The sequence below is a fragment of the Pseudoalteromonas luteoviolacea genome, assembly GCF_021654285.1.
Taxonomy (GTDB): Bacteria; Pseudomonadota; Gammaproteobacteria; order Enterobacterales; family Alteromonadaceae; genus Pseudoalteromonas; species Pseudoalteromonas luteoviolacea_J.
The window spans coordinates 1-57,671 of the sequence record NZ_JAKFZS010000026.1; the positions used below are offsets into that span (position 1 = coordinate 1).

52 protein-coding genes are annotated in these 57,671 nt (G+C 39.2%); 9 read left to right on the forward strand and 43 right to left on the reverse strand.

Going from position 1 to position 57,671, the window contains the following annotated elements; genetic code table 11:
• Positions 1-199 precede the first annotated feature (199 nt).
• The 3 genes from L1077_RS20470 to L1077_RS20480 form a co-directional block, all read right to left on the reverse strand.
• Positions 200-385 (reverse strand): hypothetical protein, encoded by a 186-nt coding sequence (locus tag L1077_RS20470; RefSeq protein ID WP_237138761.1) that lies wholly within the window; start codon positions 383-385, stop codon positions 200-202.
• 382 nt (positions 386-767) lie between these two features.
• Complete coding sequence (locus tag L1077_RS20475; RefSeq protein ID WP_237138762.1) at positions 768-2,300, reverse strand: leucyl aminopeptidase; 1,533 nt, start codon at positions 2,298-2,300, stop codon at positions 768-770.
• A 262-nt stretch (positions 2,301-2,562) separates the two neighbouring features.
• Complete coding sequence (locus L1077_RS20480; protein ID WP_237138763.1) at positions 2,563-3,093, reverse strand: hypothetical protein; 531 nt, start codon at positions 3,091-3,093, stop codon at positions 2,563-2,565.
• 242 nt (positions 3,094-3,335) lie between these two features.
• Between L1077_RS20480 and L1077_RS20485 the strand changes: the two genes are divergently transcribed.
• On the forward strand, positions 3,336-4,610 hold the full coding sequence (locus L1077_RS20485) for an FG-GAP repeat protein (protein ID WP_237138764.1): 1,275 nt from the start codon (positions 3,336-3,338) through the stop codon (positions 4,608-4,610).
• 140 nt (positions 4,611-4,750) lie between these two features.
• Here L1077_RS20485 and L1077_RS20490 read toward each other — a convergent pair whose 3' ends face one another.
• From L1077_RS20490 to L1077_RS20520, 7 genes are all read right to left on the reverse strand, one after another.
• On the reverse strand, positions 4,751-5,224 hold the full coding sequence (locus L1077_RS20490; protein WP_237138765.1) for a GNAT family N-acetyltransferase: 474 nt from the start codon (positions 5,222-5,224) through the stop codon (positions 4,751-4,753).
• 266 nt (positions 5,225-5,490) lie between these two features.
• Positions 5,491-6,456, reverse strand: coding sequence for a hypothetical protein (locus tag L1077_RS20495; protein WP_237138766.1), 966 nt, complete (start codon positions 6,454-6,456; stop codon positions 5,491-5,493).
• A gap of 165 nt (positions 6,457-6,621) precedes the next feature.
• Entirely contained in the window at positions 6,622-7,890 is a 1,269-nt protein-coding gene (locus tag L1077_RS20500; protein WP_237138767.1) for a hypothetical protein, read from the reverse strand.
• A gap of 191 nt (positions 7,891-8,081) precedes the next feature.
• Positions 8,082-10,049: a pyridoxal phosphate-dependent decarboxylase family protein gene (locus tag L1077_RS20505; RefSeq protein WP_237138768.1), complete on the reverse strand. Its 1,968-nt coding sequence runs from the start codon at positions 10,047-10,049 to the stop codon at positions 8,082-8,084.
• 304 nt (positions 10,050-10,353) lie between these two features.
• Positions 10,354-10,758 (reverse strand): VOC family protein, encoded by a 405-nt coding sequence (locus tag L1077_RS20510; protein ID WP_237138769.1) that lies wholly within the window; start codon positions 10,756-10,758, stop codon positions 10,354-10,356.
• Between the two features lie 99 nt (positions 10,759-10,857).
• Entirely contained in the window at positions 10,858-11,400 is a 543-nt protein-coding gene (locus tag L1077_RS20515; protein WP_237138770.1) for a 2OG-Fe(II) oxygenase, read from the reverse strand.
• Between the two features lie 126 nt (positions 11,401-11,526).
• Entirely contained in the window at positions 11,527-12,108 is a 582-nt protein-coding gene (locus tag L1077_RS20520; RefSeq protein WP_237138771.1) for a GNAT family N-acetyltransferase, read from the reverse strand.
• Positions 12,109-12,395: 287 nt separating this feature from the next.
• Here L1077_RS20520 and L1077_RS20525 point away from each other — a divergent pair, with 287 nt between their 5' ends.
• Positions 12,396-13,598, forward strand: a complete 1,203-nt coding sequence (locus L1077_RS20525; protein WP_237138772.1) for an endonuclease/exonuclease/phosphatase family protein — start codon at positions 12,396-12,398, stop codon at positions 13,596-13,598.
• Between the two features lie 28 nt (positions 13,599-13,626).
• Here the strand turns inward: L1077_RS20525 and L1077_RS20530 are convergent, their stop codons facing one another.
• The 6 genes from L1077_RS20530 to L1077_RS20555 form a co-directional block, all read right to left on the reverse strand.
• On the reverse strand, positions 13,627-14,355 hold the full coding sequence (locus L1077_RS20530; protein WP_237138773.1) for an alkylmercury lyase family protein: 729 nt from the start codon (positions 14,353-14,355) through the stop codon (positions 13,627-13,629).
• A gap of 38 nt (positions 14,356-14,393) precedes the next feature.
• Positions 14,394-15,488 carry a serine hydrolase domain-containing protein gene (locus L1077_RS20535; RefSeq protein WP_237138774.1) on the reverse strand — a complete coding sequence of 365 codons (1,095 nt, stop codon included), beginning with the start codon at positions 15,486-15,488 and terminating at the stop codon, positions 14,394-14,396.
• 146 nt (positions 15,489-15,634) lie between these two features.
• Positions 15,635-16,144: a ClbS/DfsB family four-helix bundle protein gene (locus tag L1077_RS20540; RefSeq protein ID WP_237138775.1), complete on the reverse strand. Its 510-nt coding sequence runs from the start codon at positions 16,142-16,144 to the stop codon at positions 15,635-15,637.
• A gap of 84 nt (positions 16,145-16,228) precedes the next feature.
• Positions 16,229-16,576: an SH3 domain-containing protein gene (locus L1077_RS20545; RefSeq protein ID WP_237138776.1), complete on the reverse strand. Its 348-nt coding sequence runs from the start codon at positions 16,574-16,576 to the stop codon at positions 16,229-16,231.
• 30 nt (positions 16,577-16,606) lie between these two features.
• Positions 16,607-17,044 carry a hypothetical protein gene (locus L1077_RS20550; RefSeq protein ID WP_237138777.1) on the reverse strand — a complete coding sequence of 146 codons (438 nt, stop codon included), beginning with the start codon at positions 17,042-17,044 and terminating at the stop codon, positions 16,607-16,609.
• A 149-nt stretch (positions 17,045-17,193) separates the two neighbouring features.
• Entirely contained in the window at positions 17,194-18,750 is a 1,557-nt protein-coding gene (locus L1077_RS20555) for a hypothetical protein (protein WP_237138778.1), read from the reverse strand.
• Between the two features lie 199 nt (positions 18,751-18,949).
• Between L1077_RS20555 and L1077_RS20560 the strand changes: the two genes are divergently transcribed.
• Entirely contained in the window at positions 18,950-21,046 is a 2,097-nt protein-coding gene (locus L1077_RS20560; RefSeq protein ID WP_237138779.1) for a winged helix-turn-helix domain-containing protein, read from the forward strand.
• Between the two features lie 165 nt (positions 21,047-21,211).
• Here L1077_RS20560 and L1077_RS20565 read toward each other — a convergent pair whose 3' ends face one another.
• The 3 genes from L1077_RS20565 to L1077_RS20575 form a co-directional block, all read right to left on the reverse strand.
• Positions 21,212-22,000, reverse strand: a complete 789-nt coding sequence (locus L1077_RS20565; RefSeq protein ID WP_237138780.1) for a YwqG family protein — start codon at positions 21,998-22,000, stop codon at positions 21,212-21,214.
• A 92-nt stretch (positions 22,001-22,092) separates the two neighbouring features.
• Positions 22,093-22,494, reverse strand: coding sequence for a hypothetical protein (locus tag L1077_RS20570; RefSeq protein WP_237138781.1), 402 nt, complete (start codon positions 22,492-22,494; stop codon positions 22,093-22,095).
• An 84-nt stretch (positions 22,495-22,578) separates the two neighbouring features.
• Positions 22,579-23,022 carry a hypothetical protein gene (locus L1077_RS20575; protein WP_237138782.1) on the reverse strand — a complete coding sequence of 148 codons (444 nt, stop codon included), beginning with the start codon at positions 23,020-23,022 and terminating at the stop codon, positions 22,579-22,581.
• Positions 23,023-24,016: 994 nt separating this feature from the next.
• On the opposite strand from L1077_RS20575, the gene L1077_RS20580 reads away from it, so the two are divergent.
• Complete coding sequence (locus L1077_RS20580; RefSeq protein ID WP_237138783.1) at positions 24,017-24,547, forward strand: hypothetical protein; 531 nt, start codon at positions 24,017-24,019, stop codon at positions 24,545-24,547.
• Positions 24,548-25,030: 483 nt separating this feature from the next.
• On the opposite strand, the gene L1077_RS20585 is transcribed toward L1077_RS20580, so the two are convergent.
• The 13 genes from L1077_RS20585 to L1077_RS20640 form a co-directional block, all read right to left on the reverse strand.
• Entirely contained in the window at positions 25,031-25,993 is a 963-nt protein-coding gene (locus tag L1077_RS20585) for a transposase (protein WP_237138784.1), read from the reverse strand.
• Between the two features lie 533 nt (positions 25,994-26,526).
• Entirely contained in the window at positions 26,527-26,961 is a 435-nt protein-coding gene (locus L1077_RS20590; RefSeq protein WP_237138785.1) for a hypothetical protein, read from the reverse strand.
• Between the two features lie 601 nt (positions 26,962-27,562).
• Positions 27,563-28,549, reverse strand: coding sequence for a hypothetical protein (locus L1077_RS20595; RefSeq protein WP_237138786.1), 987 nt, complete (start codon positions 28,547-28,549; stop codon positions 27,563-27,565).
• A 911-nt stretch (positions 28,550-29,460) separates the two neighbouring features.
• On the reverse strand, positions 29,461-30,060 hold the full coding sequence (locus L1077_RS20600; protein WP_237138787.1) for a hypothetical protein: 600 nt from the start codon (positions 30,058-30,060) through the stop codon (positions 29,461-29,463).
• A 682-nt stretch (positions 30,061-30,742) separates the two neighbouring features.
• Positions 30,743-32,635, reverse strand: coding sequence for a S9 family peptidase (locus tag L1077_RS20605; RefSeq protein ID WP_237138788.1), 1,893 nt, complete (start codon positions 32,633-32,635; stop codon positions 30,743-30,745).
• Positions 32,636-32,905: 270 nt separating this feature from the next.
• Positions 32,906-33,733, reverse strand: a complete 828-nt coding sequence (locus L1077_RS20610; RefSeq protein WP_237138789.1) for a MerR family transcriptional regulator — start codon at positions 33,731-33,733, stop codon at positions 32,906-32,908.
• A gap of 129 nt (positions 33,734-33,862) precedes the next feature.
• Complete coding sequence (locus tag L1077_RS20615) at positions 33,863-35,221, reverse strand: alpha/beta hydrolase (RefSeq protein ID WP_237138790.1); 1,359 nt, start codon at positions 35,219-35,221, stop codon at positions 33,863-33,865.
• Positions 35,222-35,445: 224 nt separating this feature from the next.
• Positions 35,446-35,640, reverse strand: a complete 195-nt coding sequence (locus L1077_RS20620; RefSeq protein WP_237138791.1) for a hypothetical protein — start codon at positions 35,638-35,640, stop codon at positions 35,446-35,448.
• A 38-nt stretch (positions 35,641-35,678) separates the two neighbouring features.
• Positions 35,679-35,894: a hypothetical protein gene (locus tag L1077_RS20625; protein ID WP_237138793.1), complete on the reverse strand. Its 216-nt coding sequence runs from the start codon at positions 35,892-35,894 to the stop codon at positions 35,679-35,681.
• A gap of 153 nt (positions 35,895-36,047) precedes the next feature.
• Positions 36,048-36,458 carry a DUF2809 domain-containing protein gene (locus L1077_RS20630; RefSeq protein ID WP_237138794.1) on the reverse strand — a complete coding sequence of 137 codons (411 nt, stop codon included), beginning with the start codon at positions 36,456-36,458 and terminating at the stop codon, positions 36,048-36,050.
• Between the two features lie 91 nt (positions 36,459-36,549).
• A complete protein-coding gene (locus L1077_RS27640; protein ID WP_343222262.1) occupies positions 36,550-36,954 on the reverse strand; it encodes a hypothetical protein in 405 nt (134 codons plus the stop codon).
• A complete protein-coding gene (locus tag L1077_RS27645) occupies positions 36,951-37,421 on the reverse strand; it encodes an alpha/beta fold hydrolase (protein ID WP_343222263.1) in 471 nt (156 codons plus the stop codon). The genes L1077_RS27640 and L1077_RS27645 overlap by 4 nt, the downstream gene beginning before the upstream one ends.
• 184 nt (positions 37,422-37,605) lie before the next feature.
• Positions 37,606-37,971: a Fis family transcriptional regulator gene (locus L1077_RS20640; protein WP_237138795.1), complete on the reverse strand. Its 366-nt coding sequence runs from the start codon at positions 37,969-37,971 to the stop codon at positions 37,606-37,608.
• A gap of 461 nt (positions 37,972-38,432) precedes the next feature.
• On the opposite strand from L1077_RS20640, the gene L1077_RS20645 reads away from it, so the two are divergent.
• A complete protein-coding gene (locus tag L1077_RS20645; RefSeq protein ID WP_237138796.1) occupies positions 38,433-38,909 on the forward strand; it encodes a hypothetical protein in 477 nt (158 codons plus the stop codon).
• 256 nt (positions 38,910-39,165) lie between these two features.
• Here L1077_RS20645 and L1077_RS20650 read toward each other — a convergent pair whose 3' ends face one another.
• The 6 genes from L1077_RS20650 to L1077_RS20675 form a co-directional block, all read right to left on the reverse strand.
• Positions 39,166-39,843, reverse strand: a complete 678-nt coding sequence (locus tag L1077_RS20650; RefSeq protein WP_237138797.1) for a hypothetical protein — start codon at positions 39,841-39,843, stop codon at positions 39,166-39,168.
• Positions 39,840-40,307 carry an alpha/beta hydrolase gene (locus L1077_RS20655; protein WP_237138799.1) on the reverse strand — a complete coding sequence of 156 codons (468 nt, stop codon included), beginning with the start codon at positions 40,305-40,307 and terminating at the stop codon, positions 39,840-39,842. Before L1077_RS20655 ends, L1077_RS20650 begins: the two co-directional genes overlap by 4 nt.
• 450 nt (positions 40,308-40,757) lie before the next feature.
• Positions 40,758-41,681 (reverse strand): hypothetical protein, encoded by a 924-nt coding sequence (locus L1077_RS20660; RefSeq protein WP_237138800.1) that lies wholly within the window; start codon positions 41,679-41,681, stop codon positions 40,758-40,760.
• Positions 41,682-42,146: 465 nt separating this feature from the next.
• Complete coding sequence (locus L1077_RS20665) at positions 42,147-42,716, reverse strand: hypothetical protein (protein ID WP_237138801.1); 570 nt, start codon at positions 42,714-42,716, stop codon at positions 42,147-42,149.
• 80 nt (positions 42,717-42,796) lie between these two features.
• A complete protein-coding gene (locus tag L1077_RS20670) occupies positions 42,797-43,558 on the reverse strand; it encodes a ribonuclease H1 domain-containing protein (protein WP_237138802.1) in 762 nt (253 codons plus the stop codon).
• Between the two features lie 184 nt (positions 43,559-43,742).
• A complete protein-coding gene (locus L1077_RS20675) occupies positions 43,743-44,588 on the reverse strand; it encodes a hypothetical protein (RefSeq protein WP_237138803.1) in 846 nt (281 codons plus the stop codon).
• A 697-nt stretch (positions 44,589-45,285) separates the two neighbouring features.
• On the opposite strand from L1077_RS20675, the gene L1077_RS20680 reads away from it, so the two are divergent.
• Positions 45,286-45,459, forward strand: a complete 174-nt coding sequence (locus L1077_RS20680) for a hypothetical protein (protein WP_155732025.1) — start codon at positions 45,286-45,288, stop codon at positions 45,457-45,459.
• Positions 45,460-45,568: 109 nt separating this feature from the next.
• Here the strand turns inward: L1077_RS20680 and L1077_RS20685 are convergent, their stop codons facing one another.
• On the reverse strand, positions 45,569-45,919 hold the full coding sequence (locus L1077_RS20685) for a hypothetical protein (RefSeq protein ID WP_237138804.1): 351 nt from the start codon (positions 45,917-45,919) through the stop codon (positions 45,569-45,571).
• A 202-nt stretch (positions 45,920-46,121) separates the two neighbouring features.
• On the opposite strand from L1077_RS20685, the gene L1077_RS20690 reads away from it, so the two are divergent.
• The gene (locus L1077_RS20690; RefSeq protein WP_237138805.1) at positions 46,122-47,420 is read left to right on the forward strand and encodes an amidohydrolase; all 1,299 of its coding nucleotides are present in this window, start codon (positions 46,122-46,124) and stop codon (positions 47,418-47,420) included.
• 85 nt (positions 47,421-47,505) lie between these two features.
• Here the strand turns inward: L1077_RS20690 and L1077_RS20695 are convergent, their stop codons facing one another.
• The gene (locus L1077_RS20695; protein WP_237138806.1) at positions 47,506-48,291 is read right to left on the reverse strand and encodes an ion transporter; all 786 of its coding nucleotides are present in this window, start codon (positions 48,289-48,291) and stop codon (positions 47,506-47,508) included.
• A 466-nt stretch (positions 48,292-48,757) separates the two neighbouring features.
• Here L1077_RS20695 and L1077_RS20700 point away from each other — a divergent pair, with 466 nt between their 5' ends.
• Positions 48,758-48,964 carry a hypothetical protein gene (locus L1077_RS20700; RefSeq protein ID WP_063364119.1) on the forward strand — a complete coding sequence of 69 codons (207 nt, stop codon included), beginning with the start codon at positions 48,758-48,760 and terminating at the stop codon, positions 48,962-48,964.
• Between the two features lie 708 nt (positions 48,965-49,672).
• Here the strand turns inward: L1077_RS20700 and L1077_RS20705 are convergent.
• Positions 49,673-49,921: a hypothetical protein gene (locus tag L1077_RS20705; RefSeq protein ID WP_237138807.1), complete on the reverse strand. Its 249-nt coding sequence runs from the start codon at positions 49,919-49,921 to the stop codon at positions 49,673-49,675.
• A gap of 366 nt (positions 49,922-50,287) precedes the next feature.
• Here L1077_RS20705 and L1077_RS20710 point away from each other — a divergent pair, with 366 nt between their 5' ends.
• The gene (locus L1077_RS20710) at positions 50,288-51,439 is read left to right on the forward strand and encodes a tetratricopeptide repeat protein (protein WP_237138808.1); all 1,152 of its coding nucleotides are present in this window, start codon (positions 50,288-50,290) and stop codon (positions 51,437-51,439) included.
• A gap of 461 nt (positions 51,440-51,900) precedes the next feature.
• Here L1077_RS20710 and L1077_RS20715 read toward each other — a convergent pair whose 3' ends face one another.
• Entirely contained in the window at positions 51,901-54,768 is a 2,868-nt protein-coding gene (locus L1077_RS20715) for a TonB-dependent receptor domain-containing protein (RefSeq protein WP_237138809.1), read from the reverse strand.
• 1,242 nt (positions 54,769-56,010) lie between these two features.
• Positions 56,011-57,477 carry a LytR/AlgR family response regulator transcription factor gene (locus L1077_RS20720; RefSeq protein ID WP_237138810.1) on the reverse strand — a complete coding sequence of 489 codons (1,467 nt, stop codon included), beginning with the start codon at positions 57,475-57,477 and terminating at the stop codon, positions 56,011-56,013.
• Positions 57,478-57,671: the final 194 nt, after the last annotated feature.

The following is a 57,671-nucleotide window of genomic DNA, read 5'->3' on the forward strand; positions in this document are numbered from 1 at the left end:
GTTCATAAGTATAAAACATGTATAAAAAGACAAATTAACATTTTATTTTTAAATATAAAAACAGCACTTTTATTTAAAATGAAAATATAATTTAAAGTGGAAAATATAATTTTTAGGGTTTTACGAGTAGATAACAAATTAACCTGTGAATAAACTCCAGAAAGTAGAGGATTACTCCCCTACTATTTATTACACCTTATTAAGGCTGTTCGCACGTTGCGGCTGGGCATGAATAGTCGTTTCCTGTCCAGCAGTCACCACCCCAAGGGCTTGTCAAGCGACTTGCCAATTGATTACCACCAGCAACTTGAGGCGTCATTCCAGCCATAAGAGCTTTATTTTCGGAAAGTGTTTTTACTGACTTTTTGTTAAGTTTTAATTTCATTTGTTTTCCTTAATCAATTTTTATGTATTGTTATTGGTATTTCCTTTCATCCACATCAAGTGGACATAAAAAAGTTACATATAAATTCAATATAAGTAAACAGAAAAACCTATAATAAAAACAACGCACTGTAACAAACCATGACAATTGAAATATTTTTAAATAAAATCAACCCTTATTAATGGGGCTCTCCAACGTAAAAATAAACTTAAAAACATATTAGCCAGATATATTTCTTGATAAAAAAAGCGATTAAGTAAATAGAGAAAAAGCGAAACTAAAACTCTATTTATTTTAACATGAAGACATAAGCACACTGACAGATAAATGAAGAGGAAGTAGTGCACCATTAGCATAGGTGCACTTAAAAGAAAGGTGTCTACTAGTTACTGCTTTGCCTAACTAATTGATCTAAAAAACGTACACCCCAGCCTTGAGAGCCTTTTGGTGCCACCGCAATCGGCTGATTTAACCAATCAACACCTGCAATGTCCAAGTGTACCCATGGAATATCTTTATCTACAAACGTCGCGACGACTGCTGCACCGATACTTGCACCTGGGTTACCTGCACCTGAGTTTTTAATGTCTGCAATATCTGACTTAATTTGCTTAAAGAAATTAGGATGCAGAGGCAGAGGCCAAACCGCTTCACCACTGGTTTCACCAACTTGCATCATATTTTGAGCAAGAGACCAGTCGCGCGTAACCATGGCCGCATACTCATCACTTAACGCTCTTGCGGCTGATCCTGTCAACGTCGCAATGTTAACCAGCATTCTAGGTTTAAATTCATCTTGTGCATAACGTACTGCATCGGCTAGTAACAAACGGCCTTCCGCATCCGTTGAGATGATCTCAATCGTCGTCCCTTGCATTGTTGTTAGTACATCCCCCGGACGAATAGCATCTTCCGCTGGCATATTTTCAGCTAGCGGCATCACACCGACAACATTGACATTTTCACCTCTGCTTGCCACAGCCAATAATGTACCGGCAACCGCTGCAGCACCAGACAAATCAGATTTCATCTGCCACATACCGCTGTTTTTCTTCAAACTGATACCACCAGTATCAAATGTGATCCCTTTACCCACCAATGCAATTGGCGCGTCTTTTTTGTTACCGCCACGGTAGTTGATCACCAACATGCGTGGTTCATGGATAGAACCCAAGCCAACACCTAAAATCGCGCCCATGTTGCGCTTTTTCATTTCTCTGACTTTCATAACCTTGATATCAACGTTATCGATATCATCAAAAGCATCCTTTACTCTGTCTACAAAGCTCTGCGGATAAATTGATTTACCCGGCTCTGATGCCATATCACGGGTTAGATGTACGCCTTGTACCATGTACTGTAAATCGTCATTATATTTTTTAGTAGCTGCAGCAACGTTGTTACTATAAAGCACAAAGTTACGAGGTAAGGATTGCTTTGCCTGTGATTTATATTTGTCAAAGTGATAATCGCGAAGACCTGCCCCCATTGCGACCCAAGCTGAAGGTGTTGCAACTTGCGTATTGAGCGCATCAGTAACGATCGCATACTGAGCATGGCCATTATCTGGTGTGCTCGCCGCTGCGTAGCCACCTAAGTCTTGCAGTTGAGCTTGTGTTAATGCATCAGAGCCAGTACCGATCACGGTAATTTGTGCAAAAGGCGCCAGACCATAAAACGTTTTCGTTTTACCAAACCCACTTTTAAAGCCTGCACTCTCAATTGCGCCTTGCAATTGACCATTTGTTTTTGTGTTTACTTGCGCCGCAAGCCCGCTTAATGAATTAGCGTTATCAACAAAAATGATTAAACGCTTGTTTTGCGTTAAGTCGAGTTTAGAGAATTGAATATTAGGTAGCGCGTGCGCCATGCTTGCAGCCAACATAGTCAGCGCAGCAAGTGTAAATTTGATCATGCTGTTAATCCGCTTAATTAAACCTATAACACTCAAAAGTGTCGCTTTGAGAGCCAAAACCTTAAGTAGACCTGAGTATAGTCAAGGTTTAAGCGGTATGAACTTTACCTCGTATGAGTGAATGTAACCATTTGTTATCGATGAATATAAGCAAAAATGCTGTGTATGGATTAAGACAATTAAATTGCTTTGTGTTTTGTATGTGAGAGAACCTATATTAAAACTTTACTTTCAACATTATTCTAGGTCCCCTGATATAAGTTTATTCAAACAGCTCGGAGTTTTTCAAGCGACTGTGGTCATCAAACACTTCACATGGTGCACCACCACCAACTACGCAACATGGTTGAAGCGATTCTGACGACTTTACCTTCCTACACAATAGCCCTGTGCCCAATGGTCCTGGTTTATCCAATATACAAGGTGTACAACTCGGCGCAAAACAAGCGCCATTTTGGAAATCTTCTAGAGAACAAAGTACAGCCTGGCGTGGGTTGATAAAATGCGCGTTTTCAAGCAGATCAGACGCATCATTAAGTGCTTTTCGCAGCGCTTTTACCGACAAATCTCCTTCTGAATCCTTGACTAAAGATTTATATTTGGCCAAATAGCTAGGGTCGTTAAAATTTGATGCTAACAAATAGATAATCGCGGTATTTAAGCGCTTTTCTAGCTCCGCCTTTATCCGCGCTTCCTGTGTATTTATACCTTTTGCTGTCGTTTCTTGCCCGTTACTCGCTGCAAACATGGGCATAGCAATAAGAAACATTAAAGATAATATAACTAGCTTCACTTTAGATAATCCTTTGATATATGTGTGTTCGACACGAAATTACGGACTTTCATAAGAAAAATCTATTACACAGCATTACTCTAAGAAGGCTTATGGAGTAGTCAAAGATCAGTTTCAACAAACATTTATAGCATATGAGTCAACCTCGAATAAATTTGCACAAACCCGACGCTGTAGACACTTGTTATGCATTAAAAAGTTTCATATATTGGAACAATATTTCTAACCCAAGGAAAATAATAATGAAATCGGGTGCTCTACTGAAAGTGTTATCTTGTCTAACTCTACTTGTGGCTTCCCAGGGCGAAGCCAATCAACAAAAACTTTTACCTCATGACGGCAAAGCCGAAGACAGTTTTGGATTTAGCGTTGCTATAGACGGTAAAACCGCTCTGGTCGGTGCCTTTAAAGCGGATACAAAAACAATTCAAAATGCAGGGGCCGCCTACGTGTATGCACTCGGCAGCAACGGCTGGTACCAACAAGCAAAGTTAGTGGCAGAGCCTGCATTCAGCGAGGACACACTTGGTGGTAATGTGGCACTTAAAAATAATATGGCCATGTTAGGTGTATCAAGAAGAGACAGCCGAGGTAAAGACTCTGGCGCCGTGGTGGTATTCGAAAAACAAGGCAACACTTGGACACAAAAACAAATTTTAACTGCAATTGATGGTAAAGCTGGCGATGTATTTGGACAAAGCATTGCACTGACTGAGCGCTTTTTAGTCATCGGTGCGCCGCACAGTGACGCTCCACACAAAGACTCTGGTTCAGCTTATGTATATACTCGCGAAAACGGTGCTTGGCAGTATCAAACAAAACTCACAGCCAAAGACGGTGCTGCGGATGATTTATTCGGTATTAGTGTGGCGATTGATGGCAATACCATTCTTGTCGGTGCAGACTTACATGATGAAATAGCACAAGAGGCCGGTGCAGTTTATGCCTATGAATTTGATGGTAAACAGTGGCAGCAACAAGCTAAACTGATGGCAAAAGATGGTGGACATACAGATATCTTCGGAGTACGAGTTGCGCTGCGAGGCGATACTGCACTGATCTCTGCCAGAAGAGACGATATTGAAGGTGTAGGTGAGGATGCAGGTTCAGCGTATATTTTTGAGCGGACCGATGGAAAATGGACGCAAACACAAAAACTGGTCGCGCCAGATGCTCATGCCGATGACCGATTTGCACGCGGCGTAACACTCTCTAATGACACCGCCTTAATTAGTGCAATGCACCATGACGCCAACGGCAGTAATGCAGGTGCTGTCTATATGTATAAAAAACAAGGTAACCTGTGGCACTACACATCAAAAATCGTCGCCAAAGACGGAAAAATCGATGACAGATTTGGCTGGAATCTCGCGCTATCAAATCAACATGCTATCGTTGCCGCACCACATCGCGATGATAACGGCAATTCATCAGGTGCGGTGTATATGCTGGATTTAGAAGGGCAAAAGCCCATTACATCGAGTAATAACGCAGATAACGGTGCTAAATTGAACTAAATAGAATACGGAGTAACAAAAAAGTACAACTATCTAGAATGTACTTTTTTGTCTTTTCATATAAAAACCGTGTCACTTATTTAGATCAGTGGCACCTGAGTGATTAAAGGTACTTTGACAGTACCTTTATTTTCAAGCAGTTACATTAATGACTTCCAAAATACAATTTTGTCATCTCCTTGACCGTAGTACTCTGGAATAACTGCGACTGGGGTATAGCCGCATTGAGGGTAAAACTTGCGGGTTCGTTCGTACTCGGGAAGCCCTGACGTTTCAACCAGCATAATTCTAGCCTGCTTCTGGACAAGCGCCGACTCAACATGCTCAATTAGCAACCTGCCGACGCCATGACCTTGATGTGACTGCAATACAGCTATCAAAAGTAAGTTCCAAGTTCCCTCCGTCATTCTCTCTGGGGAACAATAAGCTATCGCTATAACTTGCTTATCAGAACTCTCAACAACGAACCACTTCTCTTCTGATGTTTGAGAAAAAAAGGGCATACTCATTTCATGTAAAAGCTCAGATGGAAACATCTTGTTGTCTTCAATTATCAGCTTTGCCGCTGAAAGGTCGGATGGACTCATTTCACGAATAGATAGATTGTTTTTCAATTTCAATTACTCATATTTAGATAATAAAAAGCCGCTCAAAAACACGCTGTTTTCGAGGGAATAGAAGCTAGCAACCGAATGGTGCTAGTGATTTCTCACAATGATATTCAAAAAATTACCAGTTAACTATAGTCGTAGGCGCCATCACACAATTGAACTATAACTGAAAACTGTACGTTAAAGCAATTTATGGTATGGACACACAGCGACACTTAGAATCTAACCATCGTAATTTCTTGTTAGACATTACTCATGATGCGGCGTAACTAAACCACATAATCAATCTGCTGTACTAAGTTCGGTTTACCCTGCTCGTCCAGATAAAAACCTGATTTTCTGATTGCCCCTTTCAGCTCACCCTGTTCGCGAATATTCATAGGAGTCTCTGTATTTTGCAACCCTATAGCGCCAATATTGGCCTCTGACAGTGTCACCAACTTGTCTTCATCTTTGTTTTTTATCCACACTTTGAGGCTGTCAAAGACCTCGTCATTTTCGTCAATAAAGCCGTTGCCATCCTGATCGTATTGGGCTAAATCAGCAAAACCATTACCACTTAACGCACCAAACAGTTCAGTGCCATCATCAATGCGTGAATTATTGTTTAAATCCAGCGCCAAAAAGCCATAGCCTTTTTTAAGATGGGAGAATGTATCTGCTTTGCCATCGGCATCAATATCAAACTGCATCTGCTCACTATCCAGTTCAACTGCCTTATTGGTAAAACTGATAATCAGCGGATCTTTCATATTAATATCTTCAATTGTGCGCTCGTAACTGGTGTGAGATTGCTCAAATACAGACTTAAACGCAAAAGCAATTTTCTCACCATTTTGGAGTGTAATTTGCCCACCTACTTTAAATACATTAGATTGGTGCTCGTGACTTAAACGCTCAACAATAACATGAGTTGGCTCGGGCTGCTCGGCATCTGCAGCTGCGAGCTCAGCGGCAGCTTCAGCCTCTGCTACGTCCTTACCTATGGTGTCATCGTACCAACTCACTTCTTTTCCGGTTAGCTTCTGTACCAATAACTTAAGAATATACAGCTTAGCATCGTTGCCCATTTCCATGTCACTTGCTGCTTGCTCTGCCTTAGCAACTTCAGTGTCAGCCATGGGCAAAGCACTTTGCTCCTCTTCAGGAATGGTCACTTCTGTACGCTGCTCACTGACGTGAAATTGCCCTTCATGTTTGTTACGCATCTCAATTTGTGCACTTTCAATTTTCATAGCTCCTCCAAGCCCATCCATGTAATTTGGTTATCGGCAAAAAAGTCTATAAATTGAGCAGGAATTTAAAGAAATAAAAGCAAGGAACAAGCATTATGTGCAGCGTTGTCGCAGCATGTCTCACCCACCCAGCTAAGCTGCGAGCGTGGGTGAGTGAATTTGCCTTTAATGCCTTAGTAAGACAGCGCTGGGCAACACAGGATCACAGTCATGGTAAACCTCACTACGGTAAGTGTGTGAAACACTATTAATGCAGTATCCATCTGCATAGTTTGTCGCACCTAAATGCGGGTTTTTAGCCTCCCCATAAATACGGTTACCACTGAAGTGGCTCAATCCTGAGCTAACCTGAAGTGAAAACTCATAGGTAAGCATACCTCTGGCTGTGATGTATGGGCTATGAATTGTGACTTGATTCCCGCCAACATAATGCTCACCGATAGCTTGGATCCCTCTGTACGCTCTTTGTAGCTCTATGATGTTACGATTGATAATATTGTCATTGCATTGAAGCCCAGTGCAAAGTGAGAATATTGCGGATGATGTTGTGCCAATTGTGCGACTACCTACCTGATTACTCATACCCATTGACGTAATATGGTTAGATTGAACAGAAAAACCATTATTTATAAGGTTTATGGCCGTTTTACCAAAGCTGCTTATTTCATTATTAGATATCATTCCCTCATAGCAAGGTACGCCACAGCCTATACTTTGTACATAAACTGCGCTTGAGTCTAAATAACCGTAAACATCATTGATAGTATTATAAATAATATCGACTTGGCCACTAACTGATCCTACGATAGATATGCCACGATGTGCCAAACGTCCTTCACGAACAAGGTCTACCCCATTAAAATACCTGTCCGAGCTTGTGTCATGCCCGCCAATATTCTCAATAATGTTATCAATGATATTGATACGCTTACCATTTGTGATTTGAATTGCGCGTGCAGGATAAATATCTGAGTAGGCATCTACAGCACCGTACTTAAAGTCAGTCCCTATGAAGTTTCTGAGCGTAGAACGATGAATAGAAAAGGAATCTGCGCCTTCAACCTCTATCCCTTTAGTAGCGTGAAAGTTACCGTCTATTTCTACTTTATACATACTGCTACCACTGGCGTTTTTAGTAAATTTCAACATAGCAGCAGAGTCAGGAAGTTTGTTTTTGGCAAAAATAACGGCTAACCCACCTACCCCTTCAATGCGTACTGGTTTATCAACCACCAATGGTTGAGTTAGTCCTATTGGCTGACCGCAAATATAAATCGACTCTACTCGATTATCTTCAACAAGCTGCCTAAACATCGCCTCTTTAAGTTCCGGAGGTTTTCTATCATCCCACCCCCAACATAAGTCCCCTCCGTGCTGCGCAAACACAGATACAGATAAAAGTAGTAATACGATTCCAAAACATGTTCTTTTCATTTTTGTCCCTTATGAAAAATAATGAGTCTGGTACTACTATCCGGTTTTTATTCCTGTACAGAAAACAACCTCAAACAAAAAACAGATAACCCAGTTGACTGAATTAACTTGAGATATTTACCTTTTAATCTGCCAAGCTCAACCCAGACATCATTGTCAGGCCAAAGCTCAGCATCCTTTATAGGTCGAATTTATTGCTCTACTACCTTCAAAATGATCTCCTCAAGGTAGTTAAGATACATATCCATATAAGTAACACCATTTTTATCATCTGATAGCCATGGGTTCATCAAAGTATGTCGTAAGACAAACAGTGCGTTATCTTGATACTCAACCTGTTCAACATCTCTCACAAACGAGTGCGGATCAAGGCCAAGCTTAATACATAAATTATGTGCGACTTTATCATTGATATTTTTTCTAAAAATAGAAGTGTAAGAGCCGATAAACTCTTTGCTAAACATTGGCGTCGACTTCTCAATTTTAATGTGCTCAAACACTTTGCGAGTAAAGTCATTTAACACTCGTGTACTGGAGTTACCGGCGGGGTTAATGGCCAAACAAATCAGATTTGTATCAGGCTCTATGGGGGCAATCAAGGTCGCTTTGCCTGCCAGTTTTTCACTCAATGCTACAATCTTATGGTAAAACACTTCTGTGGTGCGAATTGTGCTGGCAGGTAATTTGCCAAAGTGCTCAGCATTGAGTGGTAAAACATTTTGCGCCACATAACTTGCTGCTGCAGCTGCTCCCGGCTTTGAGCCTTCCATGATATACTGGCCTAACTGATTTAATTTAGGTTCAGGCTCAACAAATCGGTTCTTTTTATCAAATACATAGGCAGCTTCTTGCACCACAAAGCCACACATATTTTTGTTTCTGGCGATAAATGCACCGCTGCCAAAGGGCATATAACCTAGCTTATGCGGGTCAACCGTAATGGAGTCAGTCTCACATAGCGCGGCAAATGCATTGTAGACTTTGACAGATGGGAAGTATTTAAACCCTGCTTTGACCGCTTCATGTTCGCGCATTCGATTGTCTTCATCTCTAAATACAGACGACAAGTAGCCACCCCATGCGGCATCCACGTGAATATAGTAATTCAATCCCTCATCTCGGATCATTTCGTCACGCAAAGATACAATGTCAGCGATAGGATCAACGGTTCCAAACTCGGTAGTCCCCAAAACTCCAATCACCGCAAGGACAGTACGGTTTTCAGATTTTGCTTTTAGCAGCAGCTGTTTAAGTGCCGTCGGATCTAAACGCATTTTTTCATCAGTAGGAACTTGCCATAGGTTTTTACTGCCTATACCCAAAATCTTCATGGCTTTTACCCATGAATAATGTGCAGTGGCTGGCACAAACACCACGGGCTGTTTTAAATCTTCATGCAGTTCAAAAAAGTCAATATGGCCTTGGTGTTCAATACGCTGCTCTCTAAGTAACTCGATCAGTTCATCATATTTCTCATCACCCATGGCTTTGAGCTTATTTAAGCAATTGACACGAATTTGCACTACTTCGTCAATCGAGAGATTCATTAATTCCCAAGTAGACATACTTTGCAGTGAACGCCCTTGCCCATCCACAAAGTCAATATCTGCCAGCTCACCACAGCGCTTTACCGCCAGTGGGTAGTACTTCACGGAGCGAAACATCCATAAGCTTTGATAGTTCGCCACCGTACCACCTGAGGTTAAATGTCCCCAAGCGACTGCACCTTTGTCTACATCTAAGTTGTAGCCAAACATTTGCGCTAGTTTATTACCCACTTCCAACTCCATTTTAACGGTGACTGGCGCGGCTTCTTCTGTAACATTGTTAGGGTTATACAGCGCAGTAATAAATTGCGCCAGCATTCCTGGCAGCAATAAGTCTGATGCCATATGCCCGATATATCGTGGGTTTGAAAATGGCACGGATTGCTTTAAATCCGCACTCAGCTTATGCAGTTCTTGCTTGGTTTTAGCCATGGTTTCTAGGTAATGGGAAGATTGTTTTTCAATAATTGAGACTGGCGGTAAATCTTCTGGATGAAAACTACGTCGCCAATAAACGTGGTCCCGAAAGAACTCTAAAAAGATATCTTCAAACTCGTGGTTATTTTCACCATAAGAGCCAAGAAAGTAAGGAGAGAATAGGCGTATATCCATGTTAGTTTACTCAGTCTGTATATTTAAACAATCATTCACCATGCCATCGCATTAATGCGCTCACATGCTGCTATCCTGTGCACTGTATATCGCTCGTTTTCCCGTATAGTTAGGGCAAAGCAATATATGAACGCATCAAGAATACGTTTCATAGACTCAGTAATTAATAAAAAATTTAATTGAAGTGTGTTTATTAAACAATGAATTGAGGTAAAACAAACTTAAATACAAATAATGCGCTATTTTTTGGTATATGCCTATATTCGATGACCAGCTTAACGAAGCTCCTTCTTCGAGCCAGCAGTTATTTTTTTAGTTCTAACAAATCCCATTTATTGCCATATAAATCTTCGAAAACGACAACAGTTGCGTACTGTTCAACTCTTGGCTCTTCATGAAACACCACGCCATTGTCTTTCATAAAGTGATAATCACGCCAAAAATCATTAGTTTGTAAGAACAAAAACACTCGTCCACCGCTTTGATTACCGATCGCCTGATGTTGTTCATCATTGCTTGCTTTTGCCAACAGTAAATTAGTGCCATTTGAATTAGGAGGGGAAACCTGAACCCAACGTTTACCAGCACCTAAATCAGTGTCTTCAACTAGGGTAAACTGTAGTTTTTGTGTGTAGAATTCGATGGCATCATCATAGCTTTCAACGACGAGTGCGATGTTACCAATTTGCTGCTGTATTGACTGGGTCATACTTTTATCCACGAGAAAAAAAACCAGTTTATACTAGAAATTACGCAAGCAATAAAGTCGCTAAAGATAAAGCTCGCAGCTCTTATGGGGACAGGTTAATTATTGATAAACAATATCTGTTCTCAGGACATATTTAACACCTGTTAGTACTTCATTTCCTTTGTGCCATAAATGATGTTCAAATATTAGTGACTTACCTATAGCGGCATGCACCTCCAGATTTGACTGCCTAAATTGCGTACATCCCCCTTCATAGTCGTCATTTAAATACACCAATAAAGTCATCATCGTTACACCACCTGACACACTTTGCCGTCCGTCTTTGTGCATATTAAACTTCTGTCCTGGTGTGTAGCGATAAAAACGAAAATGAGGTGATAAACCAATGGCGCGTTTACCTTCAATATTTGGCATAGTCATGTGAGATAGTTTTTTCCACAACTGCTCAGCCAACGATTCTGATATCCAATTCACTCGGTGGTTATTTCGTATGTTACTCAGATATGAGCGGCTAACGCCCACTTGCACATCTGCATTTCTGTAACCACTCAATTCTGATTGTACGATTAATTCACGACATTCCCGCTCCGAAAGAAACGCATGAACTGTAAAAATATTTTCATCTAATCGACATAACTGCATGCTGCTACATTCCTTTTTACACTATATGGCCTTTGCATTGCGGTGGTGTGCCATATGCGTAACCTCATGGCCTTTGTAGTCCGAAAAGCAATGATTTAATGTTGTCCTTAACTATGTTTGAAAAAGTTAAGCACCATCAATTTCAGTGCCGTGAATATGCACTTGATGCGCAATCCACTCCTCTCGCGCCATCCAATAACAGATATGATTAACTCTATGGTCGTATAAAAACTCAGCGTCAGGCTTAAACTCTTTATTCACAAACCCTAATCGAAGCGCAATGTCTTGGCTTCTATAATTGTACTCTGCGATAGAAAGGCACACTTTGTTAAGCGCTAGGGTTTCAAATGCATGGTCAATTAAATAACTCACGCATTGAGTTGCAATACCTTGCCCTTGATACTTTTTTGCAAGCCAATAACCAATTGATGTACATCCATTTATTTTATCTATGGGGTGATATCCGCACATGCCTACCAAAGTATGATTTAAATATATCCCGCCCATCAAACCAAGTTCATCATGTAATTGCTTTTGAGTTGTTTTAATGAATTCTTCAGAGTCTTGAACTGACTGGGTAAAATCAAGCCAAGGTAGCCACTGTTTTAGGTGCTGCCTGTTGTCATCAACGAGTGTAAATAACGTTGGGGCATCCGACAGCGACAATAACTTCAAACAAATTTCATCATTTACTTCTAGTTTTACCAAGGCCTTACTCCTAAGTGTAAAATACTACAACAGGTGTCTTTGTGTGTTTTACTGTGCACCTTCACCCAGCTAACTATATTCTTGTAAAACGCAGTTTTTAGGTTAAATACAAGTTCTTTTGTAACTCTAAGTACCCATAATAAAAACTATCAGCATATTCATTGTTTGTGAAGTATCTACAGAATTATTCTCAAAAAATAAAAACCAAATAATTAACATACTTTTAAACCCTCTTTGAACAACAAACAGGTAGACTATCGTCAATTGCATTTTGTATTAGGTTAATAATGAAACCATCACTAGTATCTATCGCCTTAGCTGCTACTTTGCTAGGCACAGGCTGTCAACAAACATCAACTCAAACAACTGACGCAGCCGCTTATAACGACACCACGATACGTGTTGCTACGTTTAACGTAAGTATGGAAGCAACTAACTATCAAGCTGACAAAGCGTTAGATGTTTCTGGTAATGTATTAACTAAGGCACTAAAAAGCGGTGAAATAAAGCAAATCAATAATATTGCCGAGATCATTCAACGCACACGCCCAGACATTATCCTTTTAAATGAATTTGACTATATTGCCAACCCAGAGCAAGGTATTAACTTATTTAAAAGTAAATACTTAGAGGTGTCTCAAAATGGTTTTGAACCAATTTCTTATCCTCATGTATATTTAGCACCTGTCAATACGGGCGTTAAAACACCTTTGACTGGCAAAGACAGCAAACTCACTCATTATGGATTTGGCAAATATCCGGGCCAATACGGCATGGTGCTACTATCAAAGTTCCCAATAGACGCTGATCAAGTGCGTACTTTTCAAAACTTTCTATGGAAAGATATGCCAAACAACATGATGCCAACTACCAAAGATGGGAAGAGCTGGTATGCACAATCTGAGCGTGACATCATGCGACTTTCTTCAAAGTCTCATTGGGATATTCCAGTTCAGATCTGTAACCAGCAGCTAAACGTACTTGCTAGCCACCCGACGCCACCTGTTTTTGATGGGCCTGAGGACAGAAATGGTAAAAGAAACCATGATGAACTAAGGCTTTGGAAAGACTATATTTCTGCAACTGGTCACAACTACATTTACGATGACGCAGGTGTAACTGGCGGTTTCAGCGGTTCATCTTTTGTGATTGTCGGTGATTTAAATGCCAGTGACGTCGATGGTGATGGCCACCCTAATGCCATCAAGCAGCTCCTCACACACAGCCGAGTAAACAACTTAGCCACGCCTAAATCAGAAGGTGGAAGGTTAAACAAACCGCACAATGCAAATGCAGTGGCACATACTGCACATTGGGGAATGCGTGCTGATTACGTGCTGCCATCTAGCGATTTAAATGTCATTAATGGCGGTGTATTTTGGCCAGCGCAACACGAGTCTGGTGCAGAATTAGTGGCAAATAGAGCCGCTTCTTCGGATCACAGATTAGTGTGGGTTGATATTCTCTTGCCAAATACTTGTGTAAAATAATTGCATACGAGCAGGCTAATAAGCCTGCTCAAAACCTGCCTCCTTCCGATGGTAATTTCCAAACAGAATGTGTAAGTCCAAAACGCTCAAATATCTCTGTCGCTTCTTGCACAGTCCACTTTACCCAATCAGGGCTCAAGTGTCGCCCGTACCAGGCTTTTGAAAACGCCCAAACCTGCTCAATTGGCTGAACATCGCCCTTATGCATATTGTGTCTTTCACACCATGCATCAATGTCAGATTCGGACTCAAACATCAGCATAGTACTGCAAGTGTAAATTACATTATCCCACGCTTTCTTCATGGGAATAGGAAAATGAACATACAAGTGCTTGTTTGCAATTCTTCCATTTATGATTTCAATCACAACCTGTTTTGACTCGCCACCCAGCGTAGTTGTTATGGTCAAGTTTCGATCTAACAGTGCTGCTGCCCCCAAAGCACACCAAGCGCAATTTCCCCACCAGCCCTTATCATCAGACTTAATCCAAAAATTTGTCGGTGCAGCAGAAAACGGATGCATCACCCAGACTTCATTCGATACTGGGTGCAAAACAACACCATGCTCCGCTTGTAATAACTTTAGCGCCTTAATAATACAATCTTCATTGAGTCCAAATAAAACGCTCAGCTTGTCTATACTCGGCGCTTTTGCATGCTCAATAAAGTGTTTCATTACCTCATAGTGCAGTCGTGATTGAGTTAATACCATTGATATTTCATCGTTTAATTCGTTTAAAGAAAACTTAGCTGCCATACCTAGGTATTGCAAAACAACCACATCTCACAGCGGTTTTAATAAATGTCACTAAATTGCGTTTCAAATCCAGAGTAAACAAGCGCTTTAAGCTTGGCAAACTCAATACCCTTAGTATAATTGCTCATCAAAATCAGTAACTCATCTGTTTTCATATTTCTGATAATAAAAGCGTTTGAGCCAAGTACATCATTTGAGTGAGAGACTATTTCAGGGCGGCGCTTATCAATAACCCAACCAAAGCCATAATATTCGATTGAGCCATCATTGAGTATTGCTGGGGAAAATGCCTCATTTAACAACGAAGGCGGCAGTAACTTATTAGTGTTTAGGCCTTCATGCCATTTTAAGAGATCAACAGCGGTTGAATACACGGAGCCACTGCCAGTTACGCCATCAATATGAACCTGACTATTTTGCTTAAGGCCAGACTGCCCATAGACTCTATTTTTAAACTCAACGTTTTTTGATAATTCTGTGAATATATGTGTGTTATGCATATTGAGCGGTGCAAAAATATGCTGCTTAGCAAACTCTTCTAAAGACTGTTCAGATACGCTCTCAACGATATGCGCCAGCATCACATAATCAGTATTGCTAACCTTATACTGACTGCCTGGAATAAACGCCAAGTTTGGCGTAAATTGGATAAACATTGACATTATATCTTCATTGGTAAGCAGCTGGTTTGAGGTCGATTTATCTATCACCCCCTCATAGTTAACGATACCCGAAGTATGTGTTAGCAAATGCCTTGTTGTTACTTCAGAATAAGGGAAATGAGGTAAGTACATCTGGATCGGTTTATCGTAATCCAGCTTGCCTTGATACCTAAGTATCATGATAGCCATTGCAGTAAATTGCTTTGACAATAAACCCAAATTAAAAGCTGAACTTTCAGTTATTAATTGGTTAGATTGTGGGTGGATCTGCCCCACAACTTTGTGAAAAAGCACTTGTCCTTGACGGGAGAACAAAACGCTACCACTAAACTCCCCCTCTTTGCCCAGCATATCTATTTGCTGAGTGAGCGCCCTAGCTTTTAAAGACTCATCTAAGGTTGAAAACTTAGCAACAGATGTAAAACTGCATAAAATTAATATAATGTATAATAAAGCCACGTTTGTTTTCATAACGTTATCCTTGTTACTCTAACTAACATCTAATTCGATAAACTAACTTATACCCGAGCTAATTGTTTGCTGTTCCGGTTAGATTTACTGTACTAAATAGTTAAATCAAAATAGGTTTTGTCACATGCTCTCTTTGATATATCCTGTTAGCAATATTGGCGCTTAAACCGGCGTATTTTTGTCCGTGTACTCATCATTGGCGAAGCCGTATTTAATTGGATCATACGTCCTAGTGTCCACTTTTCATACCAAGGTACTTCATACAATTCATGGTTATTTGAGTTTAAGATCAGTGCTCGAATATCTGTGACACACACCTCAAGCTCAGCAAGCAAGTCTTCGTACTCCCAATCAGCATATGTTTGATGAAAGTGCTCTGCCAGTAACCCTAATTGATTCCATTTAAATCCGCGTTCAGGGAAATCCACAGGCTGCGCTTGTTGCTTTAAGTGATACCACTTTAAAACAAGATTCCCCCACCCCAATAAATAAGCCAAGGTATCGCATACGCTGACAACGGAGCCTTTGACGTTCCCTTGTACACCTAGAACTCGAGACTTACTGGCAGATATCGAGCGATAATCTGCCATTAATTTAGGGAAAATCGTGTCAATGGCAGACAACAGCTCTTCTTTATTTGAAGCAATTCTAGACATCGCATTTCCTTGCTGTCGTTATTAAAATGAAGTGGGTAAGCCTAAAACTTCAAATACCATTGCAACAAACCCAAGAATTCACACTCATTTTGGCGCTGTTTTTACCGTATTAACTGGCACCCAGCCTTTTTCTCCCGCACCTCTTGTCACCCTATACCACGCATTTAATTCAAAGAGCACGGTCAACCTTTCACCAACTGTGGTGTTTAACTCATTATTATCATAATCCTGCAACAGTATCCCCTCAGTTGCCACAGAGCCCCTCTCAATATACTGGGTTGGCGCCCACCCTTGTTGGCCTGATTTTGTTTTGACAAATACCCAATTTGGAAATTCATCATCCATATTGCCGAGTGTAACTTGTTCGCCTGGTTTTAAAAAAAAGGGTTCTGGAAACTCAGAGACATGTGCCTCTATAACAACTACTTTCATATCTATCTTATTAACTTAAAAATTTTACATTTAGCTACTCGCTGCTTGAGCAGGTTCATTTTCTGAAGATGAGTCTTTTTCTGCAAATTGCTCATATCCTTTGCCTGCAACTGGTGGGGTATTAATCAAATTTACTGTCGCGATATGTTCAATTCTAAAAACCAACTCACCTGAGGTCTCTTTGCTGTCATAATCATGAATTAAGTCATCATTACCCCAATACTTAACCTTAGACATTAAAATAAAGCCTGAGCCAATTTCATTGCTTGAAATAGACTCGTAAAGAGGTTTAGATACCTCTCCATAGTAATAATAGGACTCTATTTCGCCATCTTCTTCTGGCACATTAAACTGCGCAAATACCCAAACCCGCTCAGCATCGTTCAACTTTTTAAGCGCAGAAAACTCATCTAATGGACTGCAGCCAAGTATTGTTAGCATTAATATGGTTAAAAATAAAAACTTCATACGATCTCCAATTCGACTTTATAAAAATTATTCCTGAATTTATTATACAAACCGAATTTAGAAAATAACTAGGCAAATATTAATTATTTAATGTGGAATTCATAGTTATTCTTATTTTAAAGCAACAGTTCATAAATCTTATCAATGGGCTAGCGAGCATAAAGGCGATTTATTAACACATGGTTTTTTGGACAACTTAAATTAACTAGCTCTGTGAACTCATCTTTCGAGAGCACTCGGCCATGATGCGACGACACAAAATGTTCCGCCTGAATACCAAGCTCTTTAAGCCTCTCATTTAAAACCTGCGCCCGATAATATACATCTCGACTTGGCCAACTATTAGGTGAATGAAACCCAGTCTCCAAGCTACTGCCAAACATATCCTCCGCAAATACTACCTTTTGTTTTGGTAAATACACAACCAGGTTATGATCAGCATGGCTGCTTGGGACATCAAAAACCTGTACCTGATTATTGGCTAACATCATACCGTCGTGTAGCAACGCACTATTTTTTGGTGTTAAAGGCTGCTCTAGGCTCGCTTCTACCGCCTTTTGATGTTCCGCCATCAGAAGTATTTTAGCGCCATGTGTACTGACTTCATTTAACCCCATTAAATGATCGTCATGGTGATGCGTCACAATAAATTGAGACACTGGCTTATGAGTACCCAGATACTGATCTAACTTGTTTAACCTGTGCTGCCAGGTAAACGTATCCTTATTCATTTGCCATGAGCCTACTGAGATATAAGACGTGCCAATATCAACAAATAAAGTAAAGCCCCACCCTTGGCCGACTAAAAATACACCCTTTGCAACTTCATTTACGCTCGCCTGTGCAAAATCTAAAAACGTGTCGTTGTCGCTAAGTTTGTAGCCATCAGGTTTTAGTACTAAGGGGACAATTGAAGCACTCTGTGTGACAACGCGCTCTGTCACATGCAAGGTGGGTTTATGCTCTTGACTTACAATAGTTTGACTCGCCCATGTAAGCCCCTGATCATTGTGTGTATGACCCAAAAAGTCATAACGCGTCGCTATTTCGTTTTTTTTCGTTATCAAACGCGACAACAGACCAGAAGCTGAGCCGATATAAGCTGTTTTACGCACTTGATTAATCGTCCAATTAAGTACCGTATGAGCGTGCCCTTGAATATAGGAAACCCCGCCACTGCTCACATCTGCGCGGTTGTCACTGAGCTCCTTAATAATTAGCGTGTCTACACTCTGCTCCATATTTGGAGCCACAGAGTCCCAACTCATTCTGGTGCTGGGCTGATATGTTTGCATGCAGTGATCTATCTTCATGCCTTTGCCGTTTAGATAACGTCTATCAAGCGTGACTAATGAGTGATAGCCATAATTACCAATTAGATTCTCATCACTGCGTTTAAACGATTTACTTTTGGCAGCAAAGTCAATTTCAAGTTGCTGCTTATACCTATGTAACACCAGACTATGCGAGCCCTCTTCAACATGACCGCTTTGCCCTTGCATGTAACGATATAGCGACTCCTCCACCTTTAATTGTTTGAGTTTTGAAATTGTGTCAGTGCCATAGACTTCAGCAGCGCGCGTAATTGCTTTAATGGCAGCCTCATCTGCGTAAGCAGAGCCACTTTGAAGCACCACGAGTGCACAAAGTAAAGCTCGACAGTCATGTGCCTTTGACCACGTTTTTCGTATGAAATAGATACGCATAATATTTCCCTTCCTATGTAATGACATTTGCGCCATTACTGTGCTTTAAAGCCCGAAAAGCACAACAAAGGCACACTGAGGAATTCATGATGAATAGCTGATATCTATAATTTACAATAGGTTATATAATATTTTGATACTCGACAGCCTCTGATTAACTGCATATACTCGAGCATACTTCGAGCCGTAAAATAAGATTATGTCCCCAACGCAGCGTTTTTATATTCAAGAACATCTCATCGATTTATCTCGTTCTGAAATCTCTTATGCAGAGCAAAGTACCAAGGTAGAACCCAAAATTTTACAGGTACTGCTTTTACTCGCACAAAACGCGCCTGAAGTGGTTAGCCACCAACAAATCATGGATGAAGTTTGGAAAGGCAGTGAAGTTGTCCCAAATGCCTTACAGCGGTGTATTGCACGGCTAAGAAAAGTACTTGGGGATGATGCAAAATCGCCACATATCATTGCGACACATCCCAAAATAGGTTATCGGCTCATGGTAGATGTGCAATGGCTGCCCGAAAATAAAACTAAATTCGCCGCCATGCAAAGCTCGCTGAGTCTCAAACAGGCTCTATATTTTGGGCTGCCGTGTGTTTTGATTATTATGCTTGGCTTAGTGACATGGTGGCATACGCAATCCGAACCTTTAAAGGTGACTTCTTTTAAACAGCTCACTTATACAGATGCCTTTGAGAGTGAGGTGACCTATAGTCCCGATGGACAATACATCGTATTTAATCGCCATACGCACTCATGCCAAAGCCATATCTGGGCTAAAAACCTACAAACAGGTATTGAAAAACAGCTAAGTGTAGAGCCCGGCTTTTACCGCGATACACGCTTCACACCGGGTGGGCGTAACATACTTTATACAAAGCAACGCCATTGTGACCAAAGCAAAACGACACAACACGAACCGTTACAGGCTAACTGCTGGCAAATCAATATGCTGAATTTTGCTACCGCCTTAAATACGCCGCAAGTTGCGACTGTGCCCTATCAGTGCCAAGCCAACTCGATAACACGACCCGTGGCGCTGCCAAACCACCAATATGCATTTTTAAGCCGCCAAGGTAACACGCAGACCTTAATTAAGTTCAATGCACTGGCACAGCACTCGAATACCCTATTTAACTTGGCAGAAAATTCAGTTTATATGTATGACTATGACCCAGTGCATGCTCAATATGCAGTGCTTTCCTTTAATCAAGAAAACCAGCATATGCTGAGCATACTCAGTAAGCATGGCGAACTCTTGCAACAAAACGAAATAGATACAAGCAATCAACAGCTGCAAGTAAGCCACTTTTCTATCCGTTTTTCAGGTCATGGCAATGCATTGTTGGCAGTCTCACATGGTAAGCTTTATCACTTAACACTGGATGGCAAAGTGACTGCGTATCAAACTGCAATCAATGATATTGTGAGTGCGCAATCTCATCCTTTGACTTCAAACATCATCGCCATCAAAGGCAATAAAGATACTGATATTGCACTCATCCCTTTAAGTGGTGAGCTCGAAGTCAAAACAGAGCGCGTAATAAACCAAAGCGTGCAACCATATCCAAGCTTTGCGCGCTCTAAAAGCCGAGAAAAGTATGCGCGATTTCAACCAAATGGTGAGCTGATTGCCTTTATCTCTGCTCGCAGTGGACAAGATCAGATATGGCTCTGGGACGGCGTACAAGAAAAGCAACTGACACATTTTTCGCAGCACAGCAAAATAGAGCAGTTTAGCTGGTCTCCAGATGGTCAAAATCTGGCTGTCATTCATAAAACCCAGCTCTACATGGTTAATTTGAATGGAGAAACTCGCATCATTGAAGCGCCAGCACCACTAGTGGATGTACTAAACTGGCACCCTCAATCAGGGGTTTTTGTCACGGCATCACAGCCCTCTGCCCATACACTTTGGCAACTGGACCTAGACAAGCAAACTTTTACAGCCCACTCAGTTGACGATGTTCAATCAGTCTGGCTCAGTGATCATGCCCTCTATATCAGTGACTTTGATGGGCAAGTTTTTGAGCAAATGCTTAACACTGAGAGCACTGAATACCAGCGAATGCCGACACTGAATGGCCACAGCTTAGTGTTATACAAACAACACTTTTATAGCTATGACATGAAATCAGGTTACTTAACGAAATACGACTTAAACGGCGAATTTATTAAAAAATTGAAGCCACTAAAGCCCTTTGCATGGAAAATATCAGATATAAAAGGTGACTATGTGTTGCTAGACCAACTTATCGAGCTGAATCAAGATGTGGTAGAACTAAGCTTATAATTTTGAGTTATTTTTTGAGTTATTGAGGGAGCTCCACTTCCCAAAGTGCTTGCTTTGCTGTGGTATGCGTATTGTTTTTTGTTGGCTCAGTGCTGTGCAAGGTTATTGATGAGCCATCGTGGTTTTCGGGGGAGACTAAATTTATAAATGTGTGCCTGTCCCATTTTAGCTACATTGTAAAATCAACCAAGGCCTAGAAAAATCACAATTCTTAGCTTCGCTTTCCCTTATCCAAAAATACAGCATCCCCATATCACCCCACATTGCTTCTATTTCTTCATCAGAGTCAAATTGTAAAAGCAGCTTCCAATCGAGTAATTCACGTCGTAGCTTTTCAGCTTCCTTAGAGTTAATGCCTTCAGGGTTACCACAATAAACACCGCCACTAGCTAACTGGCAGTCTTCTTCCATTGAATCTCCTTGAATGGGGCTTGGAAAACCACCTATTTGGTGTCGAGGTTGATCGCCAAAATGTTCATCGATGAAATCATAATATTCTTCCTCATCATCTTCTGAAATCCCAAGAGATTCAAAATCCAACCTTTGAACATCAGGATAGCTAATAAAGCTTTCAGACTTAACGTATTTGATTGACGGTAGTAAGTGATCTAAATCAAAACCTGACGGCAGCTCATACGGGAATAAATCAGAATGGCCATTCTCATATAGAATTGCCCAACCCCCAATATCTTTAGGATCAAAACCCCAAGGCCACTCTTCGAGGTCATAGAAAAATAAAAGTCTACCCGTTTGAGGTAGCCAGTCTATCTCTTTTTTTGGATTGATTTCTTTTAAATCCAATTGCCCGATGAAGCCAAGAGGTTTTTCATTTTTCCGTGGCCACTCAAACTGGCCACCAACTAGCGGTTTCCCACCAAGAAAGCTCGATGTACGTTTATCAGAGCTCACTATGCGCAAACATTTTTGACCTAAAGCTAGAACTTTTTCATTCATTGTTTCAACAACTTCATTTGATGGCTAACGTATTGCACAGCGGATTTGGAGACCCAGCGACAAAATCCGCTGCTGATTTTTGCTAAGTATTTTTAGTACTCCACACCAACAACCAACATTATTGGGAACTCTCTATCCTCTTGACATACTGCCAGATAAAGTATCAATTCCTCAGTTTCCCATATAGCCGACGAAAAAGAACAAGGAACGTAAAACGGCTCTCCCTCTTCTTCGCCCTGTTCTTCTGTTTCATCATCAAACTCTTCTTCATCTAATGCGATTCTAGGCTCACCGTACCATCCAGCAAGATCAGAAGCTAAGCCCTGTAAAACAATTGTAAAATCATGAATTACGGAGTCAATTAACTCATCGTCGTGTTGTTCACTCTCTTCATCTAGTACACGGAGTTTAATTACTTCAAATTTTTCTTCACCTGAACTAATAAGGTCCTCTACGAACCGGACAATATCTTCTGATATTTCTACTTTTTCCATAATCTCTGAACTGATTGATTTATGCCTAACGTCGTTGTAACCGGTTACAAGTTTATAACTATGTGCCAGTCCCATTTGGTCTTTTTATATGTGTTGGGCAATGACATTGTCTATGGATTTGACTGCCGCCGCCCTATGTTTTGATAATTTAAAATGCTTCGGAAGATGCAGTAATGATGCCCTGTACACCCCAAACCCTTCTTCGCGACGGTCGGTGGATGCAAGATAATCCCTTATAGTAAGAGCATGCTCTTTTGACCAAGCCCAAAGTATTTTCCCTTTGACCTCAAATCTCCAATATGCGTCGTCAACCCAATCAATTTCAGTAGAGTCACTTTGATAACCACACTTTAAACACGAAACTTCGCATTTAAATGATCCGCTGACTACTTCTTGCTTATAACGAACAAGCTCATTGTTTACGTTTTTGAGATTTGGTAGTTCGCTAGCTCTTGCTTCTGCGCTGCATTTAGGGCAGGAAACAGAAAAGTATTGAGGAAAACTAAACCAATCATAAATGTGCGTCATTCTAGCTCCGAGTTTTCACAAAAATTTGTGCCTGTCCCATTTGGTCACCCTTTTTTCGGTTTTCACAAGCAACCAGCCATTATTTTTAAAGAACAAGATACGGCTGCTTGACATTAAAGATGTGTCGCACTTCGGAGTTGAATTCAGGATAAAATTAAAATTATAAAATTCATCCGACCTCCTAGTCGATTGTATAAAACTTTTCCTGAATCTATTATACAAACCGAATTAACAAAATAACCAGGAAAATATTAACACTTTAATACAGGACTGGTGATTTTATAACCCAAAATATAAAACCAAAAAAAACAGCAAGAATAACCCTGTTATTTAAAATATAGTGACACAGTAAATTTTCCCACCTAATTACAAGCCAAACAATAACTTACCATGGACACCTCGATGTATGACGCTCTTTTCTTTCTTATCAATGACCCCGGTTTTATTAAACCACCACGGCCCATTAATGTAAGCAACAAAATAATAAAAATAATTTTTAACAAACACAGAGGAAACAACATTAATTAAATAAACACTTACCAAATACATCAATTATAAATATCAACCCCACATTATACAACCAGAAAAACCTCCTATTAATAAATATTAAAACATAAAATAGAAAACCATAAAAGGCAAAGTACAATCACTTTAAAAACAGCATTGACAATGCAAAAAGAAACTTTAACAATAAAAAATATTTTTAAGGAAGATAAATAAAATGAAATTGGATAATAAAAAGCTATCATCAAGATCTTTGGGAAGACTAGTTGCTAAAGAGTTAACTGGTGGCGTATTAAAGCAAGCTAGCGGCGCATCAAAAAAATGAATTGATGGCCTCGAAATCCTATATGGATTCGAGCTTCAATGGCCTTTGGGGTGACTGCGATCCTCTACCATAGTCAGTATGCCAGAGCTATTTATTTTCTAACTTCATAATACTAAACAGCCGGAAGTAACTATTAGCTACTTCCTTCATTAGGAATACAACACTATGGACAACTTACGCAAACTTATAGCCTTATACGGCGCACTGCTCTTCTCTTCAGCTACCTTGGCTAATTGTGGGCAACTATTTTCAAGCCTAGAGGCACAACTTCACATAGATCACACAGAATTCGACCAAACGGCAAACAGGGGCTGGCGAGCACTTGCTGGGCAAAAGTGCTATGATGAGGCTGCAATTCTAATTGGTCTATATATTGAACATACAAAAACTGACAGCAGTTCTCTACAATGGCACCTACTTCAGATGCATGCCATGGCTGGAAACACTCCACAGGCAGTTAAACTAGGTCACGAGATTGTGGCAAAAGCTCCCCCGAGCCAACCGACGTTCCTCTGGAAAGAGTATGTCCAAGCGACAGTCGCATTTCTTGAGGGAGATAATCAGCAACTGCTTCGCAACCGGAACTTACTTGCCAGGCACAAACACTCTAAACCAAATGAAATGAACCTAATGGCCTTAGATAGGCTTATAGCCAATATCAAAAAGCCTTATGCAGACGCATATTTTGCGCAATAAACGAGGCTCCACTGGAGCCTTCTTCATTTTTAGTTACCCGAATAATAACAAGCGCATGAATTACCTATTTTGATATATGCGGCTGTTCCACTAGTTAGTACTGTCTTGATGACAATGTCTATGCTCTCGCACAAATTACCACCTAAACCATTGTTTAAAAAATAATTTTAAGTTCTTCATGTACGTTTTTTTGCGTTTAATAGTAAAAATGGACAGGTAGTAAAAATGGACAGGTAGTAAAAATGGACAGGCAAAGTAAAAATGGACAGGCAGGTTTTAAAAGCAAAACTAATTTAAAGTAAAAATGGACAGGCAGGTTTTAAAAGCAAAACTAATTTCGAGGTACCTTTCAAAATCATGGATTTATTCAACAAAATGTATCAAGAAACCACATACATTAGATATAGACTTCAAATAGGAATATTTTAATTTTATTAAATACGAAAAAGTTAGATTTATAAGCCTGGCTAAAACAACTTTTTACTAACCAACTCCCTTATACCAATTCACATCATTTTTAGCGGCATGTGCTTTTAACACAGTTTGCGAACCTGCAAAGTTACCGTAGTGACTTCCAAAACTTTGTATCCTATCTAGCCAAGTCGTTTCTTCAATTCTTAGTGACACTAGAATACTGGGCACATTCTTTGGTATGTATCCTTTCTTTTTCGGATGAATATATCTACCCGTCCAATCAACTAGTTCAAGGTAATCTAACAATGAAAAAGGTAAAGTGTTTTCCTGCTCTCTTGTACCAAACGGTTTTAGTGTTTGGGGTTGTTTTGTTTGGTGCGCTGCTTCATTATTTTGGAGGTGCTTTATGCGTTCTTGAATCGATGTAAAATCACTATCCTCTAGCTTGTTTGCCTCGTTCGCTCTGATTGGGTTTAAATCTACGTAAGCCATACAACTGAGCAATGCCGTTTCATCTAACAAAGCTTGTGATTTATATCGCCCCTCCCAGTACTTGCCTGTGCAGTTGTCTTCTTTGTTTGCTTCTTTTGCTATGTATTCATTGAGGTTTTTCATAAACCAGCTAATGTCATATAGCCTAGCTCGCCACTTTTCAGCTAACTCAGACACAAGTAACTGCTCTGACTCACTAAGAGCATCACCGTGAAAGTATCTATCAATGATTGGGCTACCCTTGTATAACCTATACCATCTTGATATCACTTCATTATCTGACCAATTAAGTGCTTGCTGTCTATTCACTTTAACAACCAAATGATAGTGATTACTCATAATGGCATAAGCCGCTATTTCAATGGCAAATACACTGCTTAACAGTTTTACTCTCTCCACTAACCATGTTCGTCTATGGTCAAAGTTTTTACCTGTATACTTATCATCTCCGCACAAAAAAGCACGGCGTACACACCGTGCTATTAAGTGGTAATAAGACGTCGACGACAAATCTATCAGGGCTTTCCTTGCTCTTGTCATTCCTACTTAACTCAACTTGAAACTGGATATTTAAACAGTAGTCAAGTAACTCGAATTAAGCAAAAGATTTGTGTCTGTCCTTTTTCAGTTTGTTTTTCAGTTTCAAGCTGAATCAAGATGCGGTGGAACTCTACTTATAATTTTTGTCTTATTTTTATGATTTATTGAGAGGACGATCCACTGCCAAAAGCACCCGCTTGCAGTTTCATACGCATTACTTTTTGTTGGCTCCGTTTAATGCAAGAACATTGATGAACCATAATGGCTTTCAGCTGAGACTAAATTTGTGTCTGTCCTTTTTCAGTTTTTTTCAGTTTGTCATTTCACGAGATTATTTAGTGTCATCACGAAATATCTCAAGGATCAATCTACCCTTGAAGTAAATCTCACCCCTATTCCGTCTCGACCATTACTAACATCACTTGCTACCGCAACCTCATACTCGTTTTTAAAAATCGCAACTGACTCCAAGGAGATATCAATAAATTTGTGCCTGTATTATTTTGGTCTTTTTGGCCTAGTGATTTAGTTTGTTATTTACTTCGCTTAAACATCCAAAGAGCAAACATAAATACACCAATAAAAAGAGCAGTGATGGATGATTTTCTTGAGTCGCTAATAGTCTTGCGCGGTGTTAAATAAGATTTTCCAGAGATCTTGGCTCTCACTACCTTATCATTACGACTTATATAAAGCTTCACTAGCTTACCTGTAAATGACCTAGCAACCTTTTCATTGCGGCAACCAGTAGAGTCCTTGAATGATTTGGGTAAATAGAGCACTTCGTCAGAAGTAGTTAACTGTAAACGAGCAGAATACTTTCTTGGACATTCCAAGACCCTAATTCTTCCTTCCGCGACTCGCTCAACTTTGAAAGCGTCGCTTGTATCACCGGTTAATCCTTCTATACCAAAGAACATAAATAAAAAGGAAAACAGCAATACAAATACCTGAGCTGGTTTAGTCATAATCACCTTTGTACATAACGCAAAAATTAAACGGCTAAAATCTGTGAGACACAAACAAAGCCAGCTGTTTTTTGTTCGTGTTTTTAAATTCTTCTAGCAATAAATTTGTGCCTGTCCTATTTCGGTTTTGCTATTTCGGTTTTTCGTTTCCGACTCGCATATTAAACCTAAGAACATCTCTATGGTTTCCGTACGCCATGGATACTTTATCTAGATCATTGAAATAGAAAGTAACCCAACCATTATTCATTCGTTGCTCCCAAATTCCATCAGATTTATTACTTTCGGGGTACATTTCAATTCTTCTGCGTTTTCCAAGTCCAAGAAATCTCCCCGCAGGGTCGTTGTACCAAACCGACGAAATCACACCATTGTTTTCATAGATAGCCGGCGAGTATCCGTTTGTGTTAATTCGATGCGGATTACTTTTTCATCAACCCTTTTAAGGACTTCAATAGCATCTTCGAATTTCATTCTTAATGAAATATGAGACCTATTGATTTTAATATGCCAAATCCGTTGAAACACACTAACACCTAACGCCGCGTCTAGTGGTGAGTAATAGTTGGCAAAAATACACCGAAGCGGAACGCGCCAACTCTTACGAGTCTGACTTAAATGCCTTGTTTGGCTCTTTTGTATTGTGCTTTATATGCCTCAATACCGCATCTAAAGAAAACCTCGCAAGCTCAGCTACTTGAGATGATTCCACCTCCCCCCACCCCCAGCCCTCATAGCTAATGGAGTCATTTTCAAGCTTGTATTTATCAAAGACTCCATAGCTATTAACGACCTCTTGAGATTGTTGACTAAAATCTTCATTACTTTGGATATTGTGATAAATTGCAGCAATATTGTTTCCCCACTCCCTTAAGTCGTTCAAACTAGGTACATAAACATTATTACCATGTTTATTTAAGGCTGAAATGTAATGTTCATGTTTACTTTGTGGGAAACGATCAATTAGTCGCTGTGTATAAAATAAAGCCACATCATTTTTTGATGAGAATTGATTAAAGTTATCAGACTCATCATTTAACAGTTCTATGATCCCTGAAACAACATACTCTTCAGGCCAAAGAGTCTGGAACATAGCCAAATTACGTTCTGACAATCCTCTTAAATCATCCGATGCTCGCTCACTGGAAGCTTTAAATTGAAAGACAACATGATTTATTTTAGCTATCTCATTATTTAAATTTTTACCACTTTCAATTGATACATAATGAGAATATATACCAGCGCATACCGATACTAGAATTGATCCTATAGCCCATCGGGCAGAATTATTTCCCGACACTTTTGATTGCTCAATGACACTTTTTTTTAGTTCTTGCTTTGGTGCATCAAATAAATCATGAATCAAAGGTGCATAAACTTCAGACTTTAGCTTTTCTGCTTCTTCCGCTTTTTTCTTTTGAATTAAGACTTCTTCTCTCGCTGCATCTATCTCAGATTTGAGACGCTTTATCTCTTCATCTCTTTTTAGCTTCTCTTTCTCAATAACTTCTACTTGGGCGGCAAAATCTCTGATTTTATTCGCCATATCAGTACCTTGCTCAACAATCTTTTCTAAGTTTTTTTCCATAAATACACTATATATTGCTAATTAAGCGATAATGAGCCTAACATTTTCATCTACGATAAATGTCGCATAACAGCTGCGGTTCAGATACGCACTTTATTACCTTCAAGCATAACAACAAGTTAAACAGATGTCACCAGATTGAAAACAACTTGAATACATCACTTGCAGTATAACAGTGGTGTTTGACAAATACCGAGCGATGTATATCTGTACATATAAATAAATCAAAATAGAACTTACTATTAAGTCACCATTTTTACCCATGCTCAAAGCACGTATATTGAAAAAGATATGCCACAAGTAACATTTCATGCTGCTTCTATTTGATAACCGTCTTTATATGATTTCATAATCTAATGCATCCAAAAACACTTAGAGAAGAGACGATAATGTAGTTTTTAGTTGCTCAGCCAATCAACAAAAATAGGCTAATAACACAACCCTCATCAACATTGACTAAAAGCCTATTTACTTTATGGCATTGGCTTGAGGTTGATGAAAGCCCTTAGGTTACGAGTACAGCTTAAGCGGCAAACTCATCAAAAAATTAAAACCACTTAACCCCTTCTCTTGGCAAGTATCAGATATAAAAAATAAGTATGTGTTGTTAGATCAAGTTATCTAATTGAATCAAGATGTACTGGAACTCAGCTTATAATTTTGTATGCTTTTTTCGTGTTACTAAAGACTTTCCTGTGTACTTATCCACCCCACACACAAAAAAGCACGGCGTACACACCGTGCTATCAAGTGATAATAAGACGTCGACGATAAATCTATCAGTGCGTTTCGTGCTCTTGTCATTCCTATTCAACTCAATTAAAAACTCGATATTTAAACAGTGGTCAGTAACGCAATTTAAGCAAAAAATTTGTGCGTGTCCTATTTCACTTTACTTTATTTCAATTTCGCTATTTCAACTTCGGTTCCTTAACAGGAATCTTTGTACCAATTCTATTATTATATTCTCTAATGCAGCGGTTGGGCATGCTTGAAATATTGGTGTTCCCAATAAGTGCAAGTACACGACTATAATCGCCATCATTCTCTTGAATCTCATAAACTATGGCTCTGCAGCCATTGGTATCAAAATCAATCTCATAGTTTCTATCTTTCTCAAATGATGTTGATATAAATGAACCACAAGATATGCTTGTCCCCAAACCACCAGGCCTTTTAAATATTAAAAAATTGTGTGGTTTATCCGCTTCAAATAAAAACTCTTTAGCATTCGCAGCATAGTCCCCGTAGCTCCATAATGGTATTCCAACCCTTTTTGACTTCGTAAAGTTTCCATGCATTTTTGCAAATAGTGATACTCGATTTTTTCCGTTTTCACACTCAGAGTTATCAAACCCAACAACTACAGCCTCTCCAACATGGTGGCCTGAAGCAACAAACCTAACTTTAGCTATATCCCCAACAGTAGGCTCTTCGTACTGAACTGTAGTGGTAGCACAACCAGAAACCAAAAAAGGTACAATGAAAAATTTGGTCCTTAACCTAAACATTTAAACTCCATAAAATCTAACACTTTTACTACGACAAATATCGCATAAAACAGCGATTCAGATACTCTCTTTATTAAACTTCACCATAACAATAACTCAATTAAATGTCACCGATACAGAAACAATAAAAGTACTTCGATTGTCACATAGCATTCATCACCAACAGAAATATCCGTCAGTGCTTACTGAACAAAAAATTAAAACCACTTAACCCCTTCTCTTGGCAAGTATCAGATATAAAAAATAAGTATGTGTTGTTAGATCAAGTTATCTAATTGAATCAAGATATACTGGAACTCAGCTTATAATTTTGTATGCTTTTTTCGTGTTACTAAAGACTTTCTATTTCCCAAAGCACTTGCATTTTTGTGTCGTACGCTTTGTTTTTTGTCGGCATAGCCCATTGCAAGGTAATTGACGGGCCATTCTGGCTTTCGGGTGAAGTTAATATCAGCTTAGTGCGCTCATCTAAACAATTTGCCAAGCCAACAAAGGGAAAGCCTGACACTCACAATTTGATTGAGTCCGCCTCGTATTTATAGCCCTTTAATGAACCTAGTAACTGTCGTGATAATACTCGATTTTATTGCTTTAAAAGCATTATCAAAGCAATAAAAAATGCCTGAGCACAGGTTTGTACTCAGGCATCAAAACGTTTAATACAAACTAACTTGTTGCTAGTTTATAGTGTGTCTTCTAACCATTTGAAGAACTCACGTTGCCATACAATGCCGTTTTGCGGCGTCAATACCCAGTGATTCTCTTCAGGGAAGTATAAGAAACGGCTCTCTAAACCACGTAATTTTGCAGCTTGAAACGCCTGAATACCTTGGCCTAATGGTACACGGTAGTCTTTACCACCATGGATCACAAACATAGGTGCATCCCACTTATCTACATAATTAATTGGGTTGAACTCATTATATGTTTGGTTAATAGACGCATTGCCTTGCTCCCAATATGGACCACCAAATTCATGGTTTACGAAGAATAGCTCTTCCGTTGTGCCGTACATGCTGCGTAAATCGAAGATACCACAATGCGAGATAAAGGTTTTAAAGCGACCATCATGGTTGCCCGCTAAATAAAATGCAGAGTAACCACCAAAGCTTGCGCCGATTGCGCCAATACGCTTTTTATCAACGTAAGATGCTTTTGACACATCATCAATGGCATCAAGGTAGTCTTGCATTGCCTTACCACCCCAATCTTGCGTAATGTCTTCATTCCACTTAACACCATGACCTGGCATACCGCGGCGATTTGGTGCCACAACGATATACCCTTGTGATGCCATTACTTGGAAGTTCCAGCGGAACGAATAAAACTGTGAAAGCGCAGACTGAGGGCCGCCCTGTAAATAAAGTAGTGTTGGGTACTTTTTATTTTCATCAAAATTAGGCGGATAAATCACCCAAGTTAGCATTTCTTGACCGTCTTTTGTCGTCACCATACGCTTCTTAACGGTTGGTAAGTCAAGGCCTGCATAAAATGCGTCATTGACTTTGGTCAGTGCTGTTAGGTTTTTCTTGCGTAGGTCAAAGCGGAAAATTTCTGATGCGCGGTTCATGCTGCTGCGCGTCACGACTAAGTGCTTATCCATTGCCGCGACAATACCATTCACATCAAACTGGCCTTTCGTTAGCTGTTTGATCTTTGGCTTAGTACTGACTGATACTTGGAATAATTGGATTGTGCCATCGGTTGGCGCAACAAAGTAAATACGCTTGCCATCTGGGCTCCATTTGAAGCTATTTACCGTGCCATCCCACTGCTCAGTCAAATTAACTTCTTTGTTTTTGATGCGTACTATAATGTCGTTTTTATCCGCTTCATACCCTGGCACGTCCATTTGAAGCCACGCTAGATTTCCTTTTGACGAAAACGCAGGGCTCTTATCATAACCTAGGTTGCTTTCGGTGATATTGGTGGTTTTTTTACTCGCTAGGTTATAACGATAAATGTCGGTGTTGGTACTGGTAACATACTCTGTCCCTGTCAGCTTTTTACTTACATAGTAAATGTTCTCGCCTTTAGGGCCCCAAATGTAATCACTTGAGCCACCAAATGGAGAGGTTGGGCTTGAGTAAGGCTTACCTTCCATGATGTCGACTTTCTTTTCAGTCGCTAAATCTTGATAGAAAACGTGCTTAAAGCCACCATCATTCCACGTATCCCAATGGCGATAATTTAGATCATCGAATACATAAGCATTCGCTTGAGACAAGTCTTTATGTCTATGACTTGCTAAAACCGACTCGATATTCACCTTTTTATGGAATAGCTTTTTAGTGCCATCAGGAGAGATATTGCTATCAATTAATAAGCCTTGATAGGCTTCTAATAGCTGTGCACTCCCACCTTTAACAGGCACCTGATATACCTTGCTGGCAAAATCATTATTTGCCACGCTCGGGGTCGTTACGCTGTAAATGACATGGGTTTTATCTTTATTTAATCCCAACGCAGTAACACGTTTAACTTCCCACAGTTTTTCAGGGGTCATCACATCTTGTGCTGACACACCTGCGCTTACTGCAAGCCCCAAGCTTGCAGAAATAAGAATTCGCAACATAGCGAAATGCCTCCAAAAATAAAAACCCGTCTAGACTACATAAAACGGTCATAACTTAAAAGGAATCAAGGTGATTAACTGGTCACACCTATATTTTGACTGAGTTTGAAGTACTAAATTTATGAAGCAGTATGAATTTAAACAAGAAATAAGGGCATCACTGATAATGCCCTTAGGGGAAGTAATTTGGTTTGTTTTGATTTATTAATATGTTTGGGGTGATGACACCATCACCTATTTATGCTGCATATGTGGAAGTTAGCCCTCTATTTAGCAGTTACCTAACCCCAAGTTTTTAAACTTGTCGCTGTTGCCTTTTAATGTGTTATCAGCAAAGTGCAGCATGGCTTTGTGTAAATGACTTGCCATTCCTATGCTGTAATGCTCATACATGTCTCGAGCAATATCATTCGACACAACTGAGTCGGCATGTTCCACGTACCCCTCGTAACTTACTCCTTTAAAATCAGCACCACCACCCTCTAACGTAGAGGTAAGCCGGTTGGTTATCGCAAAATGCCGTTCAACTGAAGCTTGCACCTCCTTGCTGTGGACTGGCAAACTTAGCAATGGTTTATAATTTTCAACCCACTCATCAAAACAACGCTGCTCAAACTCAGCCTCTTCGTTACTTAAGTGCTGCAAAGATAAATAAAACTCATCTAAAGTTCCACTTTCTGTAATCTGCGCAATCATCTCTTTCCAACGCTCTACTTTTTCTGAAGGTAAATCTTTAAATAAGATATCTAAGTTCTTTTCACCATTTAATATGCTCATTGAATTCTCCAAACTGTTGATAATTAACTGTGTTTTTTCTTGTCGTTTCAACAGCATACTTTTTTGGTCTTTTAGAACTTGCAATAAGTCAAAATCCGTTGCGTTTAAAATGCTTTGTATTTCTTCAAGGCTAAACTCAAGCTCTTTATACACAATAATTTGCTGTAACTTGATCAAGTGAGTTTGCGTATACTCACGATAACCATTTGCTCCTCGAAGCGATTTTAACAAGCCAATTTTGTCATAATGGTGCAGCGTACGAACACTCACCCCAGCAAGTTTGCTCAATTGACTTACGCTATAACGTTTTGCTTTATTCAACTCTAAATCCTTTAGTTACTACTGAAAGACAAATTAATCGTTAACTATCACCTAACGTGAGGGTCAAGCATTTTGTAGAATTTTTTTAATGAACGTATATTTTGATAACACTCAGTTCAAGCTTGAAGTTTAAAGTTCACATATTTCAGAGACTTTATTTTTAGATACAAATTGTGACGCCAACTGAGTAAAACATTCAGGCGCGACCATAGGTAAAATATGCGCAGCATTCTTAACAGTAGCAAACTGAACATCACCTAGATTTTCAAGGTGCTTTGAATGTAATTGGGCTGCTTCATAAGGTGTATTGGGATCTAGCGTACCCTGCACAATCAAGGTTCTCGGGAGCTGCTTTGGTAACTGCCCGAAGTATTTATCACGTGGGTATAATGGCGCAGGCACATCTACCAACAGTCGAGGTAAGTGACTAGTAAATAGCGCACCTTCTGCCTCTTTGCTCACTATTTCCTTAGTTAAATTAGCCCTACTGTTATTTTCAGAGCTTGTGATCAACATGGAAAGAGGTAAAGAAGGAGCCGCTGTTGGGTAAGCTGAAATAATATCGCCTTGCTTGTCTTTAAGTGATTGCAGAGTTTGCTTGAGCAGTGACGTATCACCCGCTGTTATTTGCTCAATTAAATCTGGGATCTGGTTTCGTAAGTCATGATAGTTAAGCAATGAAGCCATGAAAAAACGAATATCTCCTCCCTTGAGCACTGACTGCCACACTTTATTATCTGACGCTAGTAATGTTTCAAACTGCTTTTCTTGTTTATCTGTCAGTAGCTTACGCCCTACATTATCAACAACTCTGGTGCGATGGCTGATCTCCCATTCAGTATCACCTTCTTTTGGTACAAGTCCATCTAAAATAATACCGTCTAACTTTGGTGAAGCCACTTGCATAAGGCGTAACGTCAATTGCGTACCATAAGATACACCGTATACATATACTTCTTTATCAGCGCGGTACTTTTCGATTAAGCCTGCCAGATCCTTAGCAGCATGAGTGATTGTAAACGCCTGTGTTCTTGATGAATTAGCATATAAAGAACCTATGCAGAGCCCCCACTCTGTATTACCCAGTGAATAACCCGCTTCACTACTTGCTGACTCCTGAGCTGGGCAAAGTCGACTAGACTCACCTGTGCCTCGATGATCCGGCACAATAATGTCATACCCTTTAAATGCTTCCCGAAATACGGATAAAAATGGAGTGAACCCTGCCCCTGCTTCACCTGGCCCGCCATGTATAAGCCACACTTGCCCACGAGACTGTTTAGCATCTTTTGTAGGAAATTGACGAATAGCTAGCTCGATTTGGTCTAGATCTGGATTTGCATAATCAAGTGGCGCCTTTGTTTTGGCGCATTTGGATGCCTCAAAGCCTGATACATTGATTGCAACGTCACATGCGCCAAATATAGTCGCTTGCGCCGATAAAGAAAAAACACCCGCTGAAAATAGTGATAAGATTTTTAGTTTCAATATGACTACTCCCTAGATAAATCTTCAACATATTGTTTTGTTATTTATATCATCACTATTATTGCACGAACCTACTTGTTAACCAAAAGCTATTACAACAACCGTGATTTTTACAATTCATTCAAAATGAAGTATCAAAATCACGAGTTAATAAATAACGTAAAGAAGTACAAACAGAAGAGAACAGGATGCCGCTGAAAAGTAATAAGATATCGAATTGTCTTTTAAAACAGTCCGTGCATCATTGCGCCAATACCCAGCAGAGTCATGCTGGTCCCAACCAAATATAAAGGGGCTTTGTAACCGAGTGCCGCTTCGCTCTTAATGAGCCTAGGGAACAAACTTCCTCTGGTATACAGTAAGATCACAGCACCACTAACAAACAAGATCAAACCATCGATAGTACTCGAAAAATCCATAGCGCCCTCCAATCGCATTTGAAATAAATACGGTAATCCTAAATTTGATGCTTTGCATGGTATATAGCTACGCCACCTGCAACACCAATAGCGACACCCGCACCAATAGGGATCCCAATATAAGCGAGTAAACCAAATGGCATCCCTATCGCCAATCCAATAATGCATCCAATACTGCTACCTAAAGCGACGCCCTTGCCAATATAATATGCCTGGGTATGTTTAGTTCGCTCATTACCCGATTGTGCACTCATGAGAAAATCCTAATTAAGTGTTACTGATTGGCTACACTGTATTGTCACCATATTTAGTGCAATGTTGTCAACGAGGTTTAAAGCACAGCTTTAAATCAAAGTAACAAATAGATATAGTAAATAGTTCGATGAATATTACATGAAAAAAAGTTACTACTTTTTCTTCTGGTTCAACAATGTATGTTTAATAAACACACCAAACCCAATACCAAGTGTATATGCTGCCAGATCGCTCACTTTAAAACCAAATCCAAACACCAAGGCGCCAAGTTTGGTATGCCTTATTGTGTTTAACCAGTCACCTTGATAAAGCTGAGAGAACTCAATCGAATAAGCAAACAATAATGCGATCATAGCTAACTGCACTGTCGTAAACTTAGGCTTTAATGAGCATATTAACCAAAACACCATTAGCGCCCACAAAAAATCCCCAAGGTAAAGATGGACCCACTGAGGAAAATCCACCATGCTCGATCTGGTTACAAGCCCAAGTGACATAGTTAATATAGTTAAAACTAAATAAAGCCCATGCAACTTAACTTTTTGCGCTGTTTTAAACTCCATTTTTTATTTAATCCCCTGATTTCTATACTGCTAATTCAGATTCCAGGACATGATTATACCACTATCAATTTCACAAGGCGCACCATAAAAATCACGGTTCGGAGTGTTTAACTAACCAATCTAAACATATTTGCCAAAGCACTTCTGATCTACGGCTGAAAAACTTCATATGGCCAATTTCTTTCAAACCAAACTCTTTGGGGTTTAAAGTTAAAGTTTCTGCTTTCATGTTAGGACTCACAGACATCATGTCCCGCACATTTTTATCATTTGCAATAAAATCATCCACGGCATTCACCCACAAAGCGGGCAACGTCAGCTCTGAAAAGTAGTGCTTGTCTATGGTTTTACCAAATGCGGTTTTCACATAGCCTTTTCCGTTACACCAAGCACGCCACTGTTTTGATACAGCTGAAGGCAACGCCTCTCCCATGCCAAACCATTGAGACTTTGTATGACCAAAAAGTAAATTAGAAAACGGAATAAACACGTTCATAAAAAATGTGACTTAACTTGATCCCGCAACTTCATATTAAGCAACCGACCCGATGAGCTCGCAACATTAAACATTGATTTAAGCTTCAATGCGTTAGATGCCAAACCAATTAACTGTCCACCGGCACTGTGGCCAATTAAATGATAATTGGAGTCGGGAAATTCAGATATCAGCGCGGCAATGGCGGCTTGCTGATCCAGCTGACCCCAACTTTGTAATGTCGCGTCATGGTCACTGACATCGCCTTGTAAAGATTGCCCAATTCCACGGTTATCATAGGTTAAAACGCCATAGCCATTGGCAGCCAAAAATTCTGCAAATGCGGTATAAAACTGTCGCTTTATTCCAGTAGCAGGACCAATTAGAGCGGCTCCTCTCAATGTACCTTTGGGTAAAAACACAGTTGCGGAAAGTCGGTATTTATCCTCACAGTGTACTGTGATTTCTCGACATACAATATATGGCATAGTTGCAATAAATGAAGGGATATATGCTTATAGCTTACAACTGGTATAACCAGCTGGCAAGCTACGAAGATCCAAATTAGAGTTTCAACTCTAGAATGTAAGGTTAATAAGATACTAACATGAAAATAGGTATTTTTTTAAAAGACTGACAATCGTTTGAGTAAGCATAAAAGTCCACTCTCGGTCAAACATGACGTGCGTGCTGCACACCATCCAACCGTTTACTCCAATTGCCATTGTGCTCAGCGTTACATGCCTCTTCGGTATCAAATAAAATGCGCTTTGTAACACCTTTAATCTTGATGTTGTGTTCTATTAACTTGCGCTCAATCGCCGACTTAAACCCTGCACCTTTATCGTCGCCCATTGCCAAGTTTAAGCTCTCTTGATTATCAAAAATACATACAACTGTTAAGCTGCCGGGAAAATTTTGATAATTAACCACATGCGTTAACCACTCAAACCCTTTATACACTTTCAAAGCATCCTCACACGCTTCTGTCAAAGCAGCAACAATGTCCTTTTCTAATTTTTTATCTGATTTGCGCATAATCTTGGATCAACCTCTAAAACACAGCCGAAGCATTAAACACTATGGAGGCTAATTATCGAACTGATATAAAACAAACTGGCGACATCTTAGCGCCGTTTAATCTGAATGTTAAGTGCTTCCTCTCTCACCCAGCTATGCAAGCCCTCCTTATAACATGCTCAATTTTTCAACTTCTTTATAAATAGATGCAAGATTGCTATTTCTCAGTTAAATCAGAAGTCACACATTTGTCATAGCAGCAACAAAATAAAGCCCAATCATTTAGGCAAATATTCTCAAGCACGAATGCTCTATTATCATCAATCCCGGCTTTTGATAAATATCATCTACAAATACCACCCCACACAATTAACAAACACTTAATAAAACATAAACCCAATTAAAACATTCCGTGGGTACTATTTTTCCGTCAACAGGCGATAAATCATAAACTCACTAAATTTAATAAGGATAAAAAAATGAAAAAATTACTTGCTGCACTTGCCCTAACGGCTCTATCTACCTCAGCAATGGCAACAACTGCGACAATTTACTCGTATGACCAAGTATTAAACGCACCTGAAGTTGCAGACCCTACTATATACGCACATGTTGATGTGGTTAAAATGGTGGCAGTTTCTGACTTCGATTTTGATAACAATAATGCGTTATTAATCCCTGGTGTACAGTATGATGAGCACGGCTTCATTTATTATACAGGCGAAGGAAGTCAACCTCGTGAAGTTTTATCTGGTGAAGTTGTACTTAATCTAGAGTGTAACTTTAGTAAAGAACCTGAGCGTGCTGGCTTTAAAGGTATGGCATCTATTGCTATTACATTAGAGCCTGGTGCTGAATATGAGCTTTATGCTGTGCATGATTCAAAAGCAATGGGATGGTTTGGCGCGCCAAAAACAAACTTTTACCGCTGTGTACCGGGTATTAGAAAGCGCTAATTTCACATAAGCCCTGTTGAATAAACTATGAATAAAAGGGAAAGTAATTATTTTCTTTCCCTTTACCAAGCAGGTGCAGTGACCTAAATAAACGACTCAAAACCATCAATATAAGATGGAAAGTAAAATCGACTGGTTATTATTTATACGACTAGTTAAATAGACTACTCAGCCTACCCGCTAAAAATATGCGTTGTCAGTATGCTCCGACTTTAAAGTGTTCAAGGAGCACACTGTGAAATAAACAAACCGATATTTACAACTTTGCTTTTAGCTCTTTAATTTTTGCAGCAAACTTATCAGTCTCACCATAACCGGTTTCTTGTGAAAGTGTATAAGCTTGCTCATATACTTTTATGGCTTCTTTCACTTTTTTATTTTTTTCTAGCGCTTCAGCTAACCATACATAATTTTGTGGGTATTTATTCATGATATAAGCTTCAGCATTACGCCTAAACACCGTGACAGCACCTGTATAGTTTTCTTGCTTCATCAGCTCTAGGGCCAAAGGCACATATATTTCTTGAGGCTGCTTCGCTGCTTGACCGTATTTTTTCATAATGCCAGCTTCATGGGCTAAGAACTTCTCACTGCTAAAGTCATCCATAATCGCCTGAGGAAGTCTCATATCTGAAAAGATAAATTTAAGCGCAAAATAGTTGTTAAGCAACGGTGCCGACATATGCCCTTCATCATCAAACTCTTCATGCTTCCAACGAACACCTTTGGGTGTTGTAGTTTCAAGCTCTTTGACAAATCGCTTCAACGAATGACGATTACCATCTTCTTTTCCAACACCAAAGTACAATGCTTTATCTAACGTATCAGAAGCGCTTAAAAATGCTTTAAAGTCTTTCACTGGCTCTTCTTTATTCCACCAAAATGCGGGACCCATCACTATGTAGGCATCAAATAAATCTGGCGACTCCATCAATTATAAGCGGCAAACAATCCGGCTAGGGAATGACCTTCTAACACACTAAAATCATTTGTTCTATATGTATTATTGATATAAGGAATGAGTTCTTTGCTCAAAAAATTTAAAAAAACCTTCGCTCCGCCACTCTCCTCAACACCAGCCATTTTGGTTGGGCTGAAATCCTTCATTCGGTTTTCACTTTTGATCCCAACAATAATACTGGGCGGCATGCTACCAACGCGTGTTAAAACATCAACACTCCCCACTACATGTTTCAAATTTTGAACACCGTCCAGTAGGTAGATCACGGGATAAGCGGCTTTTGAAGCGTCATACCCATCCGGCAGAGATACCACTATTGTTCTCTGCTCTTTTAGTATCTTTGATTCAAATTCAAAGCTTTTTGCAATACTGACTTGCGATTGTGCATGTACGCTAAACTGCAACAATAGCAAAAAGATAAGGGCCACTCTAATCACTCTATATATCTCCTTGATTTATTTTTATTATTCCACCGTACCAATAAAGCCAAGTTGATAAGCTACTTAGTCCATTTTCATAAGTCCCACTACTCACTTTTTTGTATGAATCCAATAGAAAAACAATGAGCTTTAATTACAGTTACTTACTTCTTTGATTTATCAAGTTTAATGAATATTTGGAGTATAGAGTCTAACTGCATGATAAAGTTCATTAAAAAATACAACAAACTAAATTTCAATTCAAAAAGCATATCAGGGTTATTTTTTGCCAAATGAACTCGTAAAAAAATTAAAGAAGAGGCACACTACAAACTATCCATAAAATGAAAATAAAATAGTGATGATTACCTGCATTTTGATGTATAAAATGCTGCGATAAGAATCAAAGTTCCGCTAAGTTATCACGGAAAGTGACCTACCTTTTCCGTGACCCTATATTTAGCTCTATTACCGGTTAAAATAAGCCTCTTTCAACTCAGTGATAATTTGCGTACTGGCCCAATAAATATTTGATACATCATCTGGCTCGTTATATCTGGCAAAAAACAAATACTGACCATCTGGCGATACTCTTGCCACTGTTTCTGAGTAAGGTGTATTGATACTCGTACCTAAATTAATAGGTTTAGACCAACTACCATCAGCTTCTTTGAAGTAGACAAATAAGTCACTGTCTTTTCTCGCTTTATCGTCACGATGTCTCGCGTTAACCAGCAAGTAATCTTCATTAGGTGATATAAAACCATGTAAACCAAATTCAATGTCCATCGGCTTAGCCCTTAAAAACTGCCCATTTTCTTTTTTTGCGGTATACATTCTGCGCTCTGACATATTGGTAAAGATCATATCGCCATCAATGCCCTGATTAAAATCAGAGAGTCGTCCAGTGTTTAGTGATGATTCAAAACGCTTTGCTTCACTTAGCCCTCCATCTTCTCTGGTAACATACCAAATACCAGATTCATTAGAGCCAGGGCTTCTGCCGGTAAAGTACACTCGTTCTTCATTTAAACTTGCGTAAGGAACGAGCTCATATTCCATCTTTCCATCAGTAAAACTGGCTTCTTTGGGCTTTGTCCAGTACCCGTTCTCGATTTTTGAATACATGATTTTAGGGCTTGTATCCACTCCTGTAATCACATCTAACGCTGTAAAGTACATCTCTTTCAAATCTGGTGAAAAAGAGATACCAAACTCATAACGCCCTTCAATTGACACCGTATTTGCTGCAAATACCTCCGGCGTTAACCCTGGTGTTTGTTGGCCGAACCAATCCCCTTTAAGCGCAGGAAATGATGCAGCTACACTCACATTGCACATCATTGTCGCAGCAACACATATCACTCTTGAGATGGATTTAATTTTATTCATGGTTTTATCCTTTACTTCTTGTCACTCGAAAATCAACTTAGGTTTCCAAGTTTGCTTTGTATATTGTTTTACCACTCTGATCAGTCCCACTCATGCAAGTGTTTACCTACAAACAAAGCAGATTTAATTTTTATTTATTATCAAGCAAGTAGCTTTCAATTCACTGAAGCCAATGTACCAACTTTAATCAGTATGTGGTGTAAACTAATGTAAAACGTGGAAGCGCTTTCACGATGAAAAGGGCATTAATCGATGGCTGGGTCGAGCCCGTCATTGCAGAAGAGGTATGAGACAAAGAGAGTATAAACAAATGTAAAAGTGGTAGACCTGTAACGTATCTACCACATAGTAAAACCAACTTATAAAGCCTAAGCCCTCTTTTTTTAAAATTAGATAAAACGATTTGTTGCCTTGACATTGGTTTATAAAGCTCTTTATAAAACACAATGGTTAAATAGCGGATCATTAAACCTTGTTTAAAATACCCAACACACCAAAAAAAGCAGCAATAGGAACAACTGTTGCGGCATCAATGGCAACGGCAACGGGCGTTACGACGATTTTACCCACTTTAGTAACCCCGCTTTCAGGCGTTTCAATGGCAACATAATGATCATCCGCTAAGGTTTGAAAAGGAAAGTTTCCTTCAACATCATAGCGCTTGCCTTCTAAATTAAACTCAAGTGCTACATTGCCATGCTGATCAAATGGGATGTTATTTACCGCTAGCATTTTCTTATCTGCAACCCTATTGGACACTAATTTAAGTGTGCCGGTTATTTGGTTATTCGTGTCAATTTTGAAATCACTATACGTAGGAATGAATTCAATATGCCTGCTTACTTCTAATGAATTAGTCAGTAAGTCATTAGCATCAAAGACATAGCTGTATTTTGTGCCTGTAATTAGCAATAACTTTTTATCTTTAGCCGCATAAAAACCAGTAATTTTCTCTTGATAGCTGGGTGCCTGCCATAGCTGTGACGTACAGCCAGAGAAAATCACCATTACAAATATAATAAAACTGAATTTCATTGTTCAACATCTCCCTATATTACTTTTATCCGAAAATAGATTGTTTTTATTTAAAGAAATCATTGTATTAAAGACTACGCCTAACCAGCTCGCAAAGCCAATATAGCATCAATATTATCAACGTCTTCAAACTGACGTAGTATCTCGCATTGCCGCTCGATAGCTACGACCGACATCCTGTCAGCAAGTTCATTACCTTCTATGCCAACATGCCCGTTGACGTGATGGATCTTAACCTTACTCGCAATTTTTTGATAAATTTCAAAGGCCGGTTGAATAATATCTAAATTCTTGATCTCACCATCGGACTTGGTCCAACCTTTTTTTTGCCAACCAATGGCCCATTTAGTAATACAATCAATCGCATATTTAGAGTCACAAAATATTCCTACAGTGTGTCCTTGCTCTAGATAATCAAGCGCAACCTCCAGTGCTTGCTTTAACCCTCGTAATTCAGCCGTATTGTTTGTGCCAACAGGCTGATAGAATCCATACCAAAGCTCAGATAATTGATTACTATGATAAATAGCAAGCCCAGTACCCGCTTCCCCTGGGTTCGGATCGCACGCACCATCAGTAAAAATTTTAAATTCATATGGCATAGTATCGATTTGTGCTTGCGTCAACGGCGCTGGTTTTGGGGCTTTACCACCTTTACTTGCCGTACTTTTTTCACCTTGTAAATTAGATTTTTTACCAAACGCGGCTTCAGCTTCTGCTAATGACGGAAAAGACTTAAATCGAGCTCCCGCAAAGCCATCAACCAAAGACTTGCATTGTGCCCATGTCGAAAAAATCCCCGTTTCTCTGCCCTTCCAAACAACATAATATTTTTTAGCCAAACTTTTCTCCTAGCGCTCTTAAGGTGCAGGCTCCATTGTAGAGTATCTCAGCGAAAAAAAATTAATATATGCACGAGTAGATGAAAAAACAGCGAATACTTTAACTATCAGGACAACAATTGCACTAAAATGAATAAAGGCGCTCAATAGGCGCCTTTATTCAACTAACAATATACTATGACTTTTAACGCTTGGGCCTGAGATCATCAATGACTTTGGCATCTACCCACATAATATCCGAATCATCCTCGCTAAATTTCCTGTTGAAGAATAAGTATTTCCCATCAGGAGACACCACAGCGCCTGTATCTGGCCCAGGCGTATTGATTTTCTCTCCTAAGTTTATTGCATCGCTCCATATGCCGTTTTCTAATTGAAAACTCACATACAAGTCAGTCTTACCATAGCCGCCTGCTCTTTCACTGTCCCAAATGATATAGCTTTCATCTGGTGCTACAAATGGATGCGCAGTCCATTTTCCTGAGTTTATCTGCTTGCCAAAGGCTTTTGGTGCCTCACGTTTGCCATCAATCAAACGGGAATATCTAATTGTGCCTTTAACCTCTCGCTCATCAAAAACATACATACCCTTGTCTGATACGCTGATCACCATAATAGGTATCGATTGAAATGCCTTGCCAATACTTTTTGGTTCAGACCATTGATCACCTATGCGGTCACGATAGGTTCTACCTGAGTACATCTTCATACCATCAGCAGAAACAGCGCCGCCAACACCTGCCGGTAACTCTTTTTCATGCCATTTCCCATCAATCAGTTTAAACATCAATTGCGTACTGGTTCGAGCCTCACGATTGTTTCTTGTAAAGTAATATTCAGTCATGTCTGGCGTAAATCTGCCAGTCCAATCTCGATGCTCTTTAGATACAATATCGGGTGCGAATACTTCTGGCGTCTCGCCAGGTGGTGTTTGCCCAAAATAAGGGCCCGTAATATCTTTGGCAAATCCAGTAGCGCTAAATATTAAACCTGATAAAAATAGCGTGATCGAATGAGCGTAGAGCTTCATTGTTTTTTCCTTCTTATTGGCGCAATTCGTTATCTCATCGAGGCCAACTCGATTAAGCTAATTCAGGGTATGCACTTCAAAAAAGATTCGCCTTACGTCTTTATGATTTCTCATTGAATTTTCCTGAAAGTCAGAATCGAACACACACAAAATAATAATAAGCTTTAGTATCAATTGGTTAATGATTTAGAACTGTAATGAGGTGGAAACTAGTATGTTGAATTTTAAAAGCTATTCATACAATTAGACGAGCTCTCTTAGGCCTAACTGGCTTAATTATCTGAGCTTCCTTCCAATAACTTTTGTTATCAAGTCTCCGTGTTTTCGCGAAAAGAAAACCGCTCAAATTAGCAGGATCCACCGCGATTAAACATGAAGCCAGTTAGTTCACTTATTGATTTTTATAAAAATCGCACCACACACGTAATCAATATGCTGAAGCACAGTGCTTAACTTGAGCAATCTGAATGTGTAACAGCACGACACATTATTAAAATAAAAAGTATAAAAAACTGAACTTAGCAACCAATCCAAAACTTTATGCCGATAAAAAATTTATAAAACGCTTGTTTTCACCAAGTTTTATCCTATTTATTGAAGTAAACATAAAATATTTCATTTCATTATTTTTCAATAGCCAAATAACTCAATCGCATTATGATTAATGTGCAATTATTAAACAAAAAAGGAAATTACAATGAAACTATCACTTAATAAAAAAAGTATGAAAAGCCTTACTAAAACAAATAAAAACCTACCACAAGAGCTAACAGACAAAGTTGCTGGCGGTTTCAGAACGGATTGGAGAGACTGTACGGGTACAACTTATGGCTGCCACTCTTTTGGTACTTGCCACTCAAGGCTTTGTTAATAAGTAATCAAAGATAAAAAACGATGCTTACCTTGCCAAAAGCAAAGGTACGCATCGTTCATCAAAGGTACGCATCGTTCATCAAAGGTACGCATCGTTCATATAGTGCTCAGGCTTCAGCTTTACTTTTTTGCTTGATATACCGGATACTTCTAAAAAAGTATAAAGAGGCAAGAATAGTCAGTATGTAATAAGGTACATCAACAGCATAAATAAGATAGCGCTGCGCCCCATCCCCTAATAATATTAGCAAGATTACTTCAAATAATAGCGGTAGAAAAATTGAAAAAGATAAAAACTTACAACCATTTCCTATCGCGATAAAAATATCTGCGCTTTCACCTTGCGCAAAAGATTTTAGCTTTACATATAAGCACCACAAAATACCTGACAAGGTTACTCCTAGCAAAGTATCTAAAGCTGAGAATAGTAAAATATCCATGAGTACAGATCCCATCATAATTTTCCACTGCTTCTAATAAAAACTGACGACAATACAGCTATATAAACAAATTATTCTAACACCATAGAACATTTCGAACGAGAAAAGCCAAAAATAAAAATCAATCCTTTTTACCTAGCTACTCGTCGAATTTAATTCAAAACACCTATTTCTCGTGTTAGATATGCTAAGTGCTAGCAACAAAAATATGAGAAAGGATATGAAGAAAATAACAAATAAAATAGGGCTATCAATTTTGTTGATGAGTTTGAGCTATAACACATTGGCTTCATCAGATCACATCAACCTGCTCAAGCAAGTTGAGTCCAAAGTCATTAATTGGCGGCGAGATATCCACCAAAACCCCGAACTAGGCAACCGTGAAGTGCGCACTGCTGCGCTCGTCGCAAAGCATTTAAAATCTTTAGGGATGCAAGTCGAAACAGACATTGCTTACACTGGCGTCGTCGGTTTTCTAAAAGGCGCAAAGCCAGGGCCAACAGTCATGCTACGTGCAGATATGGATGCGCTCCCTGTGACAGAAAAAACTGATTTGTCCTTTAAATCAACAAAAATGACAAATTATCAAGGCGTTGATGTCGGTATTATGCATGCTTGCGGCCACGATACACATGTCGCAATGTTAATGGGTGCAGCTGAAGTACTCAGCGGTATGCAAAGCGAGCTTGCAGGTAACGTCATGTTCGTCTTTCAACCAGCAGAAGAAGGTGCGCCAGAAGGAGAAGAAGGTGGAGCGGAGCTGATGTTAAAGCAAGGTATATTTGACAGATATCAGCCCGATGTGGCTTTTGGTTTACATATCACATCCAAGCTCAATGTTGGCCAAATCGGCTATCGGAGTGGCCCAACGATGGCCAGTGCCGATAGATTTGAAATTACAGTGACAGGAGAACAAACGCACGGCTCTACACCTTGGGCTGGCGCAGATCCCATTGCGGCCGCCGCTCAAATTGTGTCTGGAGTCAATCATATTGTGAGTCGACAAATTGATATTACCAAAGAGCCTGCAATCGTATCTTTTGGCAAAATCTCAGGTGGTGTACGAAACAATATCATCCCGGAAGAAGTTAATATGATAGGGACAATTCGCAATTTTGATATGGAAAATAGACAGCAGATCTTTGATAAAATAACCCATACCGCAGAGCACACGGCAAAAGCCTCTGGCAATAAGGCCAAAGTCGTGATTAAAGAAGGTTACCCTGTCACTGTGAATGATCCACTGCTGACCGAGAAAATGCTACCATCGCTTGCAAAAGTAGTCGGCGCATCAGGGCTCATCAATATGCCGAAAGTGACTGGCGCCGAAGACTTCTCGTTTTACGCCATGGAGGTACCTGGTTTATTCGTATTTTTGGGAGGAACCCCGAAAGGCACCCATCCTAAAGATGCGCCAAGTAACCACTCGCCTTACTTTTTTGCCGATGAATCAGCGTTTAAATTAGGTACGCGCGCACTCACTGAGTTCACCCTCGATTACTTATCGCAATCAAATTAACCACTTGATATAAAGCGCCGAGTGAGTGCAATAAGGATTTAACTGCACTCACCGTTTTGAACTGCTTTGCTCAGCACAAATTCAATTAACTGTGTTTGTTGTTTTGTAACAACGCATCCAGCTTGGCCTCAAGACGTTGAATGTCCTCTTTTGTTGCAGATGCGCCCTCTTCTTTTTCTTCTTGCTCATGCATAACTTGCATTGCGTCGACAATAATACCAATGAAAAGATTTAGCACCGCAAAACTCGTAAAAACAATAAAGGGAATAAAGAACAACCAAGAATAAGGGAATAGCTCCATTGTGGGCCTTACAATCCCCATTGACCAGCTCTCTAGCGTCATGACCTGAAACAACGTGTACGAAGACGCGCCAATACTCCCAAACCACTCTTGCATATTCGGATCAGGATGCTGACCAAATAGCTTAGTGGTCAATACCGCAGAAACATAAAACACAACCCCTAACACGCCTACAACCGAAGCCATCCCAGGTAACGAATGGCCCAAAGCTCCGATAACTTTTCGCATCTGTGGCACAACAGAGAACAGGCGTAATACTCTGAGAATTCTGAACGCTCGTAGCACTGACAACGCGCCACCAGCAGGTACCCAAGAAATTGCAACAATGATTAAATCAAAGCAATTCCAGCCAGATTTGAAAAACTTCAATCGATAAGCAATTAGCTTTAACACTAACTCAAAAGTGAAAATAAGTAAGATGACAGTGTCAATTTTGTGCAATAGGTCAGCATTGCTTTTGCCAAAAGTGGTGGTTTCTAAGCCTAAGGTAACAGCATTAAACAAAATGACTGCTATCAAAAAGTTTTGGAAAAGCTTTGCTTCAACTAAAGCGGTTATTTTAGACATCATATTTTTAAGCTCGACATAACTAAAGGTTCAATAAAAACAAAGCTGATGATTTTATTTAATTTAGGCTTTGTCAACAATAAAGTCTTGAAAAAAACAGCCTGAGATTTAACCGCATTAAATATTTAATTTTATAGAATCCAGGCATTTACACAATATAAATAAACCGGTAACTTAGGGCCTCCTTATGATACATTACATTAAAACAAAAACACTCAAGTGATAGTAGCGTTAAGCTTTTATGACGTTAATATCTAATGATGTGAGCATGGTAAAGGTATCATTGGGGGCCTATACAGCCAGAAATGACTGAATCGTATTGGTAATGCTATAAGAACTGTTAAATATAAAAATTCTCAGAAAGAAATACCAATTAAATGGGCACTATATTTTTAAAAAACATTTAAAATTAATAAAAACCAAGCAGCAACTAAGTTATAGTTGCAATTATAATTTAAAAGGATTGAATATGAAACTTAGCCTAAATAAAAAAAGCTTTAAATCCCTAAGCCAAGATAATAAGCAGCTTCCAGTTAACGCAACCCCTGAAGTTGGTGGTGGACGCCTTACTGATAATTGCACCAATCACTGTGGCTCTGTCAAAGCACAAACATGTGATACATTGCTATATACAAATAAACAGCAAACAGCCTGCTGTTGGACTGCTATGTGTTAATGTGATTTTATTTAACTAAAATAAATCACGGTGTGATGGTTAACTTCAAAAACCATCACTTTCTTATTTTAATAAAAATAAAATTTAATCACCAAATACTACTAATTTTATAATTACACCTCTAAAAAATAGCACGACTACTGCGCCAGATATCACCACTTGTGCAATACAGCTTTTTATAACCTGGCTCCTAGTCCAATTTGCTTCAATTTTAGTTAAAGTAGCTTCTACAAAGGGTGAAAACGCTCAGCTCTCAGTACGAAAGCTAATATTAACTCAGCAAACGCTTGATACCAAAGGCGTGAATATACTGAGTTGTTCAAACTGGTTTCCTATTTTGTGAGTACTTCTTGTGATCCCCTTTTCGCTGCACGCAGTTTTAAATTTACCTATAGATAGAAACAATGAAAGCACTTGTCAAAACCCTAAAGTAACGAGCAGAAATATTTTGCTCATATTTTTGACTGCTAACTTTACCTAACGACACACTCTCGATAGCAACCAATAAGGCTATAAGCTCATTTGTTAAAACATTGATGTATGTAGGCTTGAAATAAGTAAACAAAACGGTGAGGCTAAATAATGTTCTTATATGAAGATTAAGTTCCTAAATATACACAGCCAAGGAACTTGCAGGTTTAGCGCACCAAGTTTTCTGAAAGTAAACCGTGCTACCTAGGCCGTGTAACCTACTTATTTAGGTTGACTCTAATTAAAGTGTCTTTGGATCTTTAATAAATAATAGCCCCAAGCGCCTACATATGTTGATGGGCAGCTCACATGTCCAGAGTAATACTTAGTGAATGAGTCTGAATTTGGTGGTCTGATATGATCTGGGGCGCCGGTCTCAAATTCATATTTACACAGTGTATATGGAGAACCTGATGCCTGAGCCATTGGTACCAGTGCACTTGCAGAGAGTAAGATAACTGCCATACCCATAAGAGATAACTTCATATTTAATTTCCTTTTGTTTGTATTAAAAATATAAACTAACCGCCAACTGTTCAAAATTACAACAAATATGAATTGATTTATTTTCACTTACTAATAACAAATTGAAATCTCAAGTATTTAGGTTAAAAAATACTCATAGATAACTTATTTTAAAACCCACTGACAACTAAAACTAAAACGGTATTCATGAACAAGCTTTGAATTATATTTATGAAAAGGCAAAACTAAACTCGACAAAACAGTAAAGCCATTCAGCATACTATGGCTACGCAATTTGGTTCTCATATTATTGCGATACTATATTGAAAGCCGCATCAATTCATGTCATAACTAAACCCGTTGTCACAATCGTTAAGGATATTATTTATGACTAAGCACATAACTTTTTTACTTTTTATGGCGCTGATAAGTGGCTGCTCTAGTACAAAAGATACACCTCCTGAAACAATCCCTTTGGTATCTGCGCTGTTTAGTGACGACACATTCGAGCAAGTACTTACGATAAATGAGCAAGAAATATTTACACTTCCCGTCCAAGAACAAGAAAAATTCTTAGATTATTTCAATAACGAACTCATTAAGGGGGTTAGAGAAGATAAGATCATTTTTAATTATCTAAAGCAGCGTATCGACCTATTTACTTACGACGGTGCCACCCTCACGGCAACTGAGTCATTAGAAAGAAATGAAGGTAATTGCATTTCATTAGCCATACTCACTCAAGCATATGCAAAGCTTGCACAAGTGGATACGACATTTATAGAAGTAGGCACCGTCCCTGTATTTAAAAAAAATAACAATACCATCCTCATTTCAAATCATTTTCGTACCAAACTACTCGCGCCAAAATCGACTTCTGACCCAAACACAATTGAAGTCATTAGAGCTGGTACAGTCGTTGATTACTTCCCTGCCCAAGACAGTTTTTTTATCGATAATGCAAACTACAATGATCTTGTTACAAAATTTTATGCAAATAGAGCCGTTGACGCATTATTAGAGGACAACTTCAATCAAAGCTTTAATATGCTCAAGCAAGCATTGAGTTACAAACCTTATGACCCTGAGCTGATAAATATTTCAGCAGTACTACACCGTCGCAGTGGGCAAGAAAGTCATGCTATGAAGATTTATGAATACGCAAAGAACTACAATCTAACTAGTCAAAACTTACTTGCGAATTATCTTTTTATTGCCAAAAATCAGAATAATACTGAGCTTGTTAAGCAGTTGGAGAATTTACTTGATGAAACAGCATTGACGCCATTTGATAAGATCCAAGTTGCTCAAAGATCAGCCCAAAAAGGACGATTTACAAGAGCAATCCAAGAGCTAAAAGAAGTCATCATTGAAACGCCCTACCTCCCTGAACCCTATTTTGAATTAGCCAGAATTTATCATTCAAAAGGGGACATAGAGAAGACCGATAAGCTCCTTGCTTTGGCAGTTGAACGCTCATCTGATCCCAAGAAGCGCTCTCTCTTTCAAGCAAAGCGCGATGCCATACCTAAACGATAGGTATATGTAGCGTTAAGATTACTCGTTGTAGTGGTCAACACTTTTTATCAACTCATCAAAGGCTTTTTTTGTAATTAGGATTAAGCTTAAGAACGTATAGAAGGCAGTTTTATCACCTATTCTTCTATGCCCTTTTCCCTGCTTCTTAGCTCGTTCACAACTGCTTTTGAAACACTCCATACCTCCAAGTAATTCACACCCGTAAAACCCGTATTGCTCATATATGATTTCTAAAAAATGTAATCACTAGAGTAATTTTCTATATAACTAGGATCGAAGTGTTTATATATCTCTGAATTCTGCGGATAATTCAACTGTAGTCTTAATATGAAGCGATTTCTGGGTTACTTATAATCCGCTTACAGTTTGAAGTGCGAGGGTACCAAGCTAGGTTTTGGATGTCACTAATATTAAACAAAAGGGCATGCTATAGCATGCCCTTTGACGTGATTAAAAACTAATTAAAACTTATAAGAGAGTTGAACATAGCCAAAACGACCTATATTGTCATAAGTCCCGCCTTCAAGCGTAGTGCCTGATGTATATCTGATCATCTCTTTATTGAAGATATTATCGACACCTATTTTAACTGCCATTCCGTTGTCAAAATTATAACCACCAGAAATGTCTGTTACGATATAAGTCGGCCATTCCATATGGTTAGAAGGGTTAGGGTTTTTCTCTAATTCATCAGCACGGTAACGGTTTGTTTTTTTGGTGTAACGTGTTTTCCAACTAGCAAAAAAGTCATCATAACTATAGCCAATATCTAATGCCCCCGCCCAAGATGGTTCTGTATCTACACCAGCATACTCTTGAAATTCAGCCACATCTTCTTGGAACGGGTAGTCCTTTCGTTCAATCAAGCGCGTTGCCATTAAGCGAGTTTTAAAGTTGCCCAAACTTGTCTTGAAATCATAGTTTACTTCAAAATCAACACCAGCTGATTCTTGCATAGCAATATTCAAGGCTTTATTTTTAATAAGCGTCAATCTGCCATCATTCGCACGTGTAAGTAAAGCACAGTACTGGTTGTCAATGCTACTGGCATCAACACAACGGGTCACTATTTTCTTAGAATTAATAAAGTCTATCGCATCCTCTAATTCTATGTTCCAATAATCAACAGTAAATGTTAGACCATCCACAAAACTGGGTGTAAACACAGCACCGACGGTATAACTTGTGGACTCTTCAGGAACAAGCTCGTCATTACCAGACTGTTGTCCTCTGATCCTAGCTGAATCATATGAGTCATCAAACCCAACAGGCACGCCTAATGCAGTACAATTCGCTTGTCTTAAATCTCGAGCCGCACCTGAAACCTGATTTAAGTTTTTAACTCTACATGGGTCGTCAATAGGGTAAAACGTTTCACTAACAGCCCCGAATAATTCACCAATGTTTGGCGCTCGAATCGCTTCAGATAGCGTAGAACGTAACCTTAGATCATCATATACCTGCCAATCTAAACCGACTTTCCAGCTCGTCACGTCACCCACTGTACTATAGTCAGCATATCGACTTGCAACCTCTAAAGTCAGTGTATCAATCAGTGGTATATCGCCTAACAGAGGAATAGAAGCCTCAACAAACACTTCTGATACATCATACTCACCTTCATCTTCACCGAGAACATTAAAGAAGGTATCACCAGATTTAGCATTATCATCTTCTCTTTGACGACTCTTCTCTTCTCTATATTCAATACCAAAAGCAACCCCTACAGGACCTGCTGGCAGCTCATAAAAACCAGCATTAGCAAGACTTGCACCCGCATTTAACTGCTCTAATTTAGTTGTACCTACAGATACCGTATTGACGTAATCAATAGACTCTTGGCTTGGACGGTTATAACCCATTATATCCATTGGTACACAGCCGTTTGCACGCGCCTGCGCATCTCGGCATACCACATTACCTGAATCGTCAAATACTGCATCTATTGCAGCCTGAAAGTTTGGTCTGACTAAGTTATTATAATTCGCGCGTTCAATTTCAGTCACACCCGAATTGATGAATACTTCATAGTCCCAATCCTCTGCGACAACCCCCTCTAGCCCAAAGACAAAACGTGTTGTTTCACGTGTACTAATTTCGAAACGGCGACCAATATCACCATTAAAACGGTTAATACTAATAGCCGTCAAAGGATTACCTTCATCATCGAACGTTGAATCCATGATCTGTGCGGTTTGCGGATGTAAATAGGCGTTGTCCCGAGAGAGTGTGATCCCTGAACGTGTATGGTAGCTTGGCTGCCCCCACTTTTCAGATTCAATCTTTGCAAACTTACCTTCAAAATAGAAAGAGGTCTCATCATTGATATCATAGTTGCTTTTAAAGTTGATTATATGCCTATCAAAAGTCGGCTGGACCTCTGTATATTTACGCAAGTTGAAATACTCGCAATCGACACACCCAAACCCATCCAACTTATTATAATCCAGCTGCACAGGACGTGGAGTTCCATCCTCATTGAATGTGTAATAAATACCACCCGCATTAAATACCCCAGATTCTGTTAAATTAAAAATCCCAGCGTTGTCATACATTTTTTCATCTGGATTATCTAAATCATCAGGCCTATTCGGGTCTCGTTCAAAGTTAGTCAGCTCGCGAACTGCATAATTTGTAAACTCATTATCAAGAGCATTCAACCTTGATTGAGTTGCAAATTCATAAGAGATGCCAAAATTACCTTTTCCATCAAGAAAGTCTTGGCCAAAAGAAATATTAAATTTTTGATTGTCATAATCAGAATTCGCAGCCTCACCGTGTGTTGCAGAAACAGAGAATCCTTCAATCCTATCTTTAAGGATAAAGTTAACTACCCCCGTTACAGCATCAGCACCATAAATTGCAGATGCACCACCAGTAATGACCTCGACCCGATCAACCCATTCAGTTGGGATAGTATTAGTATCAACCATGGATGAACCACCACTACTTGAAACATGCCGCTTGCCATTTACAAGTACTAAAGTTCTATCAACGCCCATACCTCTCAAATCTAGTACATTGAGGCCTGAGGTTCCGATAAAGCGACCTGAGTTTTGCATACCAAATGTAGGTTTTAAACTTGGTAGTTTATTTAACGCTTCACCAATATTTAGAGCACCAGTATTAACTAAATCTTGTCCAGAAAGGACTGACACAGGGTTTTGTGCAATCACTCCTTCACGCATAATACGTGAGCCCGTAACTTCAATTTTTTCTATTGCTTCTTCATTTGCGTATGCAGTATGAGCAGGCACAGTACTAAGTGCACCTATACACATCAGTTTAACTGACATACTTATTGGGTTTAACTTACTATTCTTCCCCATAATTACTTCCTTTTTTATTTATAAACAAGATCAAAACTCAGGTTTAAAAACCAAACAAAATAAAATAAATTACAAACCAACCACATATTAATACTAGAAAAACCAGCATGTAAATACAGAAAATAAAAAAACACACCAACAGGACAAATAAAAATAAAAAACCAAAACAGAAAACAGAACAAAACAATTAAAAAGAAACTCAAAAACCCATTATAAAACAAACCAAAAAAAAACAAATAAAAACCCCAACAAACAACAGGTTAAATTAAAACAAAAAAAATCAAGCTACAGCTTCACCAAAAGGTAAAAAAGGCAGAATAAATAAGCATAATAGATAACAGCCGCCCTATAGTATGTTCACAAGTCAAGCAACGAAAAAAGCAACAAAAATTCAATAGAAACTAAAAAAAATCTTTATTGATAAAAAGTTCACAACAAAGAAACTTGTAAAAACGACAAGCAGACATGTATGAAAATTAAAAAACAAACAACTTTAATAAAAACGGAAATAAGCATTTTTTGTGAAAGAGTTATTTTGACATGCAACATAAAAAGATTGAGTTACCATTAACAAACCTTAACACCCCTCTTTACAAGCAATTTCCTTTATTAATTTCAGGATTAAAACTAACAATATTTAAAATATATTTATGTCAGACTTAATTAGAGCTAGTGTAAAATTCATCATTAAAGTCAAAGGTAAAACCTACTAGTTATAGTTAATAGAAGTCGTTGAGAAAGAGCTAATCCTCATATTATGAAAAATAAGACAGTCAGTATTCGCATATGAGAAATTTAGACTAATACATTAGCTAATATCAATTTCCATGGTGAAATGCAGTACTAACCTGTGTGGTATCGAAAAGGAGGGGATACAAACTCAATAAACAAATGTACAAATACGCAAAGGCTGATTGATGAGCTGAATAACGCGCAAAGTATGCACTTTCTAGTTTTAATCATGACATCAGTCAATCTATAGGACGAAAACTGCCCTCTAGCGAGTCAATAGCTGAGTTACCATGCTTTAAAGTTGTCTTATTAAGGGTATTAGCATGTTCAAAATATCAGTCACAGTGATTTTAAACCTTTGTCATGTTCTCAGCCTATTAATAGATACTGTATTACCACAACTGGACTGTAGACTTCCCTACAAAAAGGAAGTCTCTTAAGCAGTAAAGGACATGCACCGCTCTTTAACAAAAAAATAGCTTGGCGTACGACCTGTCTGTTCAAAGTGCATCAATCAAGCTGTTTTCTAACCTTTGGCATGATCCGCCGACTCACAGGCACTGTATCACCAGTGCTTAACTGTAGACTTCCGCCACCTGAGGGAAGCTTTTTAAGCGATTGAATAAAATGCTTATTTACAATATAGGAACGATGTATCCGTAGGAATGTACCAGGGAGTTTTTCTTCCATAACTGCAAGCGTTTCATTGTGTAAAACATTTCGTTCATCTAACAAGCAGAGCTCCACATAGTCTCTCGCGCCTTTCACAAAGCAAATACTCTCACATGATATCCACTCGCTTTTGTCTGCAAGATTGAGTTTTATCTTAGATGGTACCTGCTGCTCACTATACTCATCTAATGCTTGCTGTAGCTGATCAGCTCTTTGCTGCGCAAGCTGCTTTTGAGATTGCGCGTGTTTGTATGCAATTGCATGTTGAACAAAAAAGAACAACAAAAGCGCAGCAACAAAATAATAAAAATAGAGATCGAGAAATTGATTAGGGTTCAGTGCAATTATGGTAAAGAATATTAAAAGTGCGCTGGCATGTTTTCTCGCATTGTCCTGCCTATTAAATACTTGAAAAGCTGTGATTAAAAAGCTGATACCAGCAGGCACTTGAATGGCGATCACAGTTTTGTCTTCTATCGTACTGCCCAGATAAATAGATATAAACGTCAATAACATGGATAAGAAAAAGCAGATCTTACGATGATTCTTTACAAACCCATCTATGATATATAACAGCAAACTCAGACCGCTCAACGTCCCCAGTAATAAAATAACCATCAATCGAATTTCATGATAAGGATATTCGTATGCGACTAAACCCCTTGACACTTCAGTCAGTAATTGAAGCACCACCAGCAAAGAGAGTAAAGGAAGCCAAAAATCGCCTCGCCTTGGATTCAAGTCTTGTAGCACCAATAAGCTTGAGAAAAACAAACCAATTATCAATACGCCTAACGGCACCAGTGTGGGTAAATAATGATGCAATACGATATCTTGAGGTGAGTCATAGTATGTCACTATCGCAAGCCCAATGGAGCGACTGATATCGAAAGCTTTATGATGAGATGACAGTTTAATAATGATTTCATTCTGAGACTTCTGCAGCAACCCTTTAGGTATATAAGTAACAAAGTCCATCACACCAGGCTGCTCTTCGTCAGGTTGAGAAGAGGGATAACCATTTCGGCCTATTAATTTGCCATTAAAGTAAAACTCTGTCGCCGCTTGGGCAGAAAAAAACAACCCAATTGGTTTATCGATAAGTTCAGGTGCGTCTATGTCAAACGTGGAGCCTATCCATGTTACCTTATTACCCGGCTTTACCTCACCCAGCGACATCTTTTTGCAGTTTTGGAGAATAAACGTCTTTGAAGACAGCTTTTCATTTTCATCATAACAAACCTTAACTTCTTGAATAAATTGCTTATTAAATTCATTTGCCACGAGTTGTGTAGAAAATATCATGCTAAAAATGGCTAACAAGCATCCACATACCTGCTTGATATTTATCACAATAGGATTCAAAAAGAGTCGAACGCAGACACTGATAAGTTTTGCTGCCTTTTGCAGAAGAAACGCCACCGCTTGCATATAAGTGCTGGAAAAGTAAGAAGTAATTGGTAATGTCCTTATCAATTAGTAAATTGCTTTAAAGGGTC

Coding starts and splice junctions, on each gene's coding strand:
- L1077_RS20690 (WP_237138805.1), top strand. CDS start 46,122: ATGAAGAAAATAACAAATAAAATAGGGCTATCAATTTTGTTGATGAGT.
- L1077_RS27640 (WP_343222262.1), bottom strand. CDS start 36,954: ATGAACGTGTTTATTCCGTTTTCTAATTTACTTTTTGGTCATACAAAG.
- L1077_RS20700 (WP_063364119.1), top strand. CDS start 48,758: ATGAAACTTAGCCTAAATAAAAAAAGCTTTAAATCCCTAAGCCAAGAT.
- L1077_RS20495 (WP_237138766.1), bottom strand. CDS start 6,456: ATGAAAATTGAAAGTGCACAAATTGAGATGCGTAACAAACATGAAGGG.
- L1077_RS20580 (WP_237138783.1), top strand. CDS start 24,017: ATGGACAACTTACGCAAACTTATAGCCTTATACGGCGCACTGCTCTTC.
- L1077_RS20665 (WP_237138801.1), bottom strand. CDS start 42,716: ATGAAATTCAGTTTTATTATATTTGTAATGGTGATTTTCTCTGGCTGT.
- L1077_RS20715 (WP_237138809.1), bottom strand. CDS start 54,768: ATGGGGAAGAATAGTAAGTTAAACCCAATAAGTATGTCAGTTAAACTG.
- L1077_RS20710 (WP_237138808.1), top strand. CDS start 50,288: ATGACTAAGCACATAACTTTTTTACTTTTTATGGCGCTGATAAGTGGC.
- L1077_RS20530 (WP_237138773.1), bottom strand. CDS start 14,355: ATGGCAGCTAAGTTTTCTTTAAACGAATTAAACGATGAAATATCAATG.
- L1077_RS20595 (WP_237138786.1), bottom strand. CDS start 28,549: ATGGAAAAAAACTTAGAAAAGATTGTTGAGCAAGGTACTGATATGGCG.
- L1077_RS20475 (WP_237138762.1), bottom strand. CDS start 2,300: ATGATCAAATTTACACTTGCTGCGCTGACTATGTTGGCTGCAAGCATG.
- L1077_RS20560 (WP_237138779.1), top strand. CDS start 18,950: ATGTCCCCAACGCAGCGTTTTTATATTCAAGAACATCTCATCGATTTA.
- L1077_RS27645 (WP_343222263.1), bottom strand. CDS start 37,421: ATGCCATATATTGTATGTCGAGAAATCACAGTACACTGTGAGGATAAA.
- L1077_RS20525 (WP_237138772.1), top strand. CDS start 12,396: ATGAAACCATCACTAGTATCTATCGCCTTAGCTGCTACTTTGCTAGGC.
- L1077_RS20720 (WP_237138810.1), bottom strand. CDS start 57,477: ATGATATTTTCTACACAACTCGTGGCAAATGAATTTAATAAGCAATTT.
- L1077_RS20660 (WP_237138800.1), bottom strand. CDS start 41,681: ATGAATAAAATTAAATCCATCTCAAGAGTGATATGTGTTGCTGCGACA.
- L1077_RS20630 (WP_237138794.1), bottom strand. CDS start 36,458: ATGGAGTTTAAAACAGCGCAAAAAGTTAAGTTGCATGGGCTTTATTTA.
- L1077_RS20675 (WP_237138803.1), bottom strand. CDS start 44,588: ATGAAGCTCTACGCTCATTCGATCACGCTATTTTTATCAGGTTTAATA.
- L1077_RS20545 (WP_237138776.1), bottom strand. CDS start 16,576: ATGAAAGTAGTTGTTATAGAGGCACATGTCTCTGAGTTTCCAGAACCC.
- L1077_RS20510 (WP_237138769.1), bottom strand. CDS start 10,758: ATGACCCAGTCAATACAGCAGCAAATTGGTAACATCGCACTCGTCGTT.
- L1077_RS20565 (WP_237138780.1), bottom strand. CDS start 22,000: ATGAATGAAAAAGTTCTAGCTTTAGGTCAAAAATGTTTGCGCATAGTG.
- L1077_RS20620 (WP_237138791.1), bottom strand. CDS start 35,640: ATGGATTTTTCGAGTACTATCGATGGTTTGATCTTGTTTGTTAGTGGT.
- L1077_RS20585 (WP_237138784.1), bottom strand. CDS start 25,993: ATGACAAGAGCAAGGAAAGCCCTGATAGATTTGTCGTCGACGTCTTAT.
- L1077_RS20570 (WP_237138781.1), bottom strand. CDS start 22,494: ATGGAAAAAGTAGAAATATCAGAAGATATTGTCCGGTTCGTAGAGGAC.
- L1077_RS20605 (WP_237138788.1), bottom strand. CDS start 32,635: ATGTTGCGAATTCTTATTTCTGCAAGCTTGGGGCTTGCAGTAAGCGCA.
- L1077_RS20625 (WP_237138793.1), bottom strand. CDS start 35,894: ATGAGTGCACAATCGGGTAATGAGCGAACTAAACATACCCAGGCATAT.
- L1077_RS20705 (WP_237138807.1), bottom strand. CDS start 49,921: ATGAAGTTATCTCTTATGGGTATGGCAGTTATCTTACTCTCTGCAAGT.
- L1077_RS20645 (WP_237138796.1), top strand. CDS start 38,433: ATGAAAAAATTACTTGCTGCACTTGCCCTAACGGCTCTATCTACCTCA.
- L1077_RS20515 (WP_237138770.1), bottom strand. CDS start 11,400: ATGCAGTTATGTCGATTAGATGAAAATATTTTTACAGTTCATGCGTTT.
- L1077_RS20500 (WP_237138767.1), bottom strand. CDS start 7,890: ATGAAAAGAACATGTTTTGGAATCGTATTACTACTTTTATCTGTATCT.
- L1077_RS20685 (WP_237138804.1), bottom strand. CDS start 45,919: ATGATGGGATCTGTACTCATGGATATTTTACTATTCTCAGCTTTAGAT.
- L1077_RS20640 (WP_237138795.1), bottom strand. CDS start 37,971: ATGCGCAAATCAGATAAAAAATTAGAAAAGGACATTGTTGCTGCTTTG.
- L1077_RS20550 (WP_237138777.1), bottom strand. CDS start 17,044: ATGAAGTTTTTATTTTTAACCATATTAATGCTAACAATACTTGGCTGC.
- L1077_RS20485 (WP_237138764.1), top strand. CDS start 3,336: ATGAAATCGGGTGCTCTACTGAAAGTGTTATCTTGTCTAACTCTACTT.
- L1077_RS20535 (WP_237138774.1), bottom strand. CDS start 15,488: ATGAAAACAAACGTGGCTTTATTATACATTATATTAATTTTATGCAGT.
- L1077_RS20470 (WP_237138761.1), bottom strand. CDS start 385: ATGAAATTAAAACTTAACAAAAAGTCAGTAAAAACACTTTCCGAAAAT.
- L1077_RS20600 (WP_237138787.1), bottom strand. CDS start 30,060: ATGTTTAGGTTAAGGACCAAATTTTTCATTGTACCTTTTTTGGTTTCT.
- L1077_RS20575 (WP_237138782.1), bottom strand. CDS start 23,022: ATGACGCACATTTATGATTGGTTTAGTTTTCCTCAATACTTTTCTGTT.
- L1077_RS20540 (WP_237138775.1), bottom strand. CDS start 16,144: ATGTCTAGAATTGCTTCAAATAAAGAAGAGCTGTTGTCTGCCATTGAC.
- L1077_RS20555 (WP_237138778.1), bottom strand. CDS start 18,750: ATGCGTATCTATTTCATACGAAAAACGTGGTCAAAGGCACATGACTGT.
- L1077_RS20590 (WP_237138785.1), bottom strand. CDS start 26,961: ATGACTAAACCAGCTCAGGTATTTGTATTGCTGTTTTCCTTTTTATTT.
- L1077_RS20680 (WP_155732025.1), top strand. CDS start 45,286: ATGAAACTATCACTTAATAAAAAAAGTATGAAAAGCCTTACTAAAACA.
- L1077_RS20505 (WP_237138768.1), bottom strand. CDS start 10,049: ATGGATATACGCCTATTCTCTCCTTACTTTCTTGGCTCTTATGGTGAA.
- L1077_RS20695 (WP_237138806.1), bottom strand. CDS start 48,291: ATGATGTCTAAAATAACCGCTTTAGTTGAAGCAAAGCTTTTCCAAAAC.